The sequence below is a fragment of the Salinimicrobium maris genome, assembly GCF_049680855.1.
In the GTDB taxonomy this organism is placed as follows: Bacteria; Bacteroidota; Bacteroidia; order Flavobacteriales; family Flavobacteriaceae; genus Salinimicrobium.
The window spans coordinates 1-57671 of record NZ_JBMPGS010000006.1 but is presented as its reverse complement, the minus strand read 5'-3'; the positions used below and the strand labels follow the sequence as shown (position 1 = coordinate 57671).

Annotated in this window: 55 protein-coding genes and 1 tRNA gene (1 of these 56 running past the window's edge); 31 read left to right on the top strand and 25 right to left on the bottom strand. The window is 40.1% G+C overall.

Going from position 1 to position 57671, the window contains the following annotated elements; genetic code table 11:
* The 4 genes from ACOV1Q_RS15010 to ACOV1Q_RS14995 all read right to left on the bottom strand — a co-directional run.
* Positions 1 to 964: the 5' portion of an endonuclease/exonuclease/phosphatase family protein gene (locus ACOV1Q_RS15010; protein WP_424495212.1), read on the bottom strand. It extends 35 nt beyond the left edge of the window; only the first 964 of its 999 coding nucleotides appear in the window; the start codon lies at positions 962 to 964; its stop codon lies beyond the left edge, outside the window.
* A 208-nt stretch (positions 965 to 1172) separates the two neighbouring features.
* Entirely contained in the window at positions 1173 to 4151 is a 2979-nt protein-coding gene (locus tag ACOV1Q_RS15005) for a DNA polymerase III subunit alpha (RefSeq protein WP_424495211.1), read from the bottom strand.
* Between the two features lie 32 nt (positions 4152 to 4183).
* Positions 4184 to 5398, bottom strand: a complete 1215-nt coding sequence (gene dinB / locus ACOV1Q_RS15000; RefSeq protein ID WP_424495268.1) for a DNA polymerase IV — start codon at positions 5396 to 5398, stop codon at positions 4184 to 4186.
* Positions 5399 to 5570: 172 nt separating this feature from the next.
* Positions 5571 to 6761, bottom strand: a complete 1191-nt coding sequence (locus ACOV1Q_RS14995) for a DUF7282 domain-containing protein (RefSeq protein WP_424495210.1) — start codon at positions 6759 to 6761, stop codon at positions 5571 to 5573.
* A gap of 332 nt (positions 6762 to 7093) precedes the next feature.
* Here ACOV1Q_RS14995 and ACOV1Q_RS14990 point away from each other — a divergent pair, with 332 nt between their 5' ends.
* The 11 genes from ACOV1Q_RS14990 to ACOV1Q_RS14940 all read left to right on the top strand — a co-directional run bounded on the left by ACOV1Q_RS14990 (position 7094) and on the right by ACOV1Q_RS14940 (position 18016).
* Positions 7094 to 7993, top strand: coding sequence for a sulfotransferase domain-containing protein (locus tag ACOV1Q_RS14990; protein WP_424495209.1), 900 nt, complete (start codon positions 7094 to 7096; stop codon positions 7991 to 7993).
* Between the two features lie 90 nt (positions 7994 to 8083).
* Entirely contained in the window at positions 8084 to 8272 is a 189-nt protein-coding gene (locus tag ACOV1Q_RS14985) for a hypothetical protein (protein WP_424495208.1), read from the top strand.
* 101 nt (positions 8273 to 8373) lie between these two features.
* Positions 8374 to 8709, top strand: coding sequence for an arsenosugar biosynthesis-associated peroxidase-like protein (locus ACOV1Q_RS14980; RefSeq protein WP_424495207.1), 336 nt, complete (start codon positions 8374 to 8376; stop codon positions 8707 to 8709).
* 105 nt (positions 8710 to 8814) lie between these two features.
* Positions 8815 to 9867 (top strand): arsenosugar biosynthesis radical SAM (seleno)protein ArsS, encoded by a 1053-nt coding sequence (arsS, locus tag ACOV1Q_RS14975; RefSeq protein ID WP_424495206.1) that lies wholly within the window; start codon positions 8815 to 8817, stop codon positions 9865 to 9867.
* Positions 9868 to 9889: 22 nt separating this feature from the next.
* Positions 9890 to 10501 (top strand): TIGR04282 family arsenosugar biosynthesis glycosyltransferase, encoded by a 612-nt coding sequence (locus ACOV1Q_RS14970; protein ID WP_424495205.1) that lies wholly within the window; start codon positions 9890 to 9892, stop codon positions 10499 to 10501.
* A gap of 155 nt (positions 10502 to 10656) precedes the next feature.
* The gene (locus ACOV1Q_RS14965; protein ID WP_424495204.1) at positions 10657 to 11475 is read left to right on the top strand and encodes a purine-nucleoside phosphorylase; all 819 of its coding nucleotides are present in this window, start codon (positions 10657 to 10659) and stop codon (positions 11473 to 11475) included.
* Between the two features lie 18 nt (positions 11476 to 11493).
* Positions 11494 to 12807 (top strand): NAD(P)/FAD-dependent oxidoreductase, encoded by a 1314-nt coding sequence (locus tag ACOV1Q_RS14960; protein ID WP_424495203.1) that lies wholly within the window; start codon positions 11494 to 11496, stop codon positions 12805 to 12807.
* A gap of 2 nt (positions 12808 to 12809) precedes the next feature.
* Positions 12810 to 14417 carry a 4Fe-4S binding protein gene (locus ACOV1Q_RS14955; protein ID WP_424495202.1) on the top strand — a complete coding sequence of 536 codons (1608 nt, stop codon included), beginning with the start codon at positions 12810 to 12812 and terminating at the stop codon, positions 14415 to 14417.
* Positions 14418 to 14427: 10 nt separating this feature from the next.
* A complete protein-coding gene (locus tag ACOV1Q_RS14950) occupies positions 14428 to 15120 on the top strand; it encodes a glycosyltransferase family 2 protein (RefSeq protein ID WP_424495201.1) in 693 nt (230 codons plus the stop codon).
* On the top strand, positions 15120 to 16637 hold the full coding sequence (locus ACOV1Q_RS14945; protein ID WP_424495267.1) for a cellulose synthase family protein: 1518 nt from the start codon (positions 15120 to 15122) through the stop codon (positions 16635 to 16637). Before ACOV1Q_RS14950 ends, ACOV1Q_RS14945 begins: the two co-directional genes overlap by 1 nt.
* A 17-nt stretch (positions 16638 to 16654) precedes the next feature.
* Positions 16655 to 18016: an MptA/MptB family glycosyltransferase gene (locus ACOV1Q_RS14940; protein ID WP_424495200.1), complete on the top strand. Its 1362-nt coding sequence runs from the start codon at positions 16655 to 16657 to the stop codon at positions 18014 to 18016.
* Between the two features lie 128 nt (positions 18017 to 18144).
* Here the strand turns inward: ACOV1Q_RS14940 and ACOV1Q_RS14935 are convergent, their stop codons facing one another.
* The 7 genes from ACOV1Q_RS14935 to ACOV1Q_RS14905 all read right to left on the bottom strand — a co-directional run bounded on the left by ACOV1Q_RS14935 (position 18145) and on the right by ACOV1Q_RS14905 (position 25855).
* Positions 18145 to 19116, bottom strand: a complete 972-nt coding sequence (locus ACOV1Q_RS14935; RefSeq protein ID WP_424495199.1) for a deoxyhypusine synthase family protein — start codon at positions 19114 to 19116, stop codon at positions 18145 to 18147.
* Positions 19109 to 19987: an agmatinase gene (gene speB, locus ACOV1Q_RS14930; RefSeq protein ID WP_424495198.1), complete on the bottom strand. Its 879-nt coding sequence runs from the start codon at positions 19985 to 19987 to the stop codon at positions 19109 to 19111. Before speB ends, ACOV1Q_RS14935 begins: the two co-directional genes overlap by 8 nt.
* A gap of 53 nt (positions 19988 to 20040) precedes the next feature.
* Complete coding sequence (locus ACOV1Q_RS14925; protein WP_424495197.1) at positions 20041 to 21438, bottom strand: arginine decarboxylase; 1398 nt, start codon at positions 21436 to 21438, stop codon at positions 20041 to 20043.
* A 335-nt stretch (positions 21439 to 21773) separates the two neighbouring features.
* Positions 21774 to 22652 (bottom strand): pseudouridine synthase, encoded by an 879-nt coding sequence (locus tag ACOV1Q_RS14920; RefSeq protein ID WP_424495196.1) that lies wholly within the window; start codon positions 22650 to 22652, stop codon positions 21774 to 21776.
* 93 nt (positions 22653 to 22745) lie between these two features.
* Positions 22746 to 23651: a geranylgeranylglycerol-phosphate geranylgeranyltransferase gene (locus ACOV1Q_RS14915; RefSeq protein WP_424495195.1), complete on the bottom strand. Its 906-nt coding sequence runs from the start codon at positions 23649 to 23651 to the stop codon at positions 22746 to 22748.
* 7 nt (positions 23652 to 23658) lie between these two features.
* Positions 23659 to 24597 carry a mevalonate kinase family protein gene (locus tag ACOV1Q_RS14910; protein ID WP_424495194.1) on the bottom strand — a complete coding sequence of 313 codons (939 nt, stop codon included), beginning with the start codon at positions 24595 to 24597 and terminating at the stop codon, positions 23659 to 23661.
* 175 nt (positions 24598 to 24772) lie between these two features.
* A complete protein-coding gene (locus ACOV1Q_RS14905; RefSeq protein WP_424495266.1) occupies positions 24773 to 25855 on the bottom strand; it encodes a diphosphomevalonate decarboxylase in 1083 nt (360 codons plus the stop codon).
* Between the two features lie 93 nt (positions 25856 to 25948).
* Between ACOV1Q_RS14905 and ACOV1Q_RS14900 the strand changes: the two genes are divergently transcribed.
* On the top strand, positions 25949 to 26425 hold the full coding sequence (locus ACOV1Q_RS14900) for a TspO/MBR family protein (protein ID WP_424495193.1): 477 nt from the start codon (positions 25949 to 25951) through the stop codon (positions 26423 to 26425).
* Positions 26426 to 26434: 9 nt separating this feature from the next.
* Positions 26435 to 27256, top strand: coding sequence for an SDR family oxidoreductase (locus ACOV1Q_RS14895; protein ID WP_424495192.1), 822 nt, complete (start codon positions 26435 to 26437; stop codon positions 27254 to 27256).
* Here the strand turns inward: ACOV1Q_RS14895 and ACOV1Q_RS14890 are convergent.
* A complete protein-coding gene (locus ACOV1Q_RS14890; protein ID WP_424495191.1) occupies positions 27231 to 28451 on the bottom strand; it encodes a BaiN/RdsA family NAD(P)/FAD-dependent oxidoreductase in 1221 nt (406 codons plus the stop codon). The two genes, ACOV1Q_RS14895 and ACOV1Q_RS14890, sit on opposite strands and share 26 nt — an antisense overlap.
* 235 nt (positions 28452 to 28686) lie before the next feature.
* On the opposite strand from ACOV1Q_RS14890, the gene ACOV1Q_RS14885 reads away from it, so the two are divergent.
* From ACOV1Q_RS14885 to ACOV1Q_RS14875, 3 genes are all read left to right on the top strand, one after another.
* On the top strand, positions 28687 to 29535 hold the full coding sequence (locus ACOV1Q_RS14885) for an SDR family oxidoreductase (RefSeq protein ID WP_424495190.1): 849 nt from the start codon (positions 28687 to 28689) through the stop codon (positions 29533 to 29535).
* A complete protein-coding gene (locus ACOV1Q_RS14880; RefSeq protein WP_424495189.1) occupies positions 29536 to 29790 on the top strand; it encodes a SemiSWEET family sugar transporter in 255 nt (84 codons plus the stop codon).
* Between the two features lie 126 nt (positions 29791 to 29916).
* The gene (locus ACOV1Q_RS14875; RefSeq protein ID WP_424495188.1) at positions 29917 to 31092 is read left to right on the top strand and encodes a zinc-dependent alcohol dehydrogenase; all 1176 of its coding nucleotides are present in this window, start codon (positions 29917 to 29919) and stop codon (positions 31090 to 31092) included.
* Between the two features lie 83 nt (positions 31093 to 31175).
* Here the strand turns inward: ACOV1Q_RS14875 and ACOV1Q_RS14870 are convergent, their stop codons facing one another.
* Both ACOV1Q_RS14870 and ACOV1Q_RS14865 read right to left on the bottom strand, forming a co-directional pair.
* The gene (locus tag ACOV1Q_RS14870) at positions 31176 to 32099 is read right to left on the bottom strand and encodes a YihY/virulence factor BrkB family protein (RefSeq protein ID WP_424495187.1); all 924 of its coding nucleotides are present in this window, start codon (positions 32097 to 32099) and stop codon (positions 31176 to 31178) included.
* Between the two features lie 148 nt (positions 32100 to 32247).
* Positions 32248 to 33504, bottom strand: a complete 1257-nt coding sequence (locus tag ACOV1Q_RS14865) for a cation:proton antiporter (protein ID WP_424495186.1) — start codon at positions 33502 to 33504, stop codon at positions 32248 to 32250.
* A 171-nt stretch (positions 33505 to 33675) separates the two neighbouring features.
* On the opposite strand from ACOV1Q_RS14865, the gene ACOV1Q_RS14860 reads away from it, so the two are divergent.
* Positions 33676 to 34443: an XRE family transcriptional regulator gene (locus tag ACOV1Q_RS14860; protein WP_424495185.1), complete on the top strand. Its 768-nt coding sequence runs from the start codon at positions 33676 to 33678 to the stop codon at positions 34441 to 34443.
* Positions 34444 to 34493: 50 nt separating this feature from the next.
* On the opposite strand, the gene ACOV1Q_RS14855 is transcribed toward ACOV1Q_RS14860, so the two are convergent.
* The 5 genes from ACOV1Q_RS14855 to ACOV1Q_RS14835 form a co-directional block, all read right to left on the bottom strand.
* Entirely contained in the window at positions 34494 to 34652 is a 159-nt protein-coding gene (locus tag ACOV1Q_RS14855; protein ID WP_424495184.1) for a hypothetical protein, read from the bottom strand.
* Positions 34653 to 34670: 18 nt separating this feature from the next.
* Positions 34671 to 34859 (bottom strand): hypothetical protein, encoded by a 189-nt coding sequence (locus ACOV1Q_RS14850; protein WP_424495183.1) that lies wholly within the window; start codon positions 34857 to 34859, stop codon positions 34671 to 34673.
* Between the two features lie 158 nt (positions 34860 to 35017).
* The gene (locus tag ACOV1Q_RS14845) at positions 35018 to 36712 is read right to left on the bottom strand and encodes a hypothetical protein (protein ID WP_424495182.1); all 1695 of its coding nucleotides are present in this window, start codon (positions 36710 to 36712) and stop codon (positions 35018 to 35020) included.
* A 166-nt stretch (positions 36713 to 36878) separates the two neighbouring features.
* Entirely contained in the window at positions 36879 to 37283 is a 405-nt protein-coding gene (locus tag ACOV1Q_RS14840; protein ID WP_424495181.1) for a response regulator, read from the bottom strand.
* 150 nt (positions 37284 to 37433) lie between these two features.
* Entirely contained in the window at positions 37434 to 37931 is a 498-nt protein-coding gene (locus ACOV1Q_RS14835; protein ID WP_424495180.1) for a DUF456 domain-containing protein, read from the bottom strand.
* A gap of 138 nt (positions 37932 to 38069) precedes the next feature.
* Here ACOV1Q_RS14835 and ACOV1Q_RS14830 point away from each other — a divergent pair, with 138 nt between their 5' ends.
* The 4 genes from ACOV1Q_RS14830 to ACOV1Q_RS14815 all read left to right on the top strand — a co-directional run bounded on the left by ACOV1Q_RS14830 (position 38070) and on the right by ACOV1Q_RS14815 (position 41671).
* Positions 38070 to 38435 (top strand): BlaI/MecI/CopY family transcriptional regulator, encoded by a 366-nt coding sequence (locus tag ACOV1Q_RS14830; RefSeq protein WP_424495179.1) that lies wholly within the window; start codon positions 38070 to 38072, stop codon positions 38433 to 38435.
* The gene (locus ACOV1Q_RS14825; RefSeq protein ID WP_424495178.1) at positions 38432 to 39943 is read left to right on the top strand and encodes a M56 family metallopeptidase; all 1512 of its coding nucleotides are present in this window, start codon (positions 38432 to 38434) and stop codon (positions 39941 to 39943) included. Before ACOV1Q_RS14830 ends, ACOV1Q_RS14825 begins: the two co-directional genes overlap by 4 nt.
* Positions 39936 to 41081 carry a tetratricopeptide repeat protein gene (locus ACOV1Q_RS14820; protein ID WP_424495177.1) on the top strand — a complete coding sequence of 382 codons (1146 nt, stop codon included), beginning with the start codon at positions 39936 to 39938 and terminating at the stop codon, positions 41079 to 41081. Before ACOV1Q_RS14825 ends, ACOV1Q_RS14820 begins: the two co-directional genes overlap by 8 nt.
* 113 nt (positions 41082 to 41194) lie before the next feature.
* Complete coding sequence (locus ACOV1Q_RS14815) at positions 41195 to 41671, top strand: hypothetical protein (protein WP_424495176.1); 477 nt, start codon at positions 41195 to 41197, stop codon at positions 41669 to 41671.
* Positions 41672 to 41706: 35 nt separating this feature from the next.
* On the opposite strand, the gene ACOV1Q_RS14810 is transcribed toward ACOV1Q_RS14815, so the two are convergent.
* The 3 genes from ACOV1Q_RS14810 to ACOV1Q_RS14800 are packed head-to-tail and all read right to left on the bottom strand — an operon-like array spanning position 41707 to position 44699.
* Positions 41707 to 42555: a hypothetical protein gene (locus ACOV1Q_RS14810; RefSeq protein WP_424495175.1), complete on the bottom strand. Its 849-nt coding sequence runs from the start codon at positions 42553 to 42555 to the stop codon at positions 41707 to 41709.
* A 45-nt stretch (positions 42556 to 42600) separates the two neighbouring features.
* Positions 42601 to 43737 (bottom strand): glycosyltransferase, encoded by a 1137-nt coding sequence (locus tag ACOV1Q_RS14805; protein ID WP_424495174.1) that lies wholly within the window; start codon positions 43735 to 43737, stop codon positions 42601 to 42603.
* A complete protein-coding gene (locus tag ACOV1Q_RS14800) occupies positions 43734 to 44699 on the bottom strand; it encodes a lysylphosphatidylglycerol synthase domain-containing protein (RefSeq protein WP_489686618.1) in 966 nt (321 codons plus the stop codon). The genes ACOV1Q_RS14805 and ACOV1Q_RS14800 overlap by 4 nt, the downstream gene beginning before the upstream one ends.
* 71 nt (positions 44700 to 44770) lie before the next feature.
* Between ACOV1Q_RS14800 and ruvC the strand changes: the two genes are divergently transcribed.
* The 8 genes from ruvC (at position 44771) to ACOV1Q_RS14760 (ending at position 52166) form a co-directional block, all read left to right on the top strand.
* On the top strand, positions 44771 to 45322 hold the full coding sequence (gene ruvC, locus ACOV1Q_RS14795; protein ID WP_424495172.1) for a crossover junction endodeoxyribonuclease RuvC: 552 nt from the start codon (positions 44771 to 44773) through the stop codon (positions 45320 to 45322).
* 79 nt (positions 45323 to 45401) lie between these two features.
* Entirely contained in the window at positions 45402 to 46541 is a 1140-nt protein-coding gene (hemW, locus tag ACOV1Q_RS14790) for a radical SAM family heme chaperone HemW (RefSeq protein ID WP_424495265.1), read from the top strand.
* A 299-nt stretch (positions 46542 to 46840) separates the two neighbouring features.
* The gene (locus ACOV1Q_RS14785; RefSeq protein ID WP_424495171.1) at positions 46841 to 47587 is read left to right on the top strand and encodes a cyclase family protein; all 747 of its coding nucleotides are present in this window, start codon (positions 46841 to 46843) and stop codon (positions 47585 to 47587) included.
* Between the two features lies 1 nt (position 47588).
* Entirely contained in the window at positions 47589 to 47963 is a 375-nt protein-coding gene (locus tag ACOV1Q_RS14780; RefSeq protein WP_424495170.1) for a DUF4260 domain-containing protein, read from the top strand.
* Positions 47963 to 48325, top strand: a complete 363-nt coding sequence (locus tag ACOV1Q_RS14775) for an MmcQ/YjbR family DNA-binding protein (RefSeq protein WP_424495169.1) — start codon at positions 47963 to 47965, stop codon at positions 48323 to 48325. Before ACOV1Q_RS14780 ends, ACOV1Q_RS14775 begins: the two co-directional genes overlap by 1 nt.
* A 3-nt stretch (positions 48326 to 48328) precedes the next feature.
* On the top strand, positions 48329 to 50101 hold the full coding sequence (locus ACOV1Q_RS14770) for a MutS-related protein (RefSeq protein ID WP_424495168.1): 1773 nt from the start codon (positions 48329 to 48331) through the stop codon (positions 50099 to 50101).
* Between the two features lie 174 nt (positions 50102 to 50275).
* Positions 50276 to 51277: a metal-dependent hydrolase gene (locus ACOV1Q_RS14765; RefSeq protein ID WP_424495167.1), complete on the top strand. Its 1002-nt coding sequence runs from the start codon at positions 50276 to 50278 to the stop codon at positions 51275 to 51277.
* A gap of 313 nt (positions 51278 to 51590) precedes the next feature.
* Positions 51591 to 52166: a PhnA domain-containing protein gene (locus ACOV1Q_RS14760; protein ID WP_424495166.1), complete on the top strand. Its 576-nt coding sequence runs from the start codon at positions 51591 to 51593 to the stop codon at positions 52164 to 52166.
* Positions 52167 to 52234: 68 nt separating this feature from the next.
* Here the strand turns inward: ACOV1Q_RS14760 and ACOV1Q_RS14755 are convergent, their stop codons facing one another.
* Positions 52235 to 54070 (bottom strand): M56 family metallopeptidase, encoded by a 1836-nt coding sequence (locus tag ACOV1Q_RS14755; protein WP_424495165.1) that lies wholly within the window; start codon positions 54068 to 54070, stop codon positions 52235 to 52237.
* Between the two features lie 2 nt (positions 54071 to 54072).
* Positions 54073 to 54438 carry a BlaI/MecI/CopY family transcriptional regulator gene (locus ACOV1Q_RS14750; protein WP_424495164.1) on the bottom strand — a complete coding sequence of 122 codons (366 nt, stop codon included), beginning with the start codon at positions 54436 to 54438 and terminating at the stop codon, positions 54073 to 54075.
* A 168-nt stretch (positions 54439 to 54606) separates the two neighbouring features.
* Between ACOV1Q_RS14750 and ACOV1Q_RS14745 the strand changes: the two genes are divergently transcribed.
* Positions 54607 to 55137, top strand: coding sequence for a 5' nucleotidase, NT5C type (locus ACOV1Q_RS14745; protein WP_424495163.1), 531 nt, complete (start codon positions 54607 to 54609; stop codon positions 55135 to 55137).
* A 127-nt stretch (positions 55138 to 55264) separates the two neighbouring features.
* Here ACOV1Q_RS14745 and ACOV1Q_RS14740 read toward each other — a convergent pair whose 3' ends face one another.
* The gene (locus tag ACOV1Q_RS14740) at positions 55265 to 56662 is read right to left on the bottom strand and encodes a dipeptidase (RefSeq protein ID WP_424495162.1); all 1398 of its coding nucleotides are present in this window, start codon (positions 56660 to 56662) and stop codon (positions 55265 to 55267) included.
* Positions 56663 to 56849: 187 nt separating this feature from the next.
* Here ACOV1Q_RS14740 and ACOV1Q_RS14735 point away from each other — a divergent pair.
* Positions 56850 to 56931, top strand: a tRNA-Leu gene (locus ACOV1Q_RS14735).
* The last annotated feature ends 740 nt before the right edge of the window (positions 56932 to 57671 follow it).

Here is a 57671-nt window from a genome sequence, read left to right as displayed (position 1 = left end):
GATCTGAACCGAATTCAGGTAATTTTTCGAGCCGTAGCACAGAAAAACCTTCAGTCACAAAAAAATGATCCAAAGGCCATCTCATAATAACAGACTGTGCGTCAAAAGAATTATAAAGCCCTCTTCCTATTCGAACATTCTTGAGATTTCCGGTATCCTCAAAAAGGCGGGAAGTATACGACCAGGAAACATCATTAAAGTCTCCGGCCACGAGAGAAGGAAGTGTATCTTTCGCTACCTTATCTGCTGTTTTTAATAAAGCCACTTCTTGTTCCCCTACATTGTCAGGGTATTTTTCACTCGGGACAGGAGGTACAGGATGAACTGCATGGAATTTAAAGCTCTTTCCGGATGGCAGGTTCACCTTCATGTGGAATGAAGGCACACTATCATGTTTGAAAAATTCTATTTCTTGATCCTCAAAAGGAAGCTTCGAATATAATGCCATTCCGTACGCATTTTCGGTTGGATAGGTTATAGTATGCGGATAATTTTCTTCCAGTACTTCCAGTTCTTTAATCCAGTGCCGGTTCACTTCCATTGCAAGAATTATATCAGGGCTAGAGTCTCTGATTATTTGAAGAAGTTCTTCGGATTTCCTGTTTTCAATAAAAACATTCGCGATAAGGACCTTCACTACATTACCCTTATCAACAACTTCAGGAGCGTCAGGAACGGTTTTCGTCCCAAGGAAATAAGGAAAAATACGCAGGGATTGTATTGTAATTGCAGTAAAAAGACCTGCAACAAGAAGAAACGCAGGAACTTTCCATTTTTTGTTTAACAAAAGAAAACCAGCAAGACAGAACAAAGCGACAATAAGATACTGTAAACGGGGAAAATCTATGACTTTGGAATACCAATAGGAAAGATCATGCAGCAGTGTAAGCAAACTTATTAGAATCACCACAAACCCCAGGAAGATTGTTAAATAAAAAAGTGTGAGTTTCAAAATTCTTACCATATTTTCCAAAGTGCTTAAGTAAACAAGAATACACAATCAAATCTAAAGAAGAAAGACGGACAATAAAGGAGAAAATTGCATTTACTAAAGAACACACAACAGTATCATCTATTTAAAAAAATCCTGTTACAGCGTAAATTAGAGGGAACGACATTAAAGCTTAAATCCTTTAAGTTTTAAAGAAAAGGCTGGTCGAATTACATAAAAATTAAAAAGCACGAATTCTTGAACCTTCCAACCGTGGATCTCCTACTGTTTCCTGTCTTTCAACCTTTTGTACGTTTATATAAATATACCCCAGTTCATCCATCACTCTACCCGAACACAAAAAAACACCTTTGCTCCTCATTGGGTAACGATCTACTATATTTGGAAAATGAACGGTATCGAAAATCCCTCCATTCAAATCGTAAAAAGTAGCAAAATACATAAAGCGCCAGTTGTTAGTGGGCACAGATTTAACTGTGATTAAATTACCGTAAATTTTGATATCCTGCCCTACATAATTAAAAAGTTCTGCCGCTTTTGGAGTAGGTTTCATTCCCTTCTTTAAAAGCTGAAAATGTCCCTGCAGTGAAAAACCCAACAGTTCAATTTGATCATACGCATCTATAAGCTTTGAATATGAAAATTCCGGCAAATCATAATCCTTTTGTTCAGACTGGAACAATACCGGTTGGGAGTTTCTCTTTCGCATTTTATTCAGCTTAAAATAAGCCTTCCACAGCAAGTGGTGCTTATCTTCCCCTGTAAATCGAAATGCATCAATTTTAATTAATACACTAAGCTGCTCAATTGAAATATCTACCCGCTCTATGAAATCTATAAGAGACTTAAAATCTCCAAAAAACTGCCTGTTTTCAAGAATCTTTTGAATCACCTTATTCTCCAGTTCCTTAATATATCCCAGTCCCAAAAAAATATCTTTATCATAAATACAGGTAGGGTGATCACTCCTGTTAATACAGGGCGCATGCACTTTTCCTCCGCATTTTCGCACTTCCTGAATGTAAGTTTCCACATCGTAAAATCCGCCGCCATTATTGAGCGCGGCCACCATAAACTCGAGCGGAAAATAGCATTTTAAGTACAAACTTTGATAACTTTCAACGGCGTAAGAAGCCGAATGACCTTTTGGGAAGGCATAGCCCGCAAAAGAGGCTATCTGGTCCCAAACCTCATTCACCAGTTCTTCCTCATAACCTTTTTTCCTGCAGTTATCTCTAAATTTCTTTTCAATCTCCAGGATTTGTGACTTTGAAGTTCTTTTTCCACTCATATTTCGGCGCAAAACATCTGCTTCATCAAAAGTAAGTCCGGCAAAGGAATGGGCTATCTTCAACACATCTTCCTGGTACACCATCACTCCGTAGGTTTCCTTCAAAATTTCATAAATCACCGGGTGCGCCTGTTTTCGCCGTTCAGGATCTCTATGCCGTTGAATATATTCTTCCTTCATCCCGCCATTTGAAACTCCTGGCCGAATAATAGAACTGGCAGCCACCAGTCCCAAGTAGTTATCTGTTTGAAGTTTAGTAAGCAGCCCTCGCATAGCCGGCGATTCAATATAAAACACCCCCATACAATCACCTGTCTTCAGCAAATTATTGATTTTAGAATCATTGAAAAAAAGTGAAACATTATCAATATCCTCCACACGTGCCTGCGGCTGATTCTGCCTCACAATTTCAATAGTATCTGTGATTTTTGGAAGGCCACGTTGTGCAAGGATATCAAACTTATGAATACCCACATCTTCGCTAATGTTCATATCAATTTGAATAGTCCTGAAGCCTTTGGGCGGGAGAAAAGTGGCTGCAAAGTTATAGACCGATTTTCCCAAAATAATTATTCCGCTGGAATGCACGCTCAGGTAATTAGGAAAACCCTCAATTAATTTACTGTAGCGAATAACCAGTTTCTCCAGCTCGTCAAGGTCGTTGTAATTAAAATATCCGCTCGAAAGTCTGTCAATATTTTCCTTGGGAAGACCAAAAACCTTCCCCAGCTCCCGCGCTACGGCCTTGCGTTTAAAAGTAACATAAGTACCCATTAAAGCTGCATTTTCATATTTCTGAAAGATGTAACGTGTCACAACATCTCTGTCTTTCCATGAGAAATCAATATCAAAGTCTGGAGGGGCACTCCTAAAGGCATTAATAAACCTTTCAAAGAATAAATTCAATTCTATGGGATCTACGTTGGTTATTCCCAGAATGTAAGCCACGACGGAATTTGCACCACTCCCCCGCCCAATGAATGGAAACTTGTTGGATTTTGCATACTCCACAATATCCAGATTGATCAAAAAATAGGATACAAAACCTAAATTAATGATCGCATCCAGCTCCTTCTCTACCCTTGCATACACAGCTTGGGTAGCGTTTGGGTAACGCAAGTGCAGCCTTTCATAACAGAGCTGCTTCAGCCTTTGCTCATCTGCTGCAATACTTTCTCCAAAAACCAGTAAATTTTGATTGACGCTATCTTTTTCGAATAAAAAATCCATTTTACAGGCAGCTATCAAGTTTTCTGTATTCCGGAGAATGTGCGGGAAATCTTCAAATTCAGCTTCAATCTTACCCATTGCAATTATGCTATCACTTATTTTTCCCTGTTCCTCCTTCGGAAGCTTACTAAGCAGTATATTTAAACCAATACAGCGTAATAAACGATGCGCATTGTAATCTCTTTTACTTCGGAAACTCACGCTTTGCAAAAACACGAGCTTTTTTTCCATTTTTTGAATACCTGAAAATCTCAGTTTCCGAAGATTTTCTACTGAAACTCCAATAAATTCATTCTCCCCAAAATCTGTTTTATTTTCTGCTACTACTTTTTCAAAAGGATAGATCACAAAGCAGTTTGGCAAAGCAGGTGCAGTTGCATCAAAATTTTTCTCTTCATGAAGATGTGCAGATAAATGTTCATTGAGCTCCACAAAACCCCGGTTGTTTTTGGCAATACCTACATACTGCTGTGCCACACCATTTCTAAAGTCAATTCCTACCAGCGGATTAATTCCATAATTGGCCGCAATCTTTATAAAATTTAAGCAGCCGGAAGTATTATTAATATCGGTAACCGCAAGACTTTTTACCTGGTGTTCTTGTGCGAGTTCACATAAAGCATCTACCGAAAAAGTTCCGTAGCGCAAAGAATAATATGTATGACAATTAAGGTACATCTTTCCTTTACAAATAAGTTTATCTGAACTTTTTACTGAATTCGATGCGCATGCACCATGGGAGGCTCTCCATTAAAAGGATTGTTAAGCCGGCCAATATCACTGCCAAGGGTGCAGGCTTTTATCACGCTGTGTTCCCCAAAACGCTTTCTTATTTTATCCATGGAGTTGTACAAACTCAGCATTTCTTCAGTATCGTCAAAAAGGTTTATTTGGTAATTTCCACCTGCCAGCCCACTAAACTTCACACCAATTAATCTAATAAGCAATCGCCGTGAATAAAGTTGCTTGAAGAGTTCAAGGATCTTTGGGATCAAAAGGTGATCGGCGCTGGTATAGGGAATTTTCAACTGCTTTGTATGCGTTTGAAAATCGGAATAACGAATTTTCACACTTATACAGGAGGTCAATTTGTTTCCATTGCGCAGGTGATAAGCTAAATTTTCGGTCATAGCCACTAAACTGGAATGCAGCCGAACTACATCAATCGTATCCCGGTGAAAAGTGCGCTCCGCAGAAATAGATTTTCGTTCATGAAAAGGAATAATAGGCGTATTATCAATTCCGTTGGCACGCTGCCAAATGATTCTTCCATTTTTGCCAAGCACACCTTCCAGCATTTCCACCGGCATTTGTTGAATGGTTTCAATTTTATGGATTCCCAATCCTACTAAAACCTGAAAAGTTTTGCTGCCAATCATAGGGATTTTCTTAATGGAAAGTGGTGCCAAAAACTCTTTTTCGGCACCATTGACTATCACCTTTTCATTATTGGGTTTTGCTTCGCCTGTGGCAATTTTGGAAACTACTTTGTTTTGGGATAAACCAAAGGAAATAGGAAGATGACTTTCTTTAATAATATATTGCCGCAGCTCTGAAGCAAATTTCTGAATCCCAAAAAACCGGTCCATTCCCGTAAGATCTGCATAAAATTCATCTACACTTGCTTTTTCAAAAGCAGGAACTTTACTTTTTATTATTTCTGTTATATCATGTGAATACTTAGTATAAGTGGCTGCATTTCCTCTTATTATTGTTGCCTGCGGACAAAGTTGACGCGCTACTTTCATGGGCATTCCCGAATGTACACCAAACCTGCGGGTATCATAACTACATGCTGCCACCACGCCACGTTCACTCAATCCACCCACTAACACCGGCTTATTTTTAAGCTCTGGATTAATAAGACGCTCTACTGAAACAAAAAATGCATCAAGATCGAGATGTAATATGGACTTTTCTTGCATAAATAGGATATTTTCCATTTAATTGGAATATTTCCAAAATTATAACAAAGTTCCTATCCGCAAAAATTCTAAGAGTTAAATTATAAGTGAAAAATATTTCTGGTTAGTACATAAAAAAAGCCGCTACAAAGTAGCGGCTTTTCAAAGCTAATTAAAATGTATTGCTACATTATTACTCAGTAATATTAACAGGTGTTACCACAATGTTCCCGTCTATTATAATAGGTAGATCAAGACCATTTATTCCGTTAAATTCATACATTTCTGCAACACCGGTATCGTTGTGCAACATCACCCAAACGGTGTCATCAACATTCACATCTGCAGATTCAGTAAAAGTTACCATAACATCTTCATGAGTTCCTGCTTCCAGGTACATTGGTTCAGAAATAATTTCTGGCACCATTGGCCCTTCACCTGCTTCGTTAGAAGCGTGAACTACTACCCATCCAGATTCTGAAAGCTCTACGTTACCAACAGTAAGTTGATTGTCTGTAACAGCCTGGTCGTCTACTGAAAGTGATCCGGTAATTGCTACCATGTTTGTATCAGTAATTTCTAAAGGTGCCACTACAACTCCGTCTTCATCGGTAATTGGCATATCAAGACCATTCTCACCGTCAAATTCATATACTTCTTCCTCTCCGGTATCAGTATGCAACATCACCCATACAGTATCTCCTGCATTCACATCTGCAGACTCTGTAAGAGGAACTTCTACATTCATATATTCTCCTCCTTCAAGGTATACAGGTTCAGAGATAATTTCAGGAACCATTGGCCCGTCACCTGCCTCGTTAGAAGCATGAATAACAACATAACCTCCTCGATCAAAACTTACCGAAGCAACATTAATTGTATTATTCATCATTACCTGGTCTTCTACCATAAGCATTCCCATAGGGGCAACCTCTACCATAAAAGATTCGGTCACGATGTTGTCGTTAGAATCCATAATTGGTAGATCAAGACCATTATTCCCATCAAATTCGTAAGTTCCAATTACACCATCATCTGTATGCAACATCGCCCAAAGGGTTTCCCCGTTTTCAATTACAACATCTTCTTCAAGCTCCACCATTACGTCCATTGCGTCTCCGGCTTCCACCATTTTAGGAATAGAAATGATTTCAGGAACCATTGGTCCTCCATTTCCGTTATCACGATGAATGACAACCCATCCATCTTCACTCATTGTAACATTACTAATAGTTAGCATATTACTTTCAAGCATTTGATCTTCTACCATTAAACTTCCGGTAGGTTCCATTACAGGATCAACATTATCGTCGTCATCACTACATGAAGTGAATCCCAGGGAAACTGCTAAAAGAAGTAATAAGTAATTCGTTTTAATTTTCATATATCATTATCTTTTTTTGTTCGAGACCGAAGCTAACCATTGTGTTCATGAATTGCCGTTAATGCTTTATTAATTGACCTTTAAAAACCCTCTTTTTAGCAAACATTTAGCAGTATCCAGATTTTCATTAGGATAGTTTTAAAGAAAAACTATGCTTTTCGCCGATATTACATCGTCTTTCATCGATTTCTGTTTAAACCCACCAACTGAACAAACTGACAATTAAATATTTTAAATCATTAAACCTTTTCCACTGCTCCAATAAAATTTTTAGAAAAAATTTATTTTTAAAATGCCATTTTTTAGTAGCTTAAAAAGAAAACAGATCCTGCATGAACATTCTTCAAATTAGCGCACCAAAATCCGGAAGTTACTGGCTTCACACCATCCTGCTTCAAATCCTTCAAAAGAAGAATATAGCCTTAAGGTCCTTTATTAAGGAACAACAGGTATACCAGGAGGCAAAAAACCTGGAGTTAAGCTTCAAAGGCCAGGCCGGTGTAGATATGATAGATATTGAGGAGGACGCGTGCTATTACAGAATAAGTTCTGTTTTTCGGGAAAAAATTAAAGATCCTAAAGCCTACGCAAAATCCACCGCGCTCGCCTGGACCCACTCCACCCTCTGCACAAAAAGTTTTGAGGTTTTCCCCTTTTTCGATAAAAAAATATGCATCGTTCGGGATCCAAGAGACCGTGCGCTTTCTTCGGCAAAGTTTGCCTTCACTCCTTACATGCAAAAACATTACCCTTCTTCTTATCCTTCTTCTGAAGAATATTTTGAAAAGGAATACAGGAATTTACTGGACAAGTGGGTTTGGTTTACCGGAAATTACCTGCTGCACAAACAAGAACTGAATATTCATTTTGTCTTTTATGAAAATCTCCTGCATGATTTTACTTCAGAATTAAAAAAACTCCTCAACTATCTCGGCCTTACATTAACTGAAAAGGAGCAACAGGAAATTGCCGAAGCAGTCACCTTTTCAAATATGAAAGAAAAAAGCCCCGCGCACCTTCATAAAGGTAAAAGCCGCAAATGGGAAAAACAATTAAATGAAGATGAAAAATTTCTTGCGGTAGACAGAGCCGGTGCTTTAATGGAATGGTTGAGCTATCCTCATAAAGGTTCAGATCCAGATACTTTGCCCAGGATGCCCGATAAAATTCCAACGGCAGACCTGGAAAGACTGCTCCAAAACATGAACTGGTATGAGCTCTACAACTCTTAACCCCAAGCTTAAAGTTTCCTTAATTCCTGCATTTTCCTGAAAAACTCCTCTGGATTTTTGTAAATTGAAATAAACTTTACAGCTACAATTATGGATGACAAGCAGCGAAAAGAAAATTTGAAGTCAACTCCTGTTGAAACTCCCAAGGAAGACCTGAAAAATCATGTAAATCAATCTACTGAGGAAAAGCAGGGAAGCAATTACGGGATCATTGCAGTGGTGGTGATCGTTGCAATTATCATCCTGGGATTACTATTTTTTTCTGACCTTTGGGTATAATTTTTTTCTGATTCCTTTCAGCTCCAGCTATTAAAATTTTAGTGTTTGCGGGGTTTTTCAGGTTTTATTTAAGCCGTATATTGGAAGCTTAAAAAATTGCCATGTCCAAAACATATTACGACCCTGCAGATCTAAGAAAATTCGGAAATATTACTGAATGGAATGAAGAACTCGGAAAAAAATTCTTCGATTACTATAATCAGGTTTTTGAGGAAGGAGCACTTTCTGCCCGGGAGAAATCTCTCATCGCTTTAGCTGTTTCGCATGTAGTTCAATGTCCTTATTGTATTGATGCCTACACGAAAGATGGTTTGCAACGAGGAATAGAAAAAGAAGAAATGATGGAAGCAGTACACGTGGGCGCTGCCATTAAAGGAGGTGCAACCCTTGTTCACGGCGTGCAAATGATGAATAAGTACGATAAGTTAAGCATGTAAAGGAATACCTGTAAAATCTGACATTGTATTTTTTGAATTTTCTTATTCCTAGCAGCCCAAAATCTGCTTTCCACTAATTTTCACCATTTAAATATAAAGCTACTTATGCCTGCAAAATCTCTGGCAGCACGTAAAGATCATTTATCAAGACCTGCAAACCAGCTGGAGCTTCTTGCCAACGGTATTTTTAAATCGGGGGAGTTGCCTACGTTCAGGGAAAAAGTAAAACAAACCTACGGCGAATTGAAACCGGGAAGGCTGGAAATACTGCAGATAAACCTTGGGTACATGTGCAACCAGGTGTGTTCGCACTGCCATGTGGATGCCGGTCCAGACAGGAAGGAGATCATGACCCGCGAGACCATGCAACACTGCCTCGAAGCCATAAATAAGACAGGTGCTCACACATTAGATCTCACCGGTGGCGCTCCCGAAATGAACCCAAATTTCAGGTGGTTTGTGGAAGAAGCTTCCAAAGCCGGAATAAAAGATTTCATCGTTCGCTCCAACCTCACCATTATTGTTGCCAACAAAAAATACTACGACCTCCCGGAATTCTTTAAAAAGCACAATGTTCATGTCATTTCCTCCCTTCCATTTTATAAGAAGGAAAAAACCGACCGGCAGCGCGGAAAAGGTGTTTTTAATAAATCTATTGAAGCTTTGAAAATGCTGAATGCCGTAGGATATGGAAAAGAAGGCAGCGGCTTAAAACTCGACCTCGTTTACAATCCTTCAGGCGCATTTTTGCCAACCAATCAAGAGGCGCTGGAAAAAGATTTCAAAAATGCTCTAAAAAAAGATTTCGACATAGATTTTAATCAGCTTTTTGCGATCACGAATCTTCCTATCAGTCGGTTCCTCGAGTATTTGATCGCTTCAGAAAATTATGAAGATTACATGTACGCGCTCGTGGAAGCTTTCAATCCTTCCGCAGTGCAAAACGTGATGTGTACCAATACCATTTCGGTAAGCTGGGATGGCTGGTTGTATGACTGTGATTTTAATCAAATGCTGGAACTCAAAGTGGCTTCAAAAGTGAAGCATATCAAAGATTACAACGAGGAAGTGCTGCAGAACAGGGAAATTCTTATCTCCCAACACTGTTACGGTTGTACGGCAGGTGCCGGCAGTAGTTGCCAGGGTTCGGTAACTTAATTTGAACTTCTCAAAAACAAATATGTCAAAAAATCGAAATTTACTCCTCATTTTTACCCGGAATCCGGAGTTGGGGAAAGTCAAAAAACGACTGGCCGCCGAAACCGGTGACAAAGCAGCCCTGGAGATCTATAAATTTCTTCTGAAGCACACTGCTGAAGTGACGAAAAATGTTTCCGCAGATAAAGAAGTTCATTTTTCGGAAGCTATCGAAAAAGGGGATTTTTGGGATGAATCCTACGGCAAAAAACTCCAAAAAGGAAATGACCTGGGGGAAAGGATGAAAAATGCCTTTCAGGAAGGTTTTGAGCAGGGTTATAACAATATCATCATTATTGGCAGCGATCTTTACGATTTAAGCAGCCATGATTTGGAAAAAGCCTTTGCTGCTCTTGAAAATTCAGATTATGTTATAGGTCCGGCTCAAGACGGTGGATACTATCTATTAGGAATGAAATCCTTAAATTCAACCCTGTTTAAAAACAAAGCCTGGAGCACAGCCAGCGTTTTTGAAGAAACTGTAAGGGACATAGAGGCTAAAAAGATACACGTCCTGGAAGAAAGGAATGATATTGATCATCTGGAAGATCTAAAAGCTCACTCAGAGTTACAGCAGCTGTTAGCAATCTCCTAAAGGTTTGGTCTTTTCTGGCAGAAACTGCCGTTACAACAAGATGCGGTAATGTCTAATTGAAAAAATGCATTATGAAAAGCACTTTTAGACTTATATTTCTTGACTGTCCATTGCAGTTATCTTTAAATCATCTGAAATAAAAAATTAAGTATAAAATGATCAAAGCATTACTTGAAACCACAGAATTTTTACAAAAGCGAGGATTTGACAACCCCGAAATCGGGATCATCCTCGGTACAGGATTAGGAAAACTTGTCAATGAAGTCGAAGTAATTTCTGAAGTGAGTTACAACCACATTCCCGGTTTTCCTACGGCCACTGTAGAATTTCATAAAGGAAAACTCATTTTCGGGAAATTGGAAAACAAAAAAGTGGTAATCATGGAAGGCCGCTTCCATATATATGAAGGCTACAGCCTTTTTGATGTAACCTTTCCCGTACGCGTCATGAAGCGCCTGGGCATCAAAAAACTACTTGTTTCTAACGCTTCCGGAGCCATTAATCCCGAATTTAAAAAGGGCGAATTGATGCTCATTGACGATCACATCAATCTTCAGGGTGGTTCTCCCCTTGCCTTTCGCGGCGTGGAGCAACTAGGAACTAGGTTTACAGATATGAGTGCACCCTACGATGCAAAAACTGGAGCTCTTATGGAAGAAGTCGCAAAAGAGCATGGCTTTACCCTTCACAAAGGAGTTTATGCTTCGGTAGTGGGACCTCAGCTGGAAACTCGTGCAGAATACCGGTATTTGAAGATCATTGGCGCAGATGCCGTGGGAATGAGTACCGTGCCTGAAGTGATTGTCGCAAACCACCTGGACATTCCTGTTTCGGCCGTTTCGGTATTAACCGATGAAGGTGATCCCGATAACTTGGAACCTGTAAATATTCAGGATATTCTAGAAATGTCGGCCAGGGCAGAGCCTCACATGATCACCCTTTTTAGAGAAGTGATCAAAAGACTGGATTTTTAATCCAAAAGAAACAGAAGAATGCCACAAAAGCAGGAACATGTTGTAATTATAGGTAATGGAGTCGCCGGGATCACGGCTGCGCGCCATATCCGGAAATTTTCAGATAAAAAGATTACCGTAATTTCTGCGGAAACGGATTATTTCTTTTCCCGAACGGCACTTATGTATGTTTACATGGGCCAGCTAACCTGGGAAGGCATCAAACCTTATGAGGACTGGTTTTGGGAAGAGAACCGCATAGCACTTAAAAAAGCAAGAGTTCAGAAAATAGAAACCGCTTCTAAAACCCTCTTTTTGGATGGTGATGAAAAATTTAGTTACGATAAGCTGCTTTTAGCTACCGGTTCTCTGCCCAGGAAAATTGGCTGGAAAGGAGAAAACCTGCAGGGAGTGCAGGGCCTGGTGACAAAACAGGATCTTGACCTGCTGGAGGAAAACAGCAGGAACTGCAAAAAAGCAATCATTGTTGGCGGCGGATTGATTGGCGTTGAACTCGCTGAAATGCTCCAAACCCGCAATATTGAGGTGGAAATGCTTATTCGGGAGCAGAGTTTCTGGCGAAATGTCCTTCCGGAAAAAGATGCAGATTTCATTTCCCGACACATTCAATCGCATGGCATCAAACTTCACTTCAATACTGAACTGTCGGAGATTTTAGGTGATGAATCCGGAAAAGTCCGAAGCGTCATTACTTCCAAAAATGAGGAAATCGCCTGTGATTTGGTTGGATTAAGCATTGGGGTGGCACCAAATATTGCTTTTTTAGAAGATTCAGAAATTGAAACAGATCGCGGTATTTTAGTAGATCGTTACCTGCAAACGAATATTCAAGACGTATATGCCGCCGGCGATTGTGTGCAGCAGCGAGAACAAATTGACGATCGTCCTGCTGTGGAGGCGGTTTGGTACACTGCCAGGATGATGGGAGAAACGGTGGCGCAAAACATCTGCGGAAACCCCTTCGAATATAAGCCCGGAAAATGGTTTAATTCGGCTAAATTCTTTGATATTGAATATCAAACCTACGGCCGTGTTTGGCCAGATCCTAAGGAGAATGAAAAGCATTTGCATTGGGAACATCAAGATAAAACTAAGGCCATCACCATCGCTTTTAATCAAAAAACAGGGAAATTCCTTGGCATTAACAGCTTCGGAATTCGCATGAGACACGAGGTTTTTGACGCATGGCTGCGTGAAGAAAGACCGATTGAATTCGTGCTTTCCAGGCTTGAAAAAGCTAACTTCGATCCTGAATTTTACCGGCATCATGAAAAGGAAATTTTCAGAAGCTTTAAGGAAGATCTGGAAGTAGTTGAAAAGGTGAGAAATTAAACATGAGTAATACAGAACATAACATGTCCCTGACCGGGCAACCTCCGGGAAGGCTTTCCAGCCTTCAGAAGATTGGAACTGGAATCGGCTGGACGGGGCTTTTCATCCTGGTGCTGGCAATATTTAATGTCAGTTTCCCCGCCTGGAGTCTATGGCTTTCTTTAGGGTTAATCGCTTTAGGTGTAATTATTTTTGCAAATGATCAATATCTGGGAAAACCATCCGGAGTGCGCAACCAGGCCACCTGGTTCAAATCTATGACCTCACGCGGAGTACTCGCCTGGGGAACTGGAATAATACTCACTCTTTTTTATGTGGTGCTCTACTGGTTTCCGCAGTACCTTGGTTTAAATCAGGATGGTGAAAACACCGGAATAATTGCCCTTTTTGATCCCCTAAGTAATCTTATTAGCGGCCAACCGGCAAGCCAGTGGTTTGTATATGGAACTCTTTATACCCTCGCAATTCTCGCCTTTGGATATAAATTCCTGCTGAAATACCGGCATAACCGCTACGAAAGTATCCGTACTTTTTCTGTCATGTTCTTTCAGCTGGGATTCGCATTTTTAATTCCGGAAATCCTTATGCGGTTAAATCAACCTTATTTTAACCCGGTGAACATCTGGCCGCTTAACTATAATCTTTTTGCCGGTTATAAACTCCAGGAATTCTTTTCTGCGGGGAATATTGGCCTTTTCATGATCATCTTTGGAGTTGCCGCAATTTTTGTCATTACTCCCGTTCTCACCTATTTCTACGGAAAAAGATGGTACTGTTCGTGGGTTTGCGGTTGCGGCGGACTCGCAGAAACAGCGGGTGATCCTTACCGGCAACTTTCAGATAAAAGTCGATCGGCATGGAAATTTGAACGATGGATCATTCATTCTGTACTGGTTTTTGTGGTAGTTATGACCATTGGAGTCGTCTACTCCTTCCTGAATGACAACCCCGCAGATTTTTGGCTTACCAAAGATGTTTTCCTGTGGTCTTCCGCAGGCTTTCTTACACTATTCTTTGCACTTATTATGATCTTTAAAAGGGAGCAACTGGCAGCCGATGCTAAAAAAGCAGCAACAGTTTTTCTGGTCGTGATCCTCGCTATCATCAGCATAAATTATTTCAGCGGAAACGGGAACATCTTCTTTTTTCATGGCTCTCAATTGCGTACCTGGTACGGCTTTTTAATTGGTGCGGCATTTTCTGGAGTAATAGGAGTTGGCTTTTATCCCATTTTTGGAAACCGCGTTTGGTGTAGATTTGGATGCCCCATGGCTGCTGTTCTGGGAATGCAACAACGTCTTTTTTCACGATTCAGAATTACTACCAATGGCGGACAATGCATTTCCTGCGGAAACTGTTCTACCTATTGCGAAATGGGAATAGATGTACGTGCGTATGCTCAAAAAGGGGAAAATATTGTACGATCCAGCTGTGTAGGCTGCGGAATTTGCAGTGATGTTTGTCCGCGGGGAGTTCTGAAACTGGAAAACGGACCACGCGACGGCCGCATTAACGGGGAAGGAGTGTTATTGGGAAATGATGTAGACCTTCTCGATCTTATCAGGGAGCAAAAAACCTCCAACAAAGAAACCGAACATTCGCGCTTCTAATCCTCCAAAAATGCCAAGAATCATCAAGGTTATTATACCTGCTTATAACGAAGCCGATTCCATTGGTTTGGTTATAAAAGATATTCCGAAGCTGGTGAATGAGATCATCGTCGTGAGCAATAATTCGACAGATGCTACTGAAGAAAATGCCGCAAAAGCAGGTGCTACAGTCCTGAAAGAACCAAAAAAGGGATATGGTCATGCCTGTCTGAAAGGAATGGATTATCTTTCAAAAAAAGATCCAAAACCGGATATCGTGGTGTTCCTTGACGGCGATTACAGTGATTATCCCGAAGAGCTGGAAAAATTGATCACTCCTATCCTTGAGGAGGATGTAGACTTCGTGGTAGGTGCACGCGTAGACAGAATGCGGGAAAAGGGAAGTATGACGCTTCCGCAGATTTTTGGCAACTGGCTTGCAACTTCCCTTATGAAGCTGATTTTTAATGCCAGGTTCACAGATCTTGGACCTTTTAGAGCTATAAAATATGGGAAACTCCTCGAACTTGAAATGCAGGATAAAACGTATGGATGGACAATAGAAATGCAGCTGAAGGCACTAAAAAAGAAGTACACTTATATAGAAATTCCCGTGCATTACCGCAACAGGATTGGCGTTTCAAAAGTTTCGGGTACTGTAAAAGGAGCTTTTATGGCAGGCGTGAAGATCCTGGGCTGGATCTTCAAATACAGCTTTAAATGATGGAAAAGGCGGTTCTCATAATCTTCATTTTTCTCCTGTTCCTGGTTTTCATTTACAGCCTTTCTGAACTGAATCTTCTTTTCAATTATTTCAAAGGAAGAAAAGCAAAAGATACTTCTGAAAAGTTCAATTTTTCAAATCCTTTGGAAATTCCGTTTGTCACTATTCAGTTGCCACTATATAATGAAAAAGCTGTTGTTGAGCGCCTGCTGAGGAATATCGCCCAAATAGAATATCCGCGGGAAAAGCTGGAGATCCAGGTGTTGGACGATTCTACAGATGATTCTGTAGCACTCACTGCCAGACTGGTCTCAGAACTTCAGAAGGAACAACTTGATATCAAACATATACGCCGAAGCAACAGAATTGGCTTTAAAGCCGGCGCATTAAAAGAAGGACTTAAGTCTGCAAAAGGGGAATTTATTGCCATTTTTGATTCCGATTTTCTTCCCGGGAAAAACTGGCTTTTGGAAACTATCCCTTGTTTTAAAGATGATAAAATTGGGGTGGTACAAACTCGCTGGGGCCACCTCAACCGGAACTTTTCAATGCTCACAAAAGTGCAGGCTTTTGCGCTCGACTTCCATTTTATCCTGGAGCAGAACGGACGAAACCACGGGCAGCATTTTATTAATTTTAATGGAACTGCCGGAGCATGGCGAAAAAAATGCATTCTGGACGCGGGAAACTGGCAGGGCGACACACTTACCGAAGATCTCGACCTTAGCTACCGTGCGCAACTTAAAAACTGGAAATTTACATATCTAGAATACATAGAAACTCCAGCAGAACTTCCCGTCACCATTCCAGCCGCACGTTCACAGCAATTCAGGTGGAATAAGGGGGCTGCAGAAAATTTTCAGAAGAATTTTTCCAAATTATTCAGAGATAAAAATGTCACTTTTGGAACAAAGTTCCATGCATTTTTCCACCTGCTAAACAGCAGTCTTTTTTTACTGGTTTTAGCTTTAGCAATTATTAGTGTGCCGGTGCTTTTCATCCTGGACTCCGGAAATTATTCGACATACCTCAAGATGATGTCCTTTTTCGGGATCAGCACATTCATATTCTTCCTTTGTTACTGGATAAGTTTTTCACGGATTCACGGCAGCACATTCTCCTCTTTTCTAAATTACCTCATGATGTTTTTCAGCTTTTTTTCCATCGCAATGGGATTTTCGGTACATAATTCCATCGCCGCACTGGAAGGACATTTAGATAAAAAAACAGAATTTATAAGAACTCCAAAATTCAATATTTCTGAACAAGAAAAGAAGCAGGTTACAACTGCAACTCCGGTAAAGATCAGCTTTCAGCTACTCCTGGAAATGGCATTGCTGCTCTACTTTTTATTTGCAGTGATAAATGCATTTTTACTGAATAACTTCAGCATGATCGTTTTTCATTTGATGCTGGTTTTCGGGTTTGGTTTTGTTGTTTTTAGCAGTTTGAACATCAAAAACATGTTTTTAAGCGAAAGTAAAAGTGGGGATTATAAAGATTTCAATAAGTTGTAAGCAGGAACATATTTTCAATGGAATTTAAGCAGATAAAATACCACAAATTTCCACTTCTCCTCCTGTTTTCCTGCTGTGCACTTTATTTTTCCTTTGCTTATGATCTTGTTCGGGAAGATTTCATAAAGCTCGTAAGCCTCTACACTGCGCTGTTTTTTCTAAGCTGGAAATTTTTTCAGCTGGAAAAATTTAACCTGAAAATGCTATTTTGGAGTGGTATAGTTTTCCGGCTTTTGTTCCTGTTTGCTTTACCAAACCTTTCGCAGGATTTCTATCGCTTCATTTGGGACGGAAAACTGCTGCTGCATGACTTTAACCCATACTTATCCACTCCTGAAGAATTAATTTCCTCCGGAAAGCCCCTTTTTGAAGGCGCCAGGAAACTTTACGACGGAATGGGTGTTTTAAGCGCCGGAAACCATTCGAATTATCCTCCCATAAATCAGTTCATTTTTGCTCTTTCGGGATTTTTCTCTCAAAACAGCCTTTTGGGAGCTGTGATATTCCTGCGGCTTATCATAATTGCTGCAGATATTGGGATTTTTTACTTCGGAAGAAAACTTCTTAAAAGTCTAAAGCTCCCGGAAAACCGCATTTTTTGGTATTTTTTAAGTCCGTTCATCATCATAGAACTCACCGGAAACCTGCATTTTGAAGGGGTCATGATCTTATTTATTATTTCGTCACTCTACATGCTACAGCGTCAAAAATGGCTTTTTAGCGCTGCTTTATTAGCCTGTGCGGTTTCAGTAAAATTGATTCCGCTGCTGTTCCTGCCGCTCTTTTTCCGAAGACTCGGCTTCAAAAATGCCATAGGGTATTATTTAATTGTAGCTGCCATAAATATAACCTTGTTCCTCCCTTTCCTTTCCCCAGAATTACTTAGCAACTATCTTCAAACGGTTGGATTATGGTTTCAGAAATTTGAATTTAACGCCAGTATTTATTACCTCATCAGGTGGGTTGGTTACCAGGTGGAAGGCTACAACATCCTGGTGTATACCGGGAAGCCGCTTGCCGCAGCTGTTTTTCTTTCCATTGTAGGAATGGCTTTCTTCCGAAGAAACAAATCTACAGCCGGTTTGATTACTACAATGCTTTTTGGAATCACAGTTTATTATGCACTGGCAACCACCGTACATCCCTGGTATGTTGCTGTACCTGCGATTTTATGCATCTTTACCAATTACCGTTTTCCGCTGCTATGGTCACTTCTGGTTGTGTTGAGCTATGCGGCTTATTCCAATGATGCTTACCGGGAAAATTTGTGGCTGATTGCTGTTGAATACCTGATAATATACGCTGTCATGGGATATGAAATTTACAGGAACGAATGGAAGCCGAACCGGAAAATAGAGGCTGCAGAATTTCCGAAGTAGCAATAATTCTCATCCAAAAAAAAAACCTGCAGGAAAGGTCCAGCAGGTTTGCAATAAATTTTCAGCAAGCTCAGGGTTCAGCAATAAAGCCAATCGACCTGAGCTTGTGAAATAAAATTTTAAAGGAATTACATCCCGAGAATGTAAGCGAACATGAGTGGCGCCACGATGGTCGCGTCACTTTCTACGATATACTTGGGTGTATCTTTATCAAGTTTTCCCCAGGTGATCTTTTCGTTAGGCACTGCCCCGGAATATGATCCATAACTGGTTGTGGAATCAGAAATCTGGCAGAAATAGCTCCAGAAAGGAGTATCTGTCATTTCCATATCCTGATAAAGCATCGGTACCACACAAATCGGGAAATCTCCCGCGATACCACCACCAATCTGGAAGAAACCGACTCCCGTATCAGAGTTTTTCGTGTACCAGTCGGCCAAGTAGCCCATGTATTCAATCCCCGATTTCATAGTGCTGGCTTTCAATTCACCTTTCATCACGTAGGAAGCAAAAATATTCCCCATCGTGCTGTCTTCCCACCCGGGAACAACGATTGGCAGATTCTTTTCAGCAGCAGCATATACCCAGGAATCCTTCAGGTCAATTTCGTAATATTCCTCAAGTGCTCCTGAAAGCAATAATTTGTACATGAACTCATGCGGAAAATACCGTTCCCCGGCAGCTTCAGCATCTTTCCAGATCTTGACAATGTGCTTCTGAATTCTTCGGAAAGCTTCTTCTTCAGGAATTGCAGTGTCTGTAACCCGATTTAATCCTCTTTCCAATAGATCCCATTCATCCTGGGCGGTAAGATCCCGGTAATGAGGAAGTCTTTCATAATGGGTATGTGCCACCAGGTTCATGATATCTTCCTCAAGGTTCGCACCTGTACAGGAGATAAACTGCACCTTATCCTGCCGTATCATTTCAGCAAAGATCTTTCCTATCTCTGCAGTACTCATGGCGCCGGCCAGAGTAACCAGCATTTTATTACCTTTTTCCAGTTGCTCCCTGTAACCTTTTGCAGCATCTACAAGGGCAGCCGCGTTAAAATGTTTATAATGTCTTTCTACAAATTCAGTAATTGCTCCTTTACTCATCTTCTTCGTCTTCTTCGTTATAATTTTGGTATTTGAACTTATAGCTCAACATCTTGTAATACAATTTCGCCGCCAGGAAATCTGAGGACTTTTCATTTTTATTCGGACAAAGCTCTACGATATCAAATCCTACCACATTCTTTTTCTTGAACATCATTTTGAGAAATTCAAGAGTTTCATACCACAGCAATCCACCCGGCTCGGGAGTTCCCGTAGAAGGCATGATAGAAGGATCGAAAGCATCAAGGTCTATGGTAATAAATACGTTTGGCGTCATTTGCCCAATAGCATCCTCCATCCACTCGTCATAAAGATCGTGCCCAAAATAAACCTGATTTTCATCCATATGATCCAGCTCCGTCACATCCATGGAACGGATTCCCACCTGCACAAGGTTTGTGGTTTTACTGGCTTCATGAAGTGCACAGGCGTGGTTATTCGCAGAACCCTCGTACTCCGGCCGCAAATCTGCATGCGCGTCCAGCTGTACCACCGTCAACTCCTCAAAAGCCTCATTGAATGCTCTTATAGAACCTATAGAAACAGAGTGCTCCCCTCCAAAAAGGGTTACAAATTTATCTTGCTTTATATAATTTTTAGTGGTTTTATAAACGGCTTCCACCATTTTCTCGGGAGAAGCATCTTCGGTCACAGGCGGCGCAAGATAAATCCCTTTTTTATACACCTCTGTACGTGTTTCAATATCGAACAGCTCCATATTTTCCGAAGCTTCCAAAAAGGCATCGGGCCCTTTATCTGCTCCCTTTTGCCAGGTACTCGTTCCATCATAGGGAACGGGAATCAATACCACTTTTGCATCATCGATTCGGGCATATTTATCCGGAATCCCGGCATAATTCTTTTTACTCATGGGTAGGATAGTTAGTATTTTCTAAATTTAGAATTAAATATAACAAAAAAGATTTAGTCATTGTAGCCCAGAATTTCCAGAAAATCATCTGCTTTTTGCTGTTCTCTAAATAAGCTGGTGGTAATATTTCCATCGCTGTCCTTGTCAATAAGAACATGCTTTGGCTGCGGAATTAGACAATGCTGCAATCCGCCAAAACCTCCAATAGTCTCCTGGTAGGCACCTGTATTAAAAAAGCCTATATAAAGCGGTTTTTCTCTTTTGTACTTCGGAAGGTAAATAGCATTTGTATGCTGCTCAGAATTGTAATAGTCATCGCTATCACAGGTCAGCCCACCCAAAAGAACACGCTCGTATTCATCGTTCCAGCGGTTTACGGCCAGCATGACAAATTTCTTGCTTATTGCCCAGGTATCGGGTAAGGTTGTGATAAAAGAAGAATTGATCATATTCCATTTCTCACGATCGTTCTGCTGCTTCTGGTAAAGTATTTCATAAATGGCGCCGCCGCTTTCTCCTACGGTAAAAGATCCGAATTCAGTAAAAATGTTAGGCACATCCACTCCCGCTTCATCACAAGCTATCTTTATCTGGTTCACGATCTCTTCGACCATGTATTTGTAATCATACTCGAAATGAAGGGAATTTTTAACGGGAAATCCTCCTCCAATGTTAAGGCTGTCCAGGGTTGGACATACCTTTTTAAGATTAATATAAACCTTCAGACATTTTAGAAGTTCGTTCCAGTAGTACGCGGTGTCCCGAATTCCGGTATTAATGAAGAAATGTAGCATCTTCAGCTCCACCTGCTCATTTTCACTGATCTGTTTATTGTAGAACGGCACAATATTTTTGTAACCAATCCCCAGCCTGGAGGTGTAAAATTCAAATTTCGGTTCTTCTTCAGAAGCAATCCTTATCCCAACTTTAAATTTGCCTTCAATGGCTTCAGAAAGCAGGTCGATCTCTTCATAATTATCTATGATCGGGATACAGTTTTTGTGCCCGCTATTGATTAGATTAGCAATATTAGAAATATAATAATCCCGTTTAAAACCATTGCAGATGACGTAAGTTTCATCTGTAATCTTACCTTTTTTCTTAAGATTTTCAACGATTTCAATATCAATAGCCGCCGAAGTTTCAATATGAATATCATTTTTAAGAGCCTCATTAAGAACATGTTCAAAATGTGAGCTTTTAGTGCAATAACAATAGTTGTAGGAGCCTTGATAATTGCTTTTTTCAAGAGCATCTCCAAACCATTTTTTTGCCCGTCCTATATTTTCTGATATTTTCGGAAGAAAGGTGAATTTTAGGGGAGCTCCATATTTCTTAACAAGTTCCATCAAGTCTATATCATGAAACTTGAGCTCACTTCCTTCCAGAGTAAACTCTTCCTGTGGAAAATAATACGTCTGGTCTATTAAATCGCGGTACTTTGTATTCAAATTTTGATGCTAAAGATTAAAAGGTTAAAAAGTAGAAATTATAAGCCATTGTCAAAAATATACGATACTAAAAATTTGTTAAGGAAAACAGGCAAACCCATTGAAAATCTTCGGGTTTAAAGATCCTGAACAAATTTAAAACTACCGGTTTTCATAACGGCCAATATTTCTACCAAATGATTTGTTTTTCAAAACAAAAATAGAAAAAGCCCGAAAACTTTCGGGCTTTTATACATCATTTAAACCTTCTAAATTTCCACTAAAAAAGGGTTCTAAATTCAGCACATTTTGCAGAAAATTATTGCAAAAAATGTCATTTTGAAGCATATCTTTGTTTAGAGGTTGTTCATATTAATGACCTCCTGCTTAGATAGCACTCTCCAGTGTCCTCTAGGAAGATCCTTTTTAGTAAGTCCGCCGAAAACCACCCTATCCAGTTTTACTACTTCATAATTCAGGCTTTTAAAAATGCGCTGCACCACGTGATTTCTTGTGCTTCGCAGCTCAATACCCACTTCGCGTTTGGGTTTGTTTTCAACATAACTTACATCTGTTACATTTACTTTTCCATCTTCCAGTGTTACTCCTTCCTTTATCTTCTGAAGATCATCAAAAGAAAGATCTTTATCCAGTTCTATGTGATAAATCTGGCGAATTCCATTCTTTGGATTGGCCAGATTCTTTGCCATAGCGCCATCATTCGTGAAGAACATAAGTCCCGTCGCTTGTGTATCAAGTCTTCCTACAGGATCTAATTTAGCTTTGGAAGCATTTGCAATCAAATCCATTACCGTGCGGTTCTTTTTCTCCACACTTCCGGTCACGTAAAAACCCTTAGGTTTGTTTAGCAGTACGTATTCCGGCTTCTCAGGATTTATTTTACGGCCATCAAATTTCACCTCATCGGTAAGCTTAACTTTGTGCCCCATTTCTGTAACCACTTCTCCATTAACAGTTACATTTCCGGCAGAAATATAAATATCGGCATCCCTTCGGGAACAAATGCCGGCATTCGCCACATATTTATTTAATCTTATTCCCTCTTTATTGTCTTTTGCATTTTTCTGCACCGGCGCATTTCCACGCGCTGAAGTCTTTCCTGCCCTATCATTTCTGTTCACCGGCGCATTCCCACGTGCCTGTGATTTCTTTCTTTCACCGCCACCTTGCCTGCCACCATACTTACTGCCAGATGACCTGTCCTGTCTGCTCATAATTATAAATTTTTGACAAAGATAAGAGTTTGCACTACAAAAAATCCTTTTACTGCTTTAAGTTAAGAAGGACACATCAATCTTCCAAACAAATTAAAACACTCTTGCAAGTAGTGCTTCTGGCTCAATTAATAAAATACTGAAAATCCCCGCTACAATTACAAATTTAAGAAGGTTGTGCAGCAAAAGATATTGCCACCTGGCTTTGCTAAAAAACAGGATGATAAGAAACACTATAAGAAGTACCAGCGCTGCATAGAAAAAGTAATCCATTTCTCCTATTTCAAAATACTGGATCAATAAAAAAGCGGGAATAAAGGACAGCAGTGCCAACCCTATTAAGAGTGTTTTACTTAATTTCTCCCCGTATACGATTGGAATGGTTTTATAACCTGCGACCATATCTCCCTTCATGTTTTCCAAATCCTTCACCAGTTCCCGCATCACGATAATAAGGTAAAGGAAGGCCGCATGTACAAAGATTACCGCATCAAAATTCTTGTAATAGACAAAAATGGCAAAGAACGGGGTAATCGTAAGTACCGAAACAACCAGATTTCCCAGAAACAACAGTTTCTTGATCCTGTAGGAATACAACCAGATAAAAAATATATAAACCGAAAAGAAAACTACCGTTCTAAAGGAAATATAACTGGCAAAGAAAACACCAGCCAAATTAAGGATGAAATACACTGATAATTTTGTGCGCTGACTCACAAACCTATCTAGCATGGTCTTATGAGGCCTGTTGATCAGGTCTTTTTCACTGTCGTAAAAGTTGTTGATGATGTAACCTGAAGCCACTACTGATGCTGTTGCTAACACCAAAAAGAAAAGGTTGGGATCAAAGAGAACCTCCCGCAAGGGAAGTTCGGGAGCCAAAATAAACATGGATGTAAGGTACTGAGCAAGGATCAATACAAGAATATTGTATCCCCTCACCACCGAAAATAAACTAAAAATTTTAAGTAAAAGACGCTTTTTTGAAATAGAGACCATAAATGATCTAGAAGTTGTAAACCACTTCCAAACGATAATCTTTCAAAGCTGTCCTGGCTTTTTCAATATCTTCTGTAAATCCAAGAATGTATCCGCCACCGCCAGATCCACATAACTTCAGGTAATATTCGTTCGTTTCAATTCCTTTTTTCCAAAGCTTATGAAACTGTGCGGGTATCATAGGCTTGAAGTTGTCAAGCACTACGTGCGACAACTTCTTCATGTTTCCAAAAAGGGATTTTACATCCCCTTTCAGGAAGTCGTCCACACAAGCATCTGTATGCTTCACGAACTGGTTCTTAAGCATTTTTCTAAACGGTTCCTGCTTCATATTTTCCATGAAAATATTGACCATAGGGGCAGTTTCTCCTACAGAACCACTATCAAGTAAAAAAACAGCTCCTTTTCCATTTTGAGTCTGCGATGGAATTCCGGCAGGTTCAATATTATCCTTGGAATTAATAAGGATTGGAATGCTTAAGTAAGAATTCAACGGGTCCAGCCCAGATGATTTTCCGTGGAAAAAGGATTCCATGGCGCCAAAGATCTTTTTCAGTTTAAGAAGCTTTTCCCGGGTAAGATTTTCTAAAACTGTAATCTTATCAAGTGCATATTCATCATAGATAGCCGCCACTAAAGCTCCACTGCTTCCTACTCCATATCCCTGCGGAATACTGGAATCGAAATACATTCCTTTCTCCACATCGCTGTAAAGGGCTTTAAGATCAAAACTTACAAGTCCAGTATTTTCGGCCTGTAGGTTTTTGAGATAATCGGCAAAACGCTTCAAACTTTGGTTAGATATAACCGCTTCTTCAGAAGGATTTTCATCAACTTTCAATGCCCCATTGTAAAAATTATACGGAATGGAGAGTCCTTTGGAGTCTTTAATAATCCCGTATTCTCCAAAGAGCAATATTTTCGAATAAAACAGAGGTCCTTTCATATTCATAGTAGATCGCTGACTAAAAGCTGTAAAGTTAAGATTTTTTTCGTTGTTGCTCTTAACTTCTTCACAAATATAGTTTACTTTGCCATATATGCAACACGCTCATTAACAAAACAGTTACTATAATTAAGAGGACAAAATGCGTGCCGACAGGATACTCAAAAATGGTATTTTAACCTAACTTTTTCGCGCCGTTCCCTACTTCATCTTTAATAAATTGCCTGTTCTGGCAATAACCGGCAAGTTCCTTTTCTATAAATTTCTCTACAGCCTCCTTTTCTTTCTTCGGAAAAAGTAGGTGAACATTCGCTCCGGCATCTAGCGTAAAACATGGATGTAATCCAGTTTCTTTCCTGAAGTTAAATACTTTCTCGATGATAGCCAGCGTATTAGGTTTCATTAGCACGAAATATTCCTTTCCAGTCATCATCATCGCGTGAAGTGTAAGTGCTTCACTTTCCACTAAACCAATAAATTTATCCAGATCTCCTGAAGCCAAAATTTCTTCCAGTGCACTAAGGTTTTCATGCGCCTGTTCAAATCTTTTTTCAGCAAAAGGATGGTTGTTCATTAGATCATGCCCCACTGTACTACTCACTTTCTTTTCACCTTTGTCTACCAAAAGAATCACATCCTGATAATCCTGGAAAACCTCATGTACTCTGTAAGGATATCTCACTCCATATAAATTGCTGCTCCCTTCAATTTCATGTTTCCCCCATACCACCAGTCCACCTTCAATACTGCGACAGGCACTTCCGGAACCAAGACGCGCCAAAAATGATGCTTTTCGGCTGAAATATTCTTCAGTCATGGAGGGGTTTAATACTCTTTCAATGCTCATAAGGCACAGCGCCAAAGCGCTCATTCCACTTGCCGAAGAAGCGATCCCGCTGCTGTGAGGAAAGGAGTTTGAAGTATGAACAACAAAACGGTAGGCCTTTAAAAATGGCAAATAAGTCTCAATTCTTTTGAAAAACTGTACAATTTTAGGTCTGAAAGATTCCTTCTTTTCGTTTTCAAAGAAAAGCTCAAAATCAAAATTATTATCTGGTTTTGCCTTCTTTTGATAGGATAAAGTGGTGGTCGTTCTGCAGGAATTGAGCGTAAAACTAATGGAAGGATTTGCCGGAATCTGGTTTTCTTTCTTGCCCCAGTATTTCACCAATGCAATGTTACTTGGGGACTGCCAGGTCACCTCTCCTCTCTCTGGCTGCTGAGAATATTCCTGCGGAATGAAATCTTTTTCGGTCATTTCTTCAGTTTCAGCAAAGATAAATTTTCCTTTTTTAGGACTTGCCTGCCAATCCAAATAAATTACTACTTTAGTGAAAACAACCAGCCATCAATGAACCAGAAGTTGATCTTGAAATACACTGCCAGCATTGCGACTTCGCTCCTTACCGCTTTCGTAGGCTGGGTTGCAATAAGCACCTCCTATTCCCCCTGGTTTACAGGACTTGAAAAATCCACTTTTCATCCTGCCGAATGGCTGGCCATCGCAGTCTGGATAATTTTGTTTATTATCATGGGCATTGCGGCGGGAAAAGTGTGGAGCAAAGGCTTTTATCATAAATGGGTGCAGGTGGCACTGTATCATTTTGGATTTCAGCTCATTCTTACCGGTTTCTGGTTTCTAACTTTCTTTGGTTTACAGCAGCCCTTGTTAGCCTTTTTTGTAGTTCTGGCCCTGCTCGTCCTGCTGTCTCTCACAATTAAATGGTTTAAAATAGTAGATGACACTGCAGCTTACCTCATGTACCCTTCCGTAGTTTGGGCACTTTATATGGCATTGCTGAACTTTGAACTCTGGCGGCTAAATTAATTTAGGCACATGAAAAAGACCATTTTTATCACCGGAGCCTCCAGCGGAATTGGCAAGGAAACGGCAAAATATTTTGTAAAAAAAGGATGGAATGTGGCTGCCAGTATGCGTTCTCCCGAAAAGGAAGAAGCACTAAAATCCATTCCCGGAATAAAGCTTTACAGGCTTGATGTTACCAGTAAAGAGGATCTTCAGAATATAGCTTCTGTAGTGCTTAAAGATTTTCCAAAGATCGATGTGCTTTTTAATAATGCAGGTTATGGTGCAGTGGGCGCTTTTGAAAAAGCATCCAATGAAGAAATCCGCGCCCAGTTTGAAGTAAACGTCTTTGGCGTTATGAATCTCATCAAAGAATTTATACCTGTTTTTCGCGAGCAGAAACATGGGATCATTATCAACACTTCTTCAGTAGTAGGCAGGTTTACAGTGCCACTTTACAGTCTCTACTGTTCCAGCAAATGGGCTCTTGAAGGATTTTCTGAAGCCCTGCAATACGAGTTAAAGCAGTTCAATATTAAGGTAAAACTTGTAGAACCTGCCGCAATAAAAACAGATTTCCACGGCCGTTCTCTGAAGGTTGTCAAGAATGAAAAAGTGCAGGGATATGATGAAATGGAAGACAGGATTCTTAGTGGAATGCGACGCAGAAATGATAAAGCATCGGGACCAGAAGTGGTCGCAAAAACCGTTTTCAAAGCAGCCACAGATAACAGTAATAAATTACGCTATTCTACCGGAAAAGGCGCAGGCATTGTTTTAAAAGCGCGAAAATTTCTTCCCACACGTTTATTCAATAAACTGGTCTTTAAACAGCAGAACCGGAAGTCATAGCCTTGGCTGCAATAAAACCTCCTGTCCAGGCATTTTGAAAGTTGAAACCGCCGGTGATGGCGTCTATATTCAGTACTTCCCCGGCAAAAAAGAGGTTTGAACAAATCTTACTTTCAAAAGTTTTAAAATTCACTCCCTTAAGATCTACGCCCCCGGCAGTCACAAATTCTTCTTTAAAAGTGCTTTTTCCATGCACTTCAAAAGTACCTTCACAAAGTTGGGAAGCCAGCTCCCTTAGTTGTTTTTTGTTAAGATCTCCCCATTTCATATCTCCTGAAATTCCAGCTGCTTCAACCAGTTTTTGCCATAGCCGCTTCGGAAGATCAAACCGGGTGGTTTTTATTGGATGTTGTTTCGCAAATTGTTCCTTCAGCTCCATCAATTCTTCAAAAATTTCTTCTTTAAAAAAACCTGGCAACCAGTTTACGAGGATCGCAAAATTCTTTCGCTCGCTTAATTCCCTAGCGCCCCAGGCAGAAAGTTTTAGAATCGCCGGACCGCTCATTCCCCAATGAGTGATTAAAAGAGGACCTTCAGTTTGCTCTTTTCCGTCGGAAATCTTCACCAATGCTTGAGTAGCGACGCCGGGTAATTCCTTGATACGTTTATCTGTAATATTAAAGGTAAACAGCGAAGGAACACCGGGAATGATTTGATGCCCCAGCTTTTCAAGCATTTTCCATATTTTTGGATTGCTTCCCGTTGCCACAAGCACCTTTCCGGTTCTAAAGTTGCCTGCAGAAGTAAATACCTCCCAATTTTCCCCTTTTTGGATGATCTCCTGCACCGCATGTTTGGTGCATAAATTTATTCCGAGTCTTTTAACCTCCCTAAGAAAACAGTCGATAATAGTTTCAGAAGAGTCACTTACAGGAAACATTCTGCCATCTTCTTCGGTCTTGAGCTCCACTCCACGCTCTTCAAACCAGGCGATCGTATCTCCTGTCATAAAAGTGTGAAAAGGGCCTCGTAGTTCTTTATTTCCGCGGGGATAGTTCTTGGCTAGTTCCTTCGGAAGGAATTCGGCGTGGGTGACATTACATCTTCCGCCGCCAGAGATCCTCACTTTAGACAAAACCTCTTTTCCACGTTCCAAAATGCTGATTTTAGCTTCAGGATTCATTTCCGCAGCATTAATTGCTGTAAAAAAACCCGCGGCACCGCCTCCAATTACTATAATGTCCTGTTCAATCATTTTCTAATGCTCTGGTAATTCTTCTGAAGAAGAGAGGCCAAAGGTATTTAAAATATGGCGGGAAAATGCCATTTTTGGATCCTCTGCGGTTTCGAAGTTTAAATTATTTCCGAAGTAGACGGAGATGAAGTAATGGAAAAACAGTTTTCCTAACCTGTTAAAAATCACGCTAAACATTTCTTAAACCTTATTGATTTTGCGGCAGCTTCTTTAATTTTAAAAGAAACTGCAAATCATGGAAAAACCTAAGAAATTTCCCGACCAGGAACAGGAGCAACCGGGAAAAGAATCCAAAATGAATCCTGAACCCGAGATCATTCGCGAAAATTATAAAGGAAGCCAGAAATTAGAAGGAAAAACTGCCCTCATTACTGGTGGAGATAGTGGAATAGGCCGTAGTGTTGCGGTTCATTTTGCTAAAGAAGGCGCCAATATTGCCATTGTCTACCTTGACGAAGACCAGGATGCACAAAAAACAAAAAAACTCGTGGAAGAAGCCGGACAGGAATGTTTTCTTCTCGAAGGAGATGTGAAAGATGAGGAATTTTGCAAAAAAGCGGTGCAGGAAACCGTAAAGAAATTCGGCGGTTTAAATGTCCTGGTAAATAATGCCGGAATGCAGTTCCCTAAGGATTCTCCCCAGGAGATCTCAAAAGAGCAGTTACATAAGACTTTTGAGACAAACATCTATCCTTATTTTTATACGGTACAGGAAGCGCTCAACCATTTAAAAGGTGGTGATTGCATCATCAACACCACTTCTGTAACCGCTTATAGAGGAAGCACACATTTACTCGACTATTCAAGCACAAAAGGTGCGATCACGGCTTACACGAGATCACTTTCTAAAATGCTTGCAGAAAAGAACATTCGTGTAAACGGTGTAGCTCCGGGACCAATTTGGACTCCGCTGATCCCTGCCAGTTTTGATGATGTAACCGAATTTGGTCAAAAAGTTCCCATGGGCCGTGCAGGTCAACCTAGCGAAGTAGGCCCTGCTTATGTTTATCTTGCCTGTGAAGACAGCAGTTATATGACCGGCCAGGTACTGCACGTGAATGGCGGTGAAGTAGTTGGAGCGTAGATGAACTGGACCATGATCTTAGGGCTGGCTGCCGGTATTTGTACCACTGCCGCAGTAGTACCTCAACTCTGGAAAGCCTTTAAAACAAAAAAGGTAAGTGACGTTTCTCCCGGGATGTTCTTTGTGCTCATTTTAGGTCTTGCCATGTGGACAATCTATGGAATTATCGAAAATGATCTGCCTATTATACTTACCAACGGCACCGCATTTGCGCTTAACAGCCTGATGCTTTACCTGCTTTTTAAATATAAATAAATGCAGACATCAAGAAGATGTTAAACATCTTATAAATATCTGGTCATTAGGATTTTGTTATCACTTTTCCTTCGAAGGTTTGATTATCTTAAGAGGAATACTAATTCACAAACCAATAAAAAAGATATGAAAGCACTCGTCTACCACGGAAGAAATGATGTAAGAATAGACAACGTTCCCGACCCGAAAATAGAAGAAGCGGGAGACGTAATTTTAAAAGTAACTTCCACAGCTATTTGCGGCTCTGATCTACACCTTGTTGACGGGCTTATGCCCACCATGGAAGAAGGCGATATTTTAGGTCATGAATTTATGGGGGAAGTCGTCGAAGTAGGTTCGGCGGTGCAGAAATTTAAAAAAGGAGATCGCGTAGTGGTTCCGTTTACTATTGCCTGCGGACACTGCGATTATTGTGATGATGATTTATATTCCCTGTGCGATAACTCCAATCCAAGCCCAGATTTAGCTAAGCAAAGTCTTGGCCATTCCATTTCGGGAGTGTTTGGCTATTCCCATACACTCGGAGGATTCTCTGGCGGGCAGGCAGAATATGTACGAGTACCATATGCCGATGTAGGCCCCATAAAAGTTCCGGAATCCTTATCTGACGAGCAAAGCCTTTTTCTTTCAGATATTTTTCCGACGGGATATATGGCTGCGGAAAATGCGAACATACGGCGCGGCGATACCGTGGCCATTTGGGGTTGTGGACCTGTTGGACAATTTGCCATTAAAAGTGCCTGGATGCTGGGAGCCGGAAGAGTCATTGCTATAGATGATGTTCCTGAAAGATTGGATATGGCCGAAAAATTGGGTAAAGCTGAAACCATAAGAACTACCAGCAGACTGGATGTTTATGAGAAACTCATGGAAATGACCAAAGGCAAAGGCCCCGATTCCTGTATAGATGCAGTAGGAGCCGAATGTCACGGCGACACCATGTTTGGGAAATTAGTAGATAAGACCAAAGAAGTGCTGCAGGCACCTATGTCCCGTCCTTATGTGCTTCAACAGATTATGATGAGTTGTAAAAAGGCAGGAACAGTATCCATTCCCGGGGTTTATATTGGAATGGTAAATGAACTTCCTTTTGGCGCGGCTATGAACAAGGGGCTTAAATTCAATATGGGACAAACACATGTTCAGCGGTATCTTCAACCTTTACTTTCCAAAATAGAGGCAGGAGAAATAGATCCTTCCTTTGTAATCACACACCGTATGAAACTTGAAGACGCACCAAAAGCTTATGAAACCTTTAAAAATAAAGAAGACAAGTGTATAAAAGTAGTAATGACTCCCTAAATACTTTCTATTCAATACTAAAAAAGCCGGAAAATTCCGGCTTTTTTGATATTCTTAAATATTAAAGGATTAAGTGTTTCTATTTACTTTTCCTTTATATTTTTATTATTGTATTGATCTTTAGGTTTGGCGTTTTTCGCATAATTTTCGATAACTGAATTGACTTCAGCTCCTAAAAGTATAATGAAACTGGTAAGAAACAACCACATTAGCAATACCACCACTGCGGAAAGTGAACCATAGACTTCGCCATAACTCCCGAAGTTGCTCACGTAAAAAGAAAATCCCCAGGAGGCGATCAACCAGAGAATGGTTGACAGTACAGCTCCAGCTATCACCCATTTAGATTTAGGCCGTGCCCGTGCCGGTGCATGCATATAAATAAGAGAAAGGAAAAAAACTACCACTAAAGCGAGCACCACCCATCGCAACCAGCTTATCAATCCTTCAATTTGGGAAGGCAGGCCAATTTGATCTACAAAAGCAGGAAAGGCTACTATAAGTGCCATGCTCACAATAACCAGAACTATGGCGCCCAAAGTAAATAGTAGCGTTAATGCATTCTGTTTAAAAAAGCCTCTTGTATTCTTTGTATCATAAGCAATGTCTACTCCTGTAAAAAGGGATTTTATGCCTTTATTCGCACTCCATAAACTGAATAATATACCAATTACAGTTCCCCAGCCCAGTGCCGCACCTGAGGTGGTTGAAAATTCTTCTACCTGCTTCTCAATAATGCCATAAGCCTCCTGCGGCATCATAGAAGAAAGCTGGGCAATCTGACTTTGAATTTGATGTGGATCCATCGCCAGGCCATATATGGAAATTAGAGATATTATTGCCGGAAAAACGGCCAGAAAAGCATAAAAAGCAACACCGGCAGATACAATAGCAACATTGTCTCCTTCCACTTCATCTTTAATTTTAAAAGCTATTGTTTTCCACCCCGAACCTGATATTTGCATGGGATTATTTGGTCTTCTGTTTTGGGCTGGTTGTTTTGACATACCTAATATTTACAAGAAAGGCAGGTATCCCCTGCCACTGTTATTTATAAAGCTAGAAAAAATTAAGCTTTTTAAATTTAAACATTTGTTAATTGTAAAAAATGGACCTGCCCATTAAGTAATGGAAAAGGAAAATTGAAAACCTTATTTACCGATCCTCCTCCTTTAGAAGGTTCCCCTTTCTCCTAAAGTAATCTATGGTTGAAGGTGCTGTAAGACCATGTAGAACTATTGAAAATAAAATAATATATGCCGTAATTGCATACAGATCGCCCTTGTATTCGAAATCGCTGAACTGCACATAGGCCCAGGACAAATAAAAGACTGAACCTATTCCCCGAATTCCAAAGAAACTTAGGGCCAGTTTATTTCGGAACCTGTCTTTTACTCCCCAAAGACCTATTAACCCGGCCAGAGGCCGAATGATCAGTACAAAGGAGAGGGCAAACACTACTCCTTTCCAATCGGTTAAAGACAGTACTCCATTTAAAATAGAAGCCCCGAATAATATGGTCCAGACCACCAGTAACAAATGTTCCACCTCAGTCACGAAATCATGAAGCTTCTTTTTATAGTCACCACTTACTTTTTCATAATAACGCAGACTAAAGCCGGCAAAGAAAACTGCCAGGAACCCATACCCGTGTAGTAATTCACTCACTCCATATGTGAACACCGTCAAAGAGAGAGCCAGAAATCCAACGAAAGTTTTTATTCCCGTTACGTTGTTAATTTTCGCCAGCGCATAACCAATTAACCTGCCAATGACTAGCCCTATAATAATTCCCAGAGCTATCTTCAGGAGAAATTTATCAAGAAACCAATTAGTAAAACTAAAGGCAGCCCAGCCTCCTGCCTGCGCTACCATGACTGCCAGGTAAGAAAATGGAAAAGCAATTCCATCATTTAAACCTGCTTCTGCCGTGAGGGGAAATCTAATTTGATCTTCAGCACTTTCTTCTTTTAAAGGATCATCCAGCTGAACTTCAGCAGCCAGAACAGGATCTGTCGGGGCCAGAACTGCTGCTAACAGAAGAGAAGACGGCAGGCTTAGCATTAAGAAATATGTTCCCAGGAAATAGGCCAAAATCATACATATTGGCATGCTTACAAATACCAGCAGTAATGGTTTTCTCCAGCTTTTTAAAGAATAACTAGCTCCAATTTTTAAACCCGCCCCCATTAGGGAAATAATGACAATGGTTTCAGAGAAGTACATTAACCATTCATCATCCCATATCTTTTCGGGCCAGCTTAGCGGGTATCCCATTGCAAACATAAGAAAACCTATTAATAACAAGATAATTGGAGAGCTTACTTTTATTCTTTTGGAAACCAAAGGAAGCCAGGCCATGATTAGCGTAGCTAATCCTAGTCCTGCCATGATGATGTAGTGTTCTTCCATAGAACCTAAAAATAGAGCAAATACTTTGAAGAAGTTTTACAGCAGACTAAATTTCACAAAAGACTAACATTCTGGCCCTTATTTGTATCATTCTAATAGTTAAAAGAATTCTTTTTAGGATTATTTCCAGTTACTGAATGGGAAATAATCCTAAATAAATTATATTTGTGTATGGGAACAAACATAGCAACAGAAATAAAAAGGTTTAAAGAGATACGGGAGGAGCATAATCTCACCCAGGCCGAATTCGCCAAGCTGCTTGGCATCAAAAACTCCACTGCCGACATTGAACGAGGACGCACCAAACTTTCTGGAAAAGTACTGGCTGAACTACTCCGGCAATTTGGCATTAACCCGTTGTGGTTGTTTGGGGAAAGCCGCCAAAAACATCTTGAACTCACAAAAGGAGACGTGAGTCCAAAGGTGGTTAGCGTAAACAGCGCCGAAAATGAAAATATCGTGCTTGTAAATGTGAGAGCTGCCGCTGGATATCCGCACAACATACAGGATGTGGATTGGTACCAGCAATTACCGGCTTTTGACATGCCACTACCCGAATATCGAAATGCTACCTATCGAGGTTTCCAGATCGAGGGAGACAGTATGACCCCTAATCTGCAATCTGGAGAATGGGTTTTAGGAAAAGCAGTTCCTACTATCGAAGAAGCAAGTAACAATAAGATCTATGTTGTTGTACTTTATGATTCTGTACTTGTAAAAAAACTACAGCGTTTACCGGACCCTTCAAAAGTGGTTTTAATTTCCATCAATGAGGAATATCTTCCCATCGAAGTGCCTATTAATGATATTCAGGAATTGTGGCAGGTTAACAGTAAACTAACGTTTAATCTTGACGCCCCTTCAGAAAGTACACTTTTAAAGCAACTGCAGGAATCCATGAATGAATTAAAAAACGATTTTAAAACGTTCAGACAATAAAAAACCGGCTTAAGAGCCGGAGTTTTAAAATGTGGATACGAATGTTGAAATTACATGTCGTCAACGGCATCTTCAACATCATCTCCTGCATCCTCTATAGCGTCACCGGCATCATCTGCAGCTTGTTCCACTTTAGATTCGTCCCTGCAGGAAGTAAACAGTATGCTACTGGTCATTAAAAGACCTAAAACTAAAACAACTTTTTTCATATTTATTTAAATTAATGTTTATTCGTCAAGACTACCTTCTTTGATTTCACCTACTCCTTCTTCCCGAGGCACTTCCATTTCTTCGTCACCAAGAGTATCTTCGTCATTAAGCTCCACCTCATCTGTTCCCTCCGGATTATCTCTACAGGAAACCAATGCCGTGCTAAATGTAAAAAGGCAGGCAAAAAACAGAATCAGCTTTTTCATAAATAGTATTTTTAAGGTTTGGTTCTAACAAAATTAGCCAAACTATTTGTAGTTTAATTATATATCTGCTAAAGTTTTCACAAATCTGTCCTTACATGCAAAAGCCGCAAATCTTTTCATTTACGGCTTTTGTTTATTGAAGTTATCTCAATTTCTCTTTATAAGAACCATCCTTCCAGTGCCAGCATACCACCTACTGCAGATGCAGCGGCTGAAAGTATTGCGGTAGCTACGAGCCACCAGGCGGCTGTGGCCGCAGTTTTTCTCGAGGCTTCGGCTGCAGCGAGGCTCTTTTCTTTTGCCTCTCTCATTTTTTCATTTACCTGAGCCTCTATTTTATTGGCCTTTTCTAAAACTCCGTCTCTTGCAGAAACAATCGTGTCTGCAATAGATTCAGATTCTGTTCTACTCATTCCGGTTTTCTGAGCAACAAGAGCAGTCATTTCATCCTTGTTGTAATGCTCAAGTTTATATTTAAGATCTGTACTTCCCGCCTCACCTGAGCTCTGAAAGATTGAAATAAAATCAGATTTAATTTTATCAAGATCAAAGGCAGCACCACTGTCACCACTTCCAGAAAACAAACTCTTAACTTTCTCCTTTAGATCATCCTTTTTAGATGCAGCCTGGTCTCCTGTACTTCCGAAGAAAGAATTGACCTTTTTCAGCACAGCTTCTACCTTATCAACATAGTTGTTAGCTTCACTTTCGCTCATATTCTGTGAGGAAATTATCTTGATTAAAGTTTGCCTATCTAACGCACTGGCTTTAGCCTTTGCTATGTTAGAAGCAGTACCCGGCTCATCCAATATTCGCCTAAGATCTTCTTCCAATTTTGCTGGCTGCAACTCTTCTTTACCTGTATTTTGAAGTGCTTTTTTTATTTTTTCCTGATATTTATTTATCTGCTCCCTGTCTGCAGGCGTGAGCTCCTCCACTCCTTTTTTCGCCTTCTCTTCGTTGGAAGCGTCACTTTGAGCTATATCTTTTAACCCGCCCACATGTTCTTTAATGGCTTTTTTGTCCTCTTTAGAAAGTGCACTTTTGTCCGCTTCTTCAAGAATCATTTTTTTGACCGAATTTGGATAATCAAAATCAGCTTTTTCGGTCACCTGTAGATCTGTGAGTAAGTCTTTAATCTGGTTTTTGATATTCTTTACATCTACTCGTTGAGGCTTAAGCTTCTGTACATAGTCATCCACTTTTTTATCAATGTCATTCGTGTCAAACAGTTTTTCAAATTGCTTTCTCATTTGTTTTGCCTGCTCTTTGGCATTGGTTCTCGCCACTTCTTTTGCCGCACTCGTTTCAGATTTTGAGAACGCTGAAGATGCAGTGGTAAAGCCATCCTTAACAGTAGAAACGAGTCCGCCTACCAAGGAAGAAACCGCACTTATTTCAAGATATGTCATCACAATGAAAAAAGATGCCCATATTACGAGTCCCAAAGCAGCTCCTACAAAATTGGCTCCTAATAGCCCCAGTTGTACAGCCAAAAGACTGGCAAAAAATAATGAAATGGAAGTAGTGATCATGGTCCATGCGCCAAAGCCAGTAGAAATTTTCTGCCCCATGTTCATGCCATGCTCATCATCATCATAATTATGGGAATGGGAAACTTGGTTTTTACTTTTATGTGCCTTTTCCTCCACATTTCCCACCGCGGAAATGCCTGCGGCTACCGAAAGGGCTGTAAGCAACAGCTGAAAAGCAATCGCAAGTAAAACTCCGGCTACAATGCAGACGAAAAAGTTACCTCCTTCTACCAGCACAGGTGTAAAGGCACCTTCTGCTGTTTGTCCAAAACTACTCGCCGGAATGAACATTAAAAATGCTATTTTTAGATTCTTCATTTCACTGATTTTAAATTGGTTACACCTGAAGATAATTTTTTAAAATCAGTATCTTTAAAAAGAAATCTTAAAACAGCCGCTTCCTCTAAAAATATTGGGAAAAATTTTTTGATCCTGAATTTTTTTTAAAATAAATTTTAGAAAGATGGCCTAAAATGGCTCTTTCTTAGTCCTTATTGAGAAGTAAAGATTTTACTTTTTCACATAAATAATTTAGACTTTCTGTAGTAAGTGGTTTTTCAAAATAGTGAATAACCTGAGAATAACGTTCTGCGGTTTTCCTGTCCTGCATGTTGATGGAGGAGGTTACGAGCGCCACAATAATATTTTCTTTATAATATTTCTCCTGGATAGCATCCAGGAATTCCCAACCGTTCATCACCGGCATATTGATATCCAGCAACAACAAAAATGGGGTGGAATCCACATTTTTTGATTCCAGCTCCTTAATCGCGTCACATGCATTTTTGCAACTAAAGACTACCGGAGGCAGACAGCTCCTTTTGACGAGGACCTCGTGCAAAAAAAGCACCACCGCATCATCATCAACAATCGCGACTTTAAAATCCATATAAATACTACAAGTAGGTCTATTACCAGGGAAAGGCCAGGGGTAAGGACATTTCCGGTAGATTATTCGTTTAAATCACCCAAGATACAAAAACCATTAAATTCTTCGGAAATAAAAAGCACCCCACTTGTGAAAGCTTTTTAAAGCATTTTAGAAAAAGCCATCTCTATATTCCCATAACCTGATGCAGAAAAGGAAAAAGAAGATTCCTGCTACCACAAATTCCATAAATGTAGAAGCAAGTAAACCTATAAAAGAGCCAAATGCTGCCTTAGTTGCAGTACGCGAATCACTTTTATTTATAATCTCTCCAATAAAAGCTCCTGCAAATGCGCCAATTATAATACCAAACGGAATGGGAATAAAGATGCCCACAACTAGACCTAAGGTTGCTCCTATCATTCCTTTTTTACTGCCACCAAAGTATTTTGAACCCAGAGCCGGAATGGCATATTGAAGCACCACTACTACAATTGTCACCAGTAATGTAACACCCAGAAAGAGGTAATTCATGGGAACGACAGAGGTTAGGTAAAACAGTAAAAGACCCACCCAGCTCAAAGGCACTCCCGGCAAAACTGGCAAAAAACTTCCCAGCATCCCAGTGAACAGGAGAACAGCGGCCAGTACAAGTAAAATTAAATCCATAAAATTGTTGTTACCGGCTAAGATAAAGAAAGAAATCTTGAAAAAATAACTAATAGATTAGTTGAAACTAATATTTTAGTTTATATTAGCAGTATCGCATCTCATGTTTATAATTTATAAACTATAAATCAGGTATCGATGAAACAACTCACCAAAGCAGAAGAAGAGATCATGCAGATCCTCTGGAAGCTTAAAAAAGCAAACGTGGCATCTGTAATCGATGAAATGCCTGAACCCAAACCGGCCTACAATACGGTCTCAACCATTATAAGAATTCTCGAGACAAAAGGTTTTGTAGATCATGAAAAAAGAGGAAAAGGCTATCTCTATTTCCCTGTGGTAGAAAAAGAGACCTACAGTAATCAAAGTATGACCAAGCTAATGGAAAACTACTTTAACGGCTCTTTTAAAAGCATGGTTTCTTTTTTCGTGAAGAAAAATGACCTTGACACCAAAGAACTGGAGGCTATTTTAAAGGAAATGAACAAAAATGATTCGAAATGACACAATATATCATAGAGGCAGTAATTTTCCAGCTATTATTCCTGCTTACATACGATTTACTGCTCAAAAAAGAAACCTTCTTTGCATACAACCGCTGGTACTTATTACTTACCCCAATTGTTGCAATAGCCCTACCTCTACTTCAGTTTGAAAGCCTTGGAAAAATGGTTCCTTCAGAATCACTGGTAATGCTTCCTGAAGTTTATCTTGGTGGAGCGGCTGCTTCCGCAGCTACCACTACAGGACCTGCCGAAGTTTCTAATTCCCTAGAAATTAACTGGTGGCTTGTATTATATCTTTTAGGTGCCTTGATAAATTCTATATTATTTATCAGGAAATATAAGGTTCTAAAAAGGCTGTTTAAGAACAGGGTTATTTCTACTGAAAATAAACTGAAAATTATCCAAGTTCCCAACTCTAATATTGCGTGTACTTTCTTCAACAGTGTGTTTTTAGGAGACCAGCTTAAAAAAGAAGAAATGGACCAGATATTATCTCATGAAAAAATTCATGCTGACCAAAAACACAGCGCAGATTTGCTCTTTTTCGAACTTCTAAAGATCATCTTGTGGTTCAATCCGCTTATTTACATCTACCAGGCCAGAATTGCGGTGCTTCACGAATTCATTGCCGATGCAGGCGTGGTAAAAACAGTTGAAAAAAGAACTTACTACCAGCAATTGCTAAACACGGCTTTTAGCACAGAAAATATTTCATTCATCAATCAATTTTTCAATCATTCATTAATCAAAAAACGAATAGTTATGTTACAAAAATCAAGATCAAAAACCATTTCAAAGTTTAAGTTTTTAATTCTGCTGCCATTAATGCTGGCCATGCTTACCTACGTTTCATGTTCAGAGCAAATTGATGATAGTACAGTTTTAGAACAAAAATCAACTGTAGATTCTTCTGAAATTCTTACCATTAAAGTAGATAACTTCGGAAGTAGAACTCCTGAAGAAGAAACGATAATCAAAGAAGCCCTCAACGGATTCAAAGATTCAGATTATCAAGTTATCCGCATTACCGATGGCACTTCGGGGTTGGAAATGACAAAAAATGCTGAAGAAGGTATGCCTAATATTTCCATGATTGGCGAACCAGTAAAAAGATCCTCTTCCTCTTCAAAAGGTTTTTCTGGAGGTGATGTTCCTTTTGCAGTCATAGACGAAGTCCCTGTTTTTCCGGGATGTGAAGGTTTGAGCTCCAATGAAGCCAGAAAAGAATGCATGAGTGAAAAGATCAATTCATTTGTAAATAACAACTTTGATGTTGAAGCCGCGAAACCATACGCAAAACCCGGAGTGAACAGAATCTATGTGCAGTTCAAGATCACGAAAGACGGTTCTGTAGAAGAAATGGGAATTCGAGCCTCCTCGCCACAACTGGAAGAAGAAGCACGCAAAGTGGTAAGCCAGTTTCCAAAAATGACGCCTGGTAAACAAGAAGGACAGGAAGTAGGAGTTTTATATTCTTTACCAATTTCATTTCAGGTAGGTGAATAAGTTTATTTTTTCTTTTATACTATTATTTATAGCCAGCAAAGCCGAAGCACAAACTTCGGCTTTGTCCATGGCCGATAGCCTATATGCCGTAGGAAATTATTCTGAAGCAATAGATCAACTGGAAAATGTTTCTTCCAATTCGGTCGTCATTCATAGCCGGTTAGCGAAGGCGTGGGAAGCTAAAGGAAATCCTAAGGAAGCGGCTAAGCACTACCAGCTCGTTCTGGAGCAAGATCCCAACCAAGTTTTAAGTGCAGTTTCTTACGGAAAGTTGCTTATGAAGATGAATCAGCTGGAAAAAGCTGACAGTATTTTTGCAGGTCTTTCCAAAAAGTATCGTAAAAATACCACTTTTCACTATCAGCGGGGACTAATAAAAGAGAAACAGCGGGATAGCACCGCTATAAAATACTTCATGACCACTGTCGCGCTAGACATGACACACCAAAAAGCGCTGTACAAAGTTGCTAAAGATTTCCTGGCACATAAACAATATGAGCAGGCAAAATTTTTCAGCAAACAGGGACTTGAAGTAAATCCCATCAATGCTTCCCTGCTCTCTATCCTGGCGCAGGCTCATTTCCGAAGCGATCAATATAAATCTGCTATTCAGGCATTTGAAAAACTGGCAGAACTTGGCCAGGGCAGTGAATTCATTCATACCAAACTGGGCTATGCTTATTATCAACAGAAGGATCCAAAAAAGGCTATAGAGAATTACAAGAAGGCATTGGAATATGAAGATCAAAATGCAGGGAATCATCATGCGCTCGGAAAAATTTATGCCCTTACAGGGGATTATGATAAGTCTGAACAACATTTGCTAATGGCCATCATCCTGAAAGACCAGCTCATTGACGCCGAATTTCTTAGTCTTGCCCTCACCTATAAATTAAAGGAAGATTATAAGAAGGCTTTAGAATATTTCGAAAAAGCGCTAGAAGAAAATCCCATGAATGAAAGAGCGCTTTATGAACGTGCCATTGCAGCCGATAATTACTTCAAGGATCTTGAAACCCGCCGCAATTATTACCAGGCTTACATCAACAAATTTGAAGAACTGGGAAGTCAGAATCTTTTATATCTCGCAAAAAAGAGAAGAAAAGATTTGGACGAAGAAATCCACATGTCACGGTAAATCCATTTCCTGCAAATTACCGGGAAATTCTATGCCATCGCATCCAGAAACTAATTTTTCCTAAGCTGCTTAAATTCACTATTTTTGGATCTTGTATGAGAATTTCCAATTGAATGAAAAAAGCATTATTCCTGCTCCTTGTTTTAGTATTTTCGGGTTGTGACCGGTTTGAAACAAAAAAAATATCTTCGGAAGAAATCTATTCTGCAGAAGCCCGCGAACTTAACTGGAATGATGTAGATCAATATCCTGCCTTTCGGGAATGCCGTGATATTATGGAAGTACAGGCGGCAAAAGAATGCTTCGGAAATAAAGTGGCCAGCCATGTTTATGCCCGGCTTGAAGCCAAACAGCCCGTAGTTTCTGAATCTCTTGAAGACACCCTCCTCTTGTACCTCAGCATCTCCGAAAAAGGCATTCCGGCGATAGATTCTGTACTGGTAGACAGCCTTGTCACCCATCACCTTCCTGAAATTAAATCCTGGCTAAGGGAAAGTGTAGATTCCCTGCCCACCATTTATCCCGCCAGCAAGCGAGGCATTCCGGTGGCGACAAAATTTAGAATGCCCATCGTCATCAAGGCCGAGTAATTTCTACAGGCTGTATTTATATCCCAGCGTAAAATCTAAAGGAAAGAACCATTGCTGTCCAGGACGACTGAAACAATATCATTGTAGCTAAAAGTAATAAATCCATGTTCTGAGATTCGTATATCTGCGCCAATCCCAAAACTAAGCGGTGCCGTAAAATCCAGTCCGCCCTCCTCCTGCACTTCTATAATTTCCCCGGCATCATTCCTTATATATACATCGCCTGTTGAATAGTACAAAGTAGCAAGTTCTGTATCTAGATGTACATCAAATTTTTTTAAATACAGGACCTTGACCCGGTAATTAAGGGAAAGCTGCATAGAAGAATAATTATATTCACTGCTTTTAAAAGATTGCCGCAAGTGGAAAAAAACCGAATGCCGCGGCGCAAGATTAGGATCATAGAGTTCATACTCAAGTCCCAACACAGGCGTGAGCATATTTTCAGGATTTGAAGAATACGGATTATTGGAAAGGCCTGTAAAAAGCCCTACACGTTGGCGGATATTTGGACTCGCCGCATTGTACTCGTAATCTTCCTGCACGCTCGCATTGTAGCGGTTGGTAAAATGCTTAAGACTGTATAGCCTGAATTTCACATCTCTTACAGAAAGACCGGCACCTTCTGTTAACTCTTCCAGCTGAATTTGATAGGTTTTAGAATTATCATCTTTTCTTTCATTTTTCAGCTCCAGCACCTTTTTCCCCTTCTGAAGGAAATAACGATAATCATTCCCCTCCCTGCTCCATAAAAGACTTAAAGTACCATTAACCTCACGAATTAATTCAAGCGTATCTCCTTCAATGATATAAATTTCCTGAGCCATCAATTTTGCAGAAGAAGCTAAGAAAAGAAAGATCACAATCAGCTTTACTCTTATCATGTTGAAAATGTAGGAAATAATAAATAGAAAGTAATTAAATAAAAGTTACTTTTTAAAGCTGCGACCCTTCCATTCAAATTTTAAAAAGAGCGAGAAAAAAGCCACCAAACAGCTAAAAACAGGATAAATGAAACTACACCAAAAATAGTTTTTCAACACGTTTTCAGTACCAAAGAAAACTGAAGTTCTATATATGATCACAAAATCTACGTTGAATTTTATAAGGAAGAAAAGCAGGGAAATATCCTTCGGAAAATATCCTGAGATTACAGCTAAAGCACCTGTCACAATTAAAAGATTCATCAGGAAAACGGTAATGGCAATGAACTTTCCAAAAAGGTTATTATAGGCTGAAGTTTTCGCTGCCCAACGAATTCTTTGAAAAAAAAGACTTTTAAAGCCTGGCTGCGCTAAAGTAGAAACCACAGCCCTATTACTTTTTAAAAATTCTGTTTTAAAACCCTCTTTTTGGAACTTCTCCAAGAGGAAAAGATCATCTCCGCTGGCAATATTTTCATTTCCCGAAAACCCGTTCACCTCTTTAAAAGCATATTTTTCATAGCAAAGATTCGCTCCGTTGCACATAAAAGGCTTTTCCACTCCAAACCCGCCAATAGTCGCGCCTTGCAGACTCAAAAAATCGATTTCCTGAAAAATTCTTGTAAAACCTTCTTTTTGCCTCCCCATTTTACCGATTTTCACAGGTGCTGCAATCATTCTGCATTTAAATTCTTCAATGAAAGAATTAAATTCCAAAAGCCAGTTTTCCGGCACGCTGCAATCGGCATCGGTTGTGAGGATGTATTCATTTTTCGCCATTTCAACGGCAGTAGTTATCGCATCTTTCTTAGGAGCACCCCATCTTCGGACGGAATCAATGATCTGGATATTTATTTCAGGATTGTGCCTTCGGAAATTTTCACAAAGTACCACCGAATTATCTTCAGAAGCATCGTTCACAAAAATGATCTCAAAATGCCCTTTTTGATACTTTAGTTGCGAGAGGGATTGAAACAATTGCTGCAGGTTTTCAGCTTCATTTCGAAAAGGAATTACAATAGAAAATCTCCGGAAAACTTTTGCCTCTCTTGCTTCGTAATCCGGGATTTTTCCGAAGCCAAACAGCAGGAAAAGAATGAGTCCGGCGTAAAAAAAGGTCATCAATGCACCCAGGATGATCATGCCGGGTGCCTCATTTGCGGCTTATATTTTAGCACGAAATAACTTCCTACCAAAGCCGGAAGTCCGAAATTAAGGATCCAGGCTGCAAGTACAATTACCAGCACAACGAGTTCAGGCACCTTTAAAAGTCCGAAGATCCAAACCGCAAAACCTCCTTTTATAAGCGCATCGAAGATCATCATTGTAGGAATGATAGACGATAGAAAATAGGTGGTGAAAACTGCCGAAATTACAAGCAAATAGGGAAGATCTACTTTAAATATCATCAAAAAGAAATAGAACTGGTGTGTAAAAATGAGGTATCGTAAAGTAGCATACAAAAGAGTTCTCATCCTCACTTTTCGGGAAATTTTCTTAAATGACTGCTCGAGTTTTTCTACAGAATAGCCTTTGATCTTCCATTTAAAATGCCTCATTACCCAATACAAAAGAAATGGGGCAACCAGCAAGGCCGCCATTAATAAGCCGTTGAGTGCATTAAAAGGCAAATCCATTTGCGACAAGAGGTAAAGAAGACCAACAATTCCGAAGAAAAAGGTGACAAACAGCTGTGAAGTATTTCCCACGAAATTCAGGAAAATAACTTTCTTTCGCGCGGGTTTGAGATAATACAGAGATTTTGCGCCGTATTCTCCAATTCTACTGGGTGTAAAGATAGCGGCAGTAAATGACGCCAGACTTTCCCTTGTGGCTCTCTTAGTTGTATTTCGTCTTATGGAACTACTCAAAATCTGCCATTTTTTGATCTCGAACAACCAGTTAAGAAAACTTAGTAAGAGCAGCACAGAAATGTTGAGCAAAGAAAAAACCCGGTACTGGTCTAAGGTCGCGATGAAATCTCCAAAATGAAGCTCGTCACTTGAAGTTAATTTAAATACAATGAACAATACTGCGGCCAATACCACCAGTATTTTAAGAAGTAGTAATAAGAATTGCTTAGCTTTGTGCGATTGGTTCCCCATAGGTTCCTGAGGAGAAATACTCGTGTTTCTCCTGAATAAGTATCTAATTTACCTGCAATAATACGAAGCTTTTGAATACCGAAAAAATCATACTTGGCATTGACCCCGGAACAAATATCATGGGCTTTGGGTTGATCAAGGTCGCCAACAAGAAAATGACCTTTTTGCAGCTCAATGAATTGCACCTGCAAAAGTATGATGATCCTTACGTTAAACTGAAGCTTATTTTTGAACGCACCATTGAACTCATCGATAATTTTCATCCCGATGAAATTGCGATTGAAGCTCCTTTCTTCGGAAAGAATGTGCAATCTATGTTAAAGCTTGGCCGTGCGCAGGGCGTCGCCATGGCTGCCGGCTTAAGCAGGGAAGTCCCGGTAACCGAATATTCTCCAAAAAAGATAAAAATGGCGATCACCGGAAACGGAAACGCCAGCAAGGAACAGGTCGCGCGAATGCTACAAAGCCTTTTAGGGCTAAAGACACTCCCAAAGAATCTGGATGCCACCGACGGACTTGCCGCTGCGGTTTGCCATTTCTATAATTCCGGGAAAGTTACAACCGGAAAAAGCTACACCGGCTGGGCCGCGTTCGTAAAGCAAAACCCGAAGAAAGTACAATAAAAGCCCCCTCACCCCCACAGGGGGAAATCTATTCCCAGTGAACACAACAGAAAAAAATAAAATTTTGAACTCCTCCCCATTGGGGAGGTCGGGTGGGGCTTTGTATATCCACATCCCTTTCTGTAAGCAGGCATGCCACTATTGCGACTTCCATTTTTCGACTTCCATGAAGAAGAAGAATGAAGTGGTGAAAGCCTTATGCAAAGAACTGGAGCTTCGAAAAGGGGAGATTTCAGGAGAAATTGAGACAATTTACTTTGGCGGTGGAACGCCTTCCCTATTGACTTCTGAAGAGCTCGAGCAGATCTTTGACACTATTTTCTCTAATTTTAAAGTTGCTAAAAATCCGGAGATCACGCTGGAAGCCAATCCAGATGATCTTTCTGAAGAAAAACTGAAAATGTTCGCAACTTCTCCTATAAACAGGTTAAGCATCGGCGTCCAGTCTTTTTTTGAAGAAGACCTGAAAATGATGAACCGGGCGCACAATGAAAACGAAGCATTAAAATCTATTCAACTAGCTCGTAATTATTTTGACAATATTTCGATTGATCTCATCTACGGAATCCCGGGAATGAGCAATGAACGCTGGTTGCAGAATCTCACTACAGCCTTAGACCTGGGTGTGCCGCATATTTCCAGCTATGCCTTAACAGTAGAACCCAAAACCGCATTGAAAAAACTTATAGAAAAAGGAAAGATTTCTCCTGTAGATGAAGATGCTGCAAAAGGGCATTATGAGCTGATGATCGAAGTGCTGGAGAATGCCGAATTTGAGAATTACGAATTTTCTAACTTTGGAAAACCAGGCTATTTCTCACGAAACAATACCACCTACTGGTTTGGAAAGCCGTACCTGGGAATTGGCCCTTCTGCACATTCCTTTGACGGCAATCACAGAAAATGGAATATCAACAACAATATTCTCTACCTAAAAGCCATTGAAAAAGGGGAAATTCCTGCCGAAGTAGAAGAACTCACAGTCACCGATAAGTATAACGAATATATTATGACCCGCCTCCGCACGAAATGGGGGATTTCTTTGCAGGAAGTCCGTGTCAATTTCGGTGCGGAATATCAAGAGTACCTTCTAAACGAAGCACAAAGATTTATACAGGATAAAATGCTTGAAAAGCAAGGCGATCACCTTCATATTTCCAAAAAAGCAAAGTTTTTGAGCGATGGTATTGCCGCAGATTTATTCTTCATAAATTTATAGCTGAATTTCGTTCTATGGAATGAGATGCTGAAACCAGTTCAGCATGACGAAATAAAAAGCAATAACGTCACCCTGAACTTGTTTCAGGGTCTTTTCCTTACAAAATGAAATTATTTTGAACTAGCACGATGAGATGCTGAAACAAGTTCAGCATGACATATAGAATAAGTAAGAGCCGTCATTTTGAATTTATTTCAGCGTCTGTAACCATTAAAATAAAATGAGATTTAAAAATGTCATTTTTAGCACCTTATGTAAGTGAGCTTTTAATGACCTTCTAAATATAGCCTTCATGGCGCATGAAAACAATCATACAACATAACAACCAGCAATATCATATTGATCTTTCAAAACCCCTTGACATTTCACTGAGCCTGCGTGGGGATGGGGCGAATCCTGTTGCGTGGTATCTAAAAGCTCCCAGGATCGAACCGGTAACAGAAGGCAACTGGACGGGCAAAGTAAGTAAAGGCGCCTCTACGAATTTCAACAATATTTATTTTAATCCGCATGGGCATGGCACGCACACCGAGTGTGTTGGGCATATTACACCAGAGTTTCACAGCATTAATGCAGCACTAAAAACCTTCTTTTTTAAAGCCAAAGTAATCTCGGTAGAACCTCAGCCTAAGGGTGAAGACCAGGTTATTACAAGAAGCCAGCTTGAAAAAATTTTTAGCAGGAATGAAGCTGAAGCTCTCATCATAAGGACCCTTCCCAACTCCATTGCCAAGAGAAGTAAACAATATTCGCACACGAACTGGCCTTACCTCGAAGAAACTGCTGCAAAATATATTCGGGAATGTGGCATTGAACATTTGTTGATCGATCAGCCCTCAATAGACAAAGAAAAAGATGATGGAAAATTACTGGCTCACAAAGCTTTTTGGGACTATCCCAAGAACACCCGCTTTAATTCCACCATTTCAGAATTAATTTATGTCCCTGCAAAAGTGGTAGATGGAATTTATTTCCTGAACCTTCAGGTAGCCTCTTTCGAAAATGACGCCGCCCCTTCAAAACCTGTTTTGTATAAAATTGAATGAGATGAAAATAATTTTAAAACTTGAGGAACTGGCAATGTTCCTGTTGGGGATTTTTGCTTTTAATCTGCTTAATTTCGACTGGTGGTGGTTTCTCGCATTGCTTTTTACTCCAGATGTTGGAATATTGGGATATCTCTTCGGAAATAAAGCGGGAGCTATTACCTACAATCTTTTTCATCACAAAGCCGTTGCAGTTCTTGTTTTTTTAGCCGGATTTTATTTTACTTCCGAAGTGCTTCAACTGGCAGGAATCATCTTTTTCGCCCATGCTGCCTTTGACAGAATGCTGGGCTACGGACTCAAGTATGAAAAAGGGTTTAAATTTACTCATTTAGGAGAGATTGGTGGTAACGGGAAAAATTTAAAAACCAGTTAATGAACATTGAAGAAATAAGAAGTTATTGCCTTCAAAAGGCCGGCACGACTGAAGAACTTCCTTTTGGTCCCGATGCACTTGTATTTAAAGTACTGGGAAAAATGTATGCATTAGTCGGGCTAGAAAATACGCCATTAAAGGTGAGCCTAAAATGTAATCCTGCGCGTGCAATTGAGCTTCGGGAAGAACATGAAGGTAAGATTTTAAGCGCATACCACATGAACAAAAAGCACTGGAACAGTGTTGAATCTCAAAACCTTCCTCCTGCCCTTGTCACACAACTCATTGACCATTCGTATGATCTCGTAGTGAGTGGCTTCACAAAGAAACAGCAGTCAGAATTGAAAAATCTTGAATCTTAATTAATGAAGAATCCCATAGAATTCTATAACTCCCAGATAAAAAAATATCAAACATATTTAGAAAAAGCCTCCCGCAAACTGTCATTTTCAAGTCTTGCCCGGCTTCTTATTTTCCTTGCTCTCGCATGGGCGGTTTACAATTTCTTCGGAAATTTAACTGTACTTGTCCCGGTTTTAATCGTGGGAATTGGAATTTTTGTTTTCCTGGTTTCAAAACATTCAGATCTAAGGTATGAGCGCGACAAATACCGGAAACTTATCAAGATCAATCAAACTGAAATCGCTGTCCTAAACAGGAATTTTCACGATTTACCAACGGGCGAAGAGTTTGAGAATCCTTTGCATTTGTACAGCCAGGATATCGATCTCTTTGGGAAAGGTTCTTTTTATCAATTCCTCAACCGCACGGCGCTCACAGAAGGTAGCCATAAATTGGCCCATATTCTTCTGGAAAATGAAATCGACGGAATTGAAGCCAAGCAAAATGCTGTAAAAGAATTATCCAAAAAAGCCGATTGGCGACAAAATTTTTCGGCGCTGGCAACTTTGGTGCAAACCGAAAACCGCTCCAATGTAATTTTAAAATGGCTTAAGAATTATAGAACTTTTGTTCCGAAAATCATGAAATGGCTTCCGTGGGTGTTCACCGCTCTCTCAATTATCATCATCACAGGATTCTTTCTCGACTTTGTCAGCGGAATTCAGCTCGGGATCTGGTTTTTTATAGGATTGGGAATTACAGGAATTTACCTGAAAAAGATCAATGAACTATCTGCCCGGGTAAGCAAAGTTCAGGATACCTTTCACCAGTACTATCAGCTGCTGGCACTTATTGAAAGCACCACGTTCTCTTCTCAGCTTCTGAAGGAGAAAAAAGAACTTATCAAATCTGAAAAGAAAAAAGCTTCCCTCATCCTGAAGAAATTTTCCAAAGCCATTGACGCGCTGGACCAACGAAATAATATGATCTTCGGAATCCTGGGCAACGGATTCCTTCTATGGGATCTGCGCCAGTCTTACAGATTGGAAAAATGGATAACGGCACATGGTGAAAATGTTGAAAAATGGTTTCAGGCGATTGAATTTATGGATGCCTACAACTCCCTTGGGAATTTCAGTTTTAACCATCCACATTACGTCTTCCCCGAGCAAAATATGGACGCGCACATCACTGAAACAACAAAACTTGCACATCCGCTCCTTGATCCCGAAAAAAGGATCGCCAATGATTTTTCTATTGGAAAAGAACAGTTCTTTATCATCACAGGAGCAAATATGGCAGGAAAAAGCACATTTTTGAGAACCGTATCATTACATATTTTAATGGCAAATGTTGGCCTTCCGGTGTGCGCGGCTTCCTGTAAGTACTCGCCCATAAAGCTCATCACCAGCATGCGCACCACAGATTCCCTGACAGATGATGAATCTTATTTCTTTTCAGAATTAAAACGATTAAAATTCATTGTAGACGAGATAAAAAAGGACAAATATTTTATCATTCTGGATGAGATCCTGAAAGGCACCAACAGTACAGATAAGGCCATTGGCTCCCGAAAATTCATAGAAAAACTTGTTGGTTCACAATCTACGGGAATCATCGCCACACACGATTTAAGCCTTTGTGAAGTTTCCGAAGAACTGCCGCAGGTAAAGAATTACTATTTTGATGCTGAAATCATCAACAATGAACTGCATTTTGATTACAAATTCAAAACGGGGGTTTGCCAGAATATGAATGCTTCATTTTTACTGAAGAAGATGGAGATCGTTGATTGAAAAAAGTTCTCAGTGATCAGTATTCAGTCTTCAGTTAAAAAATAGAGTTAAAGAATAATATTTGAAGCGGGCGATTTAAATTGAGTTAACGCTGAATGTCACCTCGAGCGGAGTCGAGAGGTTGTTCAACGTACAATTATTTACATTAAACAATAGACATTCTACAATCAAATAATGGATTCACTAACGCAAATAGTACTCGGTGCCGCCGTGGGAGAGGCGATTTTAGGAAAGAAAGTAGATAATAAGGCCATTTTGTATGGCGCCTTAGCAGGAACCATCCCCGATCTTGATACTTTTGCCGGTTATCTTACAGATCCTGTCACCGCCATTGAATGGCACCGCGGTTTTAGTCATTCCATTGTTTTTTCCATACTCGCGGCGCCGCTTTTTGGATACCTCATTTCGAAAATAGAACACAAGTCATCTGCAACCTGGAAGGATTGGACGAAACTCATGTTCTGGGGATTGCTCACCCATCCCATCCTGGATGCATTTACTACCTGGGGCACGCAGCTGTTTTGGCCGCTGGATATTCGGCTCGCCTTTAAGTCCATTTTTGTCATAGATCCGCTTTATACATTGCCATTTTTGATATTTCTCATCATGGCGATGCGGCAAAAACGTGGCAGCCTTAAAAGAAAAAGATACAATAACCTTGGGCTTATCATAAGCACCACTTATTTGCTTTCAAGTCTGGTTTTAAAAAGTATGGCTTACCTGCAATTTGAAGAGAGCCTGGAGCAACAGGGAATTTTTTATGAGAGAATGGAAACTAGGCCTTCCCCGCTCAACACGATTTTATGGAATGCCAATGTAGAAACGGAAGACGCTTTTTTAACTGCGGACTATTCCTTTTTTGATGAAGATATGATCAGATTTCATGTTTTTCCGAAGAATCATGCGTATCTCGGCTCCCTGCGGAAACATGAAACAATTCAGCAGTTAATTGATATTACCAATGGCTGGTATACCATTTCCTCACAAGATGGTCAATTAATTTTTAACGACCTTAGATTTGGCCAGTTGAATCCTTCAAATCCAAATTCTGATTTTACATTTAGCTACAAACTAATTGAAGAAAATGGAGAGCTAAAAGTGGAAGAAACGGAAAAAGATCGAAGTGAAGCAAAAAAGATTCTAATAGATCTTTGGGAGCGGATTAAAGGGAACTAAAAAGTCTCGCGGATAATATCCATTGTGCTCTTTTGACGGAAGAGGATTAAGAACGTCAATTATGTTTCAAATAGGAGCAGCTAAAGAGCCTCAAAAATGCTATTTTTGACAGCCTTTCTGAGTTGCAAAGCCTAAACTGCAGTTTAAACTGAAGGAGTAAATATTTAAAATTCTGGCCGAAGGAGAAAAATTTAGTATCTGCGGCTTAAACGAAGAAACAGCTTCTGTTTTTGGCAACATCTATTGAAGATAGGGTTCCAGAATTAAATGACACTCAAAAAACCTATTTTTGCCAAATCAAATTTCCCTAAACATGAACCTGGAGCAAGAACTATTTCAGAGAAGCGGATCAAAATGTGAACTCTGCACCTCTACTGAAGATCTACAGATATACGAAATTCCTGAATCTCCTGAAGGAGTTGAAAATCACATCTTGATTTGCACCACCTGTAAAGAGCAGATAGAAGATCCTGAAAAAACAGACCCTAATCACTGGCGTTGTCTCAATGACAGCATGTGGAGCACCATTCCGGCCGTCCAGGTAATGGCATGGAGAATGCTAAAACGGCTACGTGGTGAAGGATGGCCACAGGATTTACTGGATATGATGTACATGGAAGAGGAAACAAAAGCATGGGCCGAAGCCGGACAAAAACAAGAAACCAACGGCTCATCAATTGTTCATAAAGACAGTAATGGCGCCACTATAGAAAGTGGGGACACAGTGGTTTTAATTAAAGATCTAAACGTAAAAGGCTCCAGTATGGTTGCAAAAAGAGGAACTGCTGTGAGGCGGGTTTCTCTGGTGCACGACAATTCTGAACAAATTGAAGGTAAAGTAGACGGACAACAAATCGTGATCCTGACAAAATTTGTAAAAAAGGTATAAACACAAAGGCGCGGAATTTCCACGCCTTTGTGTTTTTTGTATTTACCAAAATTCAAGGATCGTTGACCTTATTTATTGTTATCTGAAATCCTGACAGTTTTACCGGAGTTGTTTTCCTGGACCTGCACATTGAGGTTCTTTCCATCATTTTTTTGAACTGCTTCCAGTGCTTCTTTTCCGGAAACTGCTTTTCCGTTGTAGAAGAAAGTTGCTCCTTCTTCCATCCATTTCTTCACGGCTTCAACAGGTGATGGCGGTGGTGGTGGAGGCATGGGAACATCCATTTTCTCAGGTGCAGGAGGCGGCGGTGGCGGTATCTCTCCTCTTTTAGTATCTCTAGGCGCAGGAGGTGGCGGTGGTGGTGGGTTTTCTCCCTTCACTCTTCTTCCTATGATTCTTTCACGCCTCTCAGACTGTGCTGCTTCCCTTTCCTGTCGTGCTGCTATTCTTTCCTCCCGTATAAGTTCTCTTTCCCGCTTAATAGCAGCTCTTTCCTGTTGTCTCTCTTCCTTCCTTTCGACAGACCTCTCCTGTTGTTTCTCCTCTACAACGGTGATGACCTGGTTTGAATTTAAAGAAGGAAAATCTTCAGAACTGTTTTTTTGTTCAGCAGTCATTATGCTGTAGATATACTTCATCCTTTCCCATACTGTTTTTTCAACCAGGTCATCTTCATTTTCCTTATAATGCTTTGCCCATTTATTATATTCGGCTACCATTTGAGGGGTGGCTTTTTCCTGGAAATCATCCGCTGGAATGACTTCACTCTGCCTGGCTTTCGTGTCGAGATTTTCTTCCCCGGAAGAACATACGGTTACTGTTCCTTCTACTTTCAATCTTGCTACTGCCATTATAATTTCCTTTACCACTTGTTCTGGGGCCGCAGGAGATGCCATTATAGTATAACTGGTATAATCACCCGGCTCCAGATTCTCCCGAATCTCATGGAGGTTCATTGCACTTCCGGCAAATATAATGTCGCCTTTTTCATCTATGGAAATTTCCAAAACTTCGGAAGTAACATTTTTTGAAGAAGCGAGATTTGTGAACATTGTTTTTTTCGTGCTAAAGCTGTACAGCAGTAGTGCCATTAGCGGAAGCAGTAACAGGCTTCTTTCCCAAATCCTTCTTTTTGATGTGTGTGCTTTCATAACTATAAATCGTTTTTTAATTGATGAATAATTAATTGAATTAACAAAGCTGCTGTTAGCGGCACCCGATGAAAATGCCAGCAGCGTTTCCTGATATGTTGATGTGTTTACTCCATGATTGATCACCGCACGGTCTGCAAGAAATTCATGGTTCAGTTTTATAGCTCTTTTCACTAAATACAAGAGGGGATGGAACCAGAAGATCACTTGTAGCAGTTCCATTATAAGGATGTCCAACGTATGTCTTTGTAATGCGTGGGCGCGTTCATGCTCAAATACCTCGGGTGGAATTTTTCCCTTCTCATATTTCCTCTGATTTAGAAAAATGAAACTCCAGAAAGTGTGTGGAGTTACTTCCTCTGTTAGCAACACGTTGGTAACCTGGTCGGTTTTAACTTTCGGATTCTGATGAATCCTCTGCAGAATTTTCTGAAAGTTACGACAGAATTTGACACCAAAGAATAAGATGCCAAACCCGTAAATTGTCCATAAAACAACTGGTAACAGGAAATTTAATTCCAAAGCTTCCCCTGCTCCACCCGCAGCTTCCACTTTAAGAGGGGAAGCAGAAGGAACGCCAGCGACTTCAACATAGGAAGTAAAAGTGATCCAGGGAATTATAAATGAAACCAGCACGGCACTCAACAAATAGAATCTTTTGAAAACGTGCATGTTTTCCCGCTCAAGCAGCAGTTTATAAAAGAGCATTAAAATGGCCAAACAGGCCGCCGATTTTAGGAAATAGATTTCCATATCTATTTATTCTTAATTTCCTCATCGATAAGGCTTCGTAAATCTTCCAGTTCCTCCCTCGTGAGATCTGCTTCCTTAGTAAAAAAGGACGCGAACTGGGAAGCGGAATCATTAAAAAAGTTCTTGATCATCCCATTTACCTGCCGGGAAAAGTAATCTTTCTTTTTAACCAGCGGAAAATATTCTCTTGACCTACCGTATTGTTTATAATCAACAAAATTCTTGTCCTGCATACGCTTTAGAAGTGTAGCCACTGTTGTCTGCGCTGGTTTTGGCTCGGGATACGCATCTATAAGATCCTTCATAAATGCTTTTTCCTGTTTCCAGAGTATTTGCATGAGTTGTTCTTCAGACTTAGATAACTGCATTTGTTCTACAATATTAGATTGACATCTACAAATGTAGAATAATTATTTAATTCTACAAATATAGAACCACAATTAATTCAACATCAAGTTTGCAACCAATAATTTATACCTGTCGGCTGCTCCTTTTTAAAGACTTACCTTTACTATGAACATCAAATACTAGACACTATGAAGAAAACAGTTGCCGTAGATATGGACGGAGTTATTGCCGATGTTGAAGCACATTTCCTCCACTGGTATGAGCGGGATTACCACATTAAAATGACAAAGGATGACCTGCTAGGAAAACCTGAAGAAGAAGCTTTTCCTGAAAAAGGCCTGGTGAAGAAATTTGCCTCCAGTGCAGGCTTCTTTAGCACTGTACCTGTAATGCCGGGTGCAATAAAGGCCGTGAAACAACTTCAGGAGCATTTTGATATTTATATTGTTTCTGCCGCCATGGAATTTCCGCTGAGCCTTTCAGAAAAACTGGAGTGGCTAAAAGAGCATTTTCCATTCATAACCTGGAAAAACATTATTTTTTGCGGTGATAAAAGTGTTATAAATACCGATTTTATGGTGGATGATCACATCAAAAATCTCGATTATTGCCAGGGGAAAGCTATTATGTTTCATGCTTTTCACAATGTTGAACATTCCCATCATACCCGTGCCAATAATTGGGATGATGTCGTGGAAATTCTCATGAAAGAGAAATAGCAGGGGATTTTCACTTCCTGCTATTCCATGCCGGAACCAAAATTCCTTTCTTCAGAAATAAAAAACCTCCCGGGCAGATGCCGGAAGGGTTCATAAAATAATTCTGAAAATAAAGGTGTCAAAAATGCTATTTTTGAGCCTCTTTCAATTTCGCAAAATGTTTAAAAAACAGTGGATTGGTTTCAATGCCCTTGAGGTAATTCCAGATTCCGAAGTGTTCATTTGGGGAATGAATGGCATCGGTATCTAATCCAAAGCCCATAAGAATAGTCTTACTTTTCATAGTTTTTTCAAAGAGCGAAACAATTGGTATACTTCCCCCGCTACGCTGTGGAATGGGTGTTTTCCCGAAGGCTTCTTCATAAGCGTCATTGGCAGCCTGGTACTCCAGCGTATCAATAGGAGTGACATAGGCCTGACCGCCGTGATGGGTATTAACCTTCACTTTTACACTCTTTGGCGCAATGCTCTCAAAATGTTTCTTAAATAATTCACTAATCTCTTTCCAGTCCTGGTTTGGCACCAATCGCATAGAAATTTTCGCATAGGCCTTAGAAGGTAACACTGTCTTTGCTCCTTCGCCTGTGTAGCCTCCCCATATTCCGTTTACATCAAGGGTAGGTCTTATAGAACCTCTTTCAAGGGTAGAATAGCCTTTCTCCCCCTGCACGTCATCTATATTAAGTTTCTTCTTGTAATCTTCAAGATCGAAGGGTGCTTCTGCCATTTTTGAGCGCTCTTCCTCAGAAAGCTCTTCCACATTGTCATAAAAGCCGGGAACAGTAATATGGTTATTTTCATCCTGCAAGGAAGCGATCATCTTCGAAAGTACGTTAATGGGGTTGGCCACCGCCCCACCGTAAAGTCCGCTGTGAAGATCACGGTTTGGGCCTGTCACTTCCACTTCCATATAGCTGAGTCCGCGTAAGCCCGTGGTAATGGAAGGAGTGTCTTTGGCAATCATCCCGGTGTCACTAATGAGGATTACATCGTTGGCAACTTTTTCTGCATATCTTTCCAGAAACCATTCCAGGTTTTCACTTCCAACCTCTTCTTCTCCTTCAATCATAAATTTGATGTTGCAGGGCAGTTGATCATTTTTGGTCATGTACTCCAGCGCTTTCACGTGCATGTACATTTGGCCTTTGTCATCACAGGCTCCACGGGCAAAAATGGCACCTTCGGGATGAATTTTTGTTTCCTTTATTACCGGTTCAAATGGTGGACTATCCCAAAGATCCACAGGATCTGGCGGTTGCACATCATAGTGACCGTACACCAGTACTGTAGGTAAATCTTCATCAATAATTTTCTCTCCATAGACCACGGGATTCCCCGGAGTTTCTACGAGTTCAGTTTTATCACATCCGGCTTCCTGCAATCGATTTTTTACAGCTTCAGCCGTTTTTAGAAGATCGCCCTTATAAGAAGAATCTGCGCTAATAGATGGAATTTTAAGAAGATCAATAAGTTCATCTACGAACCGGTCTTTATTTTCTTCCACATACTTTTTTATATCTTGCATAAGTCTGTTTTTATTGAGAAGTAAAGGTAAGAAAATTGATTGGGGCTGATAAAAGGGACATTTGAGAGATTTTATTCCAAGGTTCTAAAAATTTTATACTGAAGTAATTTTTTTTGCTTTTTCTATTTGCAAATTGAAACATTTACTTATATTTGCATCCGCTTACAACAAGCAATCATATTGAAATGCGGGCGTGGTGGAATTGGTAGACACGCTAGACTTAGGATCTAGTGCCTCGCGGTGTGGGAGTTCGAGTCTCCCCGCCCGCACAGACTGAGAAAAGCCGACTTTAACGAGTCGGCTTTTTTATTTGAGGTACAACATAGGTACAACATTCAAAAATTTATATTTCTTCCTTCTAAATAACTTCAACTGAATAGATCCAGGATCAACTCTGCAAGAAAAAATCACCCGCCCCAAAAAAGGCATAGAGGGCATTACGAAATGTTTTGGGTTTGCAATCAGTTTCAACTTTTCTTCCTACTCCTTTGTTATAGTGCGAAAGAGGAAAAAAAATGGTAAAGTATTGAAGGTGAGAACAAAGACTGATATTTACTGTGTATGTTGAAAAAATTTGTTGCAGCGGTCTTAAGCAAAAAATTGTTCCCAGAGTAAAGTGATTCCAACCCTCTTCAGGGGCGGATTAGTGGAACGGAAGGATAAGCTTTTATGCTTGTGACCATGATTCTCTAGCCGCACCACATTCCCCTCAGTTACTCTGCAGGAAAAGAGGTGCGGCGTATCTTGGTGAGTTAGAATGATATTGTCTCCTTACCCTTTATTCCTGTCCTGTTCTAAAGATAATATGAGCGGGCTTTTTGTAAATTGCATAATTTTATATTCCCCTCAAGAAGGACAACCGGAAAATCAAAAGGTATATCGCATTTTGGTACCTTTTCCTCGAACAGGAATTTGTGTATGTTGGAGATGCAGGCATTGTGGAACCCAGCGGTAAAACCGAACGTAAAGGAATTGACCTAAGTCTGCAATACCAACCTTTGAGCTGGTT

Excerpts from the sequence above, each read along its gene's own strand:
- ACOV1Q_RS14855 (WP_424495184.1), bottom strand. The coding sequence starts at position 34,652 with ATGAAAAAAGTTGTTTTAGTTTTAGGTCTTTTAATGACCAGTAGCATA.
- ACOV1Q_RS14875 (WP_424495188.1), top strand. The coding sequence starts at position 29,917 with ATGAAAGCACTCGTCTACCACGGAAGAAATGATGTAAGAATAGACAAC.
- ACOV1Q_RS14970 (WP_424495205.1), top strand. The coding sequence starts at position 9,890 with ATGTCAAAAAATCGAAATTTACTCCTCATTTTTACCCGGAATCCGGAG.
- ACOV1Q_RS14905 (WP_424495266.1), bottom strand. The coding sequence starts at position 25,855 with ATGACCGAAAAAGATTTCATTCCGCAGGAATATTCTCAGCAGCCAGAG.
- ACOV1Q_RS14840 (WP_424495181.1), bottom strand. The coding sequence starts at position 37,283 with ATGGATTTTAAAGTCGCGATTGTTGATGATGATGCGGTGGTGCTTTTT.
- ACOV1Q_RS14985 (WP_424495208.1), top strand. The coding sequence starts at position 8,084 with ATGGATGACAAGCAGCGAAAAGAAAATTTGAAGTCAACTCCTGTTGAA.
- ACOV1Q_RS15005 (WP_424495211.1), bottom strand. The coding sequence starts at position 4,151 with ATGTACCTTAATTGTCATACATATTATTCTTTGCGCTACGGAACTTTT.
- ACOV1Q_RS14865 (WP_424495186.1), bottom strand. The coding sequence starts at position 33,504 with ATGGAAGAACACTACATCATCATGGCAGGACTAGGATTAGCTACGCTA.
- ACOV1Q_RS14870 (WP_424495187.1), bottom strand. The coding sequence starts at position 32,099 with ATGTCAAAACAACCAGCCCAAAACAGAAGACCAAATAATCCCATGCAA.
- ACOV1Q_RS14890 (WP_424495191.1), bottom strand. The coding sequence starts at position 28,451 with ATGATTGAACAGGACATTATAGTAATTGGAGGCGGTGCCGCGGGTTTT.
- arsS (WP_424495206.1), top strand. The coding sequence starts at position 8,815 with ATGCCTGCAAAATCTCTGGCAGCACGTAAAGATCATTTATCAAGACCT.
- ACOV1Q_RS14785 (WP_424495171.1), top strand. The coding sequence starts at position 46,841 with ATGAAAACAATCATACAACATAACAACCAGCAATATCATATTGATCTT.
- ACOV1Q_RS14880 (WP_424495189.1), top strand. The coding sequence starts at position 29,536 with ATGAACTGGACCATGATCTTAGGGCTGGCTGCCGGTATTTGTACCACT.
- ACOV1Q_RS14755 (WP_424495165.1), bottom strand. The coding sequence starts at position 54,070 with ATGGAAATCTATTTCCTAAAATCGGCGGCCTGTTTGGCCATTTTAATG.
- ACOV1Q_RS14995 (WP_424495210.1), bottom strand. The coding sequence starts at position 6,761 with ATGAAAATTAAAACGAATTACTTATTACTTCTTTTAGCAGTTTCCCTG.
- speB (WP_424495198.1), bottom strand. The coding sequence starts at position 19,987 with ATGAGTAAAAAGAATTATGCCGGGATTCCGGATAAATATGCCCGAATC.
- ACOV1Q_RS14960 (WP_424495203.1), top strand. The coding sequence starts at position 11,494 with ATGCCACAAAAGCAGGAACATGTTGTAATTATAGGTAATGGAGTCGCC.
- ACOV1Q_RS14850 (WP_424495183.1), bottom strand. The coding sequence starts at position 34,859 with ATGAAAAAGCTGATTCTGTTTTTTGCCTGCCTTTTTACATTTAGCACG.
- ACOV1Q_RS14765 (WP_424495167.1), top strand. The coding sequence starts at position 50,276 with ATGGATTCACTAACGCAAATAGTACTCGGTGCCGCCGTGGGAGAGGCG.
- ACOV1Q_RS14750 (WP_424495164.1), bottom strand. The coding sequence starts at position 54,438 with ATGCAGTTATCTAAGTCTGAAGAACAACTCATGCAAATACTCTGGAAA.
- ACOV1Q_RS14950 (WP_424495201.1), top strand. The coding sequence starts at position 14,428 with ATGCCAAGAATCATCAAGGTTATTATACCTGCTTATAACGAAGCCGAT.
- ACOV1Q_RS14955 (WP_424495202.1), top strand. The coding sequence starts at position 12,810 with ATGAGTAATACAGAACATAACATGTCCCTGACCGGGCAACCTCCGGGA.
- ACOV1Q_RS14810 (WP_424495175.1), bottom strand. The coding sequence starts at position 42,555 with ATGATAAGAGTAAAGCTGATTGTGATCTTTCTTTTCTTAGCTTCTTCT.
- ACOV1Q_RS14980 (WP_424495207.1), top strand. The coding sequence starts at position 8,374 with ATGTCCAAAACATATTACGACCCTGCAGATCTAAGAAAATTCGGAAAT.
- ACOV1Q_RS14895 (WP_424495192.1), top strand. The coding sequence starts at position 26,435 with ATGAAAAAGACCATTTTTATCACCGGAGCCTCCAGCGGAATTGGCAAG.
- ACOV1Q_RS14800 (WP_489686618.1), bottom strand. The coding sequence starts at position 44,699 with ATGGGGAACCAATCGCACAAAGCTAAGCAATTCTTATTACTACTTCTT.
- ACOV1Q_RS14910 (WP_424495194.1), bottom strand. The coding sequence starts at position 24,597 with ATGAAAGGACCTCTGTTTTATTCGAAAATATTGCTCTTTGGAGAATAC.
- ACOV1Q_RS14760 (WP_424495166.1), top strand. The coding sequence starts at position 51,591 with ATGAACCTGGAGCAAGAACTATTTCAGAGAAGCGGATCAAAATGTGAA.
- ACOV1Q_RS14825 (WP_424495178.1), top strand. The coding sequence starts at position 38,432 with ATGACACAATATATCATAGAGGCAGTAATTTTCCAGCTATTATTCCTG.
- ACOV1Q_RS14745 (WP_424495163.1), top strand. The coding sequence starts at position 54,607 with ATGAAGAAAACAGTTGCCGTAGATATGGACGGAGTTATTGCCGATGTT.
- ACOV1Q_RS14770 (WP_424495168.1), top strand. The coding sequence starts at position 48,329 with ATGAAGAATCCCATAGAATTCTATAACTCCCAGATAAAAAAATATCAA.
- ACOV1Q_RS14805 (WP_424495174.1), bottom strand. The coding sequence starts at position 43,737 with ATGATCATCCTGGGTGCATTGATGACCTTTTTTTACGCCGGACTCATT.
- ACOV1Q_RS14740 (WP_424495162.1), bottom strand. The coding sequence starts at position 56,662 with ATGCAAGATATAAAAAAGTATGTGGAAGAAAATAAAGACCGGTTCGTA.
- ACOV1Q_RS14935 (WP_424495199.1), bottom strand. The coding sequence starts at position 19,116 with ATGAGTAAAGGAGCAATTACTGAATTTGTAGAAAGACATTATAAACAT.
- ACOV1Q_RS14990 (WP_424495209.1), top strand. The coding sequence starts at position 7,094 with ATGAACATTCTTCAAATTAGCGCACCAAAATCCGGAAGTTACTGGCTT.
- ACOV1Q_RS14965 (WP_424495204.1), top strand. The coding sequence starts at position 10,657 with ATGATCAAAGCATTACTTGAAACCACAGAATTTTTACAAAAGCGAGGA.
- ACOV1Q_RS14780 (WP_424495170.1), top strand. The coding sequence starts at position 47,589 with ATGAAAATAATTTTAAAACTTGAGGAACTGGCAATGTTCCTGTTGGGG.
- ACOV1Q_RS14915 (WP_424495195.1), bottom strand. The coding sequence starts at position 23,651 with ATGGTCTCTATTTCAAAAAAGCGTCTTTTACTTAAAATTTTTAGTTTA.
- ACOV1Q_RS14845 (WP_424495182.1), bottom strand. The coding sequence starts at position 36,712 with ATGAAGAATCTAAAAATAGCATTTTTAATGTTCATTCCGGCGAGTAGT.
- ACOV1Q_RS14920 (WP_424495196.1), bottom strand. The coding sequence starts at position 22,652 with ATGAGCAGACAGGACAGGTCATCTGGCAGTAAGTATGGTGGCAGGCAA.
- ACOV1Q_RS14940 (WP_424495200.1), top strand. The coding sequence starts at position 16,655 with ATGGAATTTAAGCAGATAAAATACCACAAATTTCCACTTCTCCTCCTG.
- ACOV1Q_RS14835 (WP_424495180.1), bottom strand. The coding sequence starts at position 37,931 with ATGGATTTAATTTTACTTGTACTGGCCGCTGTTCTCCTGTTCACTGGG.
- ACOV1Q_RS14945 (WP_424495267.1), top strand. The coding sequence starts at position 15,120 with ATGGAAAAGGCGGTTCTCATAATCTTCATTTTTCTCCTGTTCCTGGTT.
- ACOV1Q_RS14885 (WP_424495190.1), top strand. The coding sequence starts at position 28,687 with ATGGAAAAACCTAAGAAATTTCCCGACCAGGAACAGGAGCAACCGGGA.
- ACOV1Q_RS14860 (WP_424495185.1), top strand. The coding sequence starts at position 33,676 with ATGGGAACAAACATAGCAACAGAAATAAAAAGGTTTAAAGAGATACGG.
- dinB (WP_424495268.1), bottom strand. The coding sequence starts at position 5,398 with ATGCAAGAAAAGTCCATATTACATCTCGATCTTGATGCATTTTTTGTT.
- ACOV1Q_RS14815 (WP_424495176.1), top strand. The coding sequence starts at position 41,195 with ATGAAAAAAGCATTATTCCTGCTCCTTGTTTTAGTATTTTCGGGTTGT.
- ACOV1Q_RS14775 (WP_424495169.1), top strand. The coding sequence starts at position 47,963 with ATGAACATTGAAGAAATAAGAAGTTATTGCCTTCAAAAGGCCGGCACG.
- ACOV1Q_RS14900 (WP_424495193.1), top strand. The coding sequence starts at position 25,949 with ATGAACCAGAAGTTGATCTTGAAATACACTGCCAGCATTGCGACTTCG.
- ACOV1Q_RS14830 (WP_424495179.1), top strand. The coding sequence starts at position 38,070 with ATGAAACAACTCACCAAAGCAGAAGAAGAGATCATGCAGATCCTCTGG.